68 protein-coding genes, 3 tRNA genes and 1 pseudogene (2 of these 72 cut by a window edge) are annotated in these 53,756 nt (G+C 47.6%); 51 read left to right on the top strand and 21 right to left on the bottom strand.

Features of this window, described 5'->3' with window-relative positions:
* From dcyD to sdiA, 4 genes are all read left to right on the top strand, one after another.
* Window positions 1-790: the 3' portion of a D-cysteine desulfhydrase gene (gene dcyD / locus HUZ68_RS13605; protein WP_001128215.1), read on the top strand. The gene continues 197 nt to the left of window position 1, outside the view; the window shows 790 of its 987 coding nt (coding positions 198-987); its start codon lies beyond the left edge, outside the window; its stop codon occupies window positions 788-790.
* 14 nt (window positions 791-804) lie between these two features.
* Window positions 805-1,473: a cystine ABC transporter permease gene (gene tcyL, locus HUZ68_RS13600; RefSeq protein WP_001158220.1), complete on the top strand. Its 669-nt coding sequence runs from the start codon at window positions 805-807 to the stop codon at window positions 1,471-1,473.
* A complete protein-coding gene (tcyN, locus tag HUZ68_RS13595; RefSeq protein ID WP_001272986.1) occupies window positions 1,470-2,222 on the top strand; it encodes an L-cystine ABC transporter ATP-binding protein TcyN in 753 nt (250 codons plus the stop codon). Before tcyL ends, tcyN begins: the two co-directional genes overlap by 4 nt.
* A gap of 229 nt (window positions 2,223-2,451) precedes the next feature.
* Window positions 2,452-3,174 (top strand): quorum-sensing transcriptional regulator SdiA, encoded by a 723-nt coding sequence (gene sdiA, locus HUZ68_RS13590; protein ID WP_001154267.1) that lies wholly within the window; start codon window positions 2,452-2,454, stop codon window positions 3,172-3,174.
* Between the two features lie 66 nt (window positions 3,175-3,240).
* On the opposite strand, the gene yecF is transcribed toward sdiA, so the two are convergent.
* Both yecF and yecU read right to left on the bottom strand, forming a co-directional pair.
* Window positions 3,241-3,465, bottom strand: coding sequence for a DUF2594 family protein YecF (yecF, locus tag HUZ68_RS13585; RefSeq protein ID WP_000106474.1), 225 nt, complete (start codon window positions 3,463-3,465; stop codon window positions 3,241-3,243).
* Window positions 3,452-3,628 (bottom strand): protein YecU, encoded by a 177-nt coding sequence (yecU, locus tag HUZ68_RS13580; protein WP_000590347.1) that lies wholly within the window; start codon window positions 3,626-3,628, stop codon window positions 3,452-3,454. Before yecU ends, yecF begins: the two co-directional genes overlap by 14 nt.
* Window positions 3,629-3,923: 295 nt before the next feature.
* Here yecU and uvrY point away from each other — a divergent pair, with 295 nt between their 5' ends.
* From uvrY to HUZ68_RS13550, 6 genes are all read left to right on the top strand, one after another.
* Window positions 3,924-4,580, top strand: coding sequence for a UvrY/SirA/GacA family response regulator transcription factor (uvrY, locus tag HUZ68_RS13575; protein WP_000611328.1), 657 nt, complete (start codon window positions 3,924-3,926; stop codon window positions 4,578-4,580).
* Window positions 4,577-6,409 carry an excinuclease ABC subunit UvrC gene (gene uvrC, locus HUZ68_RS13570; RefSeq protein ID WP_001283421.1) on the top strand — a complete coding sequence of 611 codons (1,833 nt, stop codon included), beginning with the start codon at window positions 4,577-4,579 and terminating at the stop codon, window positions 6,407-6,409. Before uvrY ends, uvrC begins: the two co-directional genes overlap by 4 nt.
* A gap of 56 nt (window positions 6,410-6,465) precedes the next feature.
* Window positions 6,466-7,014: a CDP-diacylglycerol--glycerol-3-phosphate 3-phosphatidyltransferase gene (pgsA, locus tag HUZ68_RS13565; protein WP_001160188.1), complete on the top strand. Its 549-nt coding sequence runs from the start codon at window positions 6,466-6,468 to the stop codon at window positions 7,012-7,014.
* A 151-nt stretch (window positions 7,015-7,165) separates the two neighbouring features.
* Window positions 7,166-7,241: transfer RNA gene (locus HUZ68_RS13560), tRNA-Gly, on the top strand.
* Between the two features lie 53 nt (window positions 7,242-7,294).
* Window positions 7,295-7,368, top strand: a tRNA-Cys gene (locus tag HUZ68_RS13555).
* A 12-nt stretch (window positions 7,369-7,380) separates the two neighbouring features.
* A tRNA-Leu gene (locus HUZ68_RS13550) sits at window positions 7,381-7,467 on the top strand.
* Window positions 7,468-7,597: 130 nt separating this feature from the next.
* Here the strand turns inward: HUZ68_RS13550 and HUZ68_RS13545 are convergent.
* From HUZ68_RS13545 to HUZ68_RS13510, 7 genes are all read right to left on the bottom strand, one after another.
* Window positions 7,598-8,614: a tyrosine-type recombinase/integrase gene (locus HUZ68_RS13545; protein ID WP_021560873.1), complete on the bottom strand. Its 1,017-nt coding sequence runs from the start codon at window positions 8,612-8,614 to the stop codon at window positions 7,598-7,600.
* Window positions 8,583-8,846 carry a DUF4224 domain-containing protein gene (locus tag HUZ68_RS13540; protein WP_112925015.1) on the bottom strand — a complete coding sequence of 88 codons (264 nt, stop codon included), beginning with the start codon at window positions 8,844-8,846 and terminating at the stop codon, window positions 8,583-8,585. The genes HUZ68_RS13545 and HUZ68_RS13540 overlap by 32 nt, the downstream gene beginning before the upstream one ends.
* A gap of 209 nt (window positions 8,847-9,055) precedes the next feature.
* Window positions 9,056-9,238 carry a hypothetical protein gene (locus HUZ68_RS13530; RefSeq protein ID WP_000916333.1) on the bottom strand — a complete coding sequence of 61 codons (183 nt, stop codon included), beginning with the start codon at window positions 9,236-9,238 and terminating at the stop codon, window positions 9,056-9,058.
* The gene (locus tag HUZ68_RS13525; protein WP_033814611.1) at window positions 9,238-9,807 is read right to left on the bottom strand and encodes a siphovirus Gp157 family protein; all 570 of its coding nucleotides are present in this window, start codon (window positions 9,805-9,807) and stop codon (window positions 9,238-9,240) included. Before HUZ68_RS13525 ends, HUZ68_RS13530 begins: the two co-directional genes overlap by 1 nt.
* Window positions 9,804-12,017 (bottom strand): exonuclease family protein, encoded by a 2,214-nt coding sequence (locus HUZ68_RS13520; RefSeq protein ID WP_239593897.1) that lies wholly within the window; start codon window positions 12,015-12,017, stop codon window positions 9,804-9,806. The genes HUZ68_RS13525 and HUZ68_RS13520 overlap by 4 nt, the downstream gene beginning before the upstream one ends.
* A 30-nt stretch (window positions 12,018-12,047) precedes the next feature.
* On the bottom strand, window positions 12,048-12,368 hold the full coding sequence (locus tag HUZ68_RS13515; protein ID WP_033814613.1) for a hypothetical protein: 321 nt from the start codon (window positions 12,366-12,368) through the stop codon (window positions 12,048-12,050).
* Between the two features lie 996 nt (window positions 12,369-13,364).
* The gene (locus HUZ68_RS13510) at window positions 13,365-13,757 is read right to left on the bottom strand and encodes a helix-turn-helix domain-containing protein (protein WP_223718815.1); all 393 of its coding nucleotides are present in this window, start codon (window positions 13,755-13,757) and stop codon (window positions 13,365-13,367) included.
* A gap of 119 nt (window positions 13,758-13,876) precedes the next feature.
* Between HUZ68_RS13510 and HUZ68_RS13505 the strand changes: the two genes are divergently transcribed.
* The 10 genes from HUZ68_RS13505 (at window position 13,877) to HUZ68_RS13460 (ending at window position 18,724) form a co-directional block, all read left to right on the top strand.
* The gene (locus HUZ68_RS13505) at window positions 13,877-14,107 is read left to right on the top strand and encodes a transcriptional regulator (protein ID WP_028985347.1); all 231 of its coding nucleotides are present in this window, start codon (window positions 13,877-13,879) and stop codon (window positions 14,105-14,107) included.
* Window positions 14,108-14,165: 58 nt separating this feature from the next.
* Window positions 14,166-14,642, top strand: coding sequence for a toxin YdaT family protein (locus tag HUZ68_RS13500; RefSeq protein ID WP_033814614.1), 477 nt, complete (start codon window positions 14,166-14,168; stop codon window positions 14,640-14,642).
* Between the two features lie 39 nt (window positions 14,643-14,681).
* On the top strand, window positions 14,682-14,906 hold the full coding sequence (locus HUZ68_RS13495) for a hypothetical protein (RefSeq protein WP_000943914.1): 225 nt from the start codon (window positions 14,682-14,684) through the stop codon (window positions 14,904-14,906).
* Window positions 14,903-15,682, top strand: coding sequence for a hypothetical protein (locus HUZ68_RS13490; protein WP_033814615.1), 780 nt, complete (start codon window positions 14,903-14,905; stop codon window positions 15,680-15,682). Before HUZ68_RS13495 ends, HUZ68_RS13490 begins: the two co-directional genes overlap by 4 nt.
* Window positions 15,672-17,087: a replicative DNA helicase gene (locus HUZ68_RS13485; RefSeq protein WP_033814616.1), complete on the top strand. Its 1,416-nt coding sequence runs from the start codon at window positions 15,672-15,674 to the stop codon at window positions 17,085-17,087. The genes HUZ68_RS13490 and HUZ68_RS13485 overlap by 11 nt, the downstream gene beginning before the upstream one ends.
* 38 nt (window positions 17,088-17,125) lie before the next feature.
* Window positions 17,126-17,536, top strand: a complete 411-nt coding sequence (locus tag HUZ68_RS13480; RefSeq protein ID WP_033814617.1) for a hypothetical protein — start codon at window positions 17,126-17,128, stop codon at window positions 17,534-17,536.
* A 1-nt stretch (window position 17,537) separates the two neighbouring features.
* Window positions 17,538-17,774, top strand: coding sequence for a hypothetical protein (locus HUZ68_RS13475; RefSeq protein WP_033814618.1), 237 nt, complete (start codon window positions 17,538-17,540; stop codon window positions 17,772-17,774).
* Window positions 17,771-18,082 carry a DNA-binding protein gene (locus HUZ68_RS13470; RefSeq protein ID WP_033814619.1) on the top strand — a complete coding sequence of 104 codons (312 nt, stop codon included), beginning with the start codon at window positions 17,771-17,773 and terminating at the stop codon, window positions 18,080-18,082. The genes HUZ68_RS13475 and HUZ68_RS13470 overlap by 4 nt, the downstream gene beginning before the upstream one ends.
* Window positions 18,079-18,303, top strand: coding sequence for a hypothetical protein (locus HUZ68_RS13465; RefSeq protein WP_000661082.1), 225 nt, complete (start codon window positions 18,079-18,081; stop codon window positions 18,301-18,303). The genes HUZ68_RS13470 and HUZ68_RS13465 overlap by 4 nt, the downstream gene beginning before the upstream one ends.
* 163 nt (window positions 18,304-18,466) lie before the next feature.
* On the top strand, window positions 18,467-18,724 hold the full coding sequence (locus tag HUZ68_RS13460) for a hypothetical protein (protein WP_033814620.1): 258 nt from the start codon (window positions 18,467-18,469) through the stop codon (window positions 18,722-18,724).
* 212 nt (window positions 18,725-18,936) lie between these two features.
* Here HUZ68_RS13460 and HUZ68_RS13455 read toward each other — a convergent pair whose 3' ends face one another.
* From HUZ68_RS13455 to HUZ68_RS13435, 5 genes are all read right to left on the bottom strand, one after another.
* Entirely contained in the window at window positions 18,937-19,860 is a 924-nt protein-coding gene (locus HUZ68_RS13455; protein ID WP_033814621.1) for a lysozyme inhibitor LprI family protein, read from the bottom strand.
* Between the two features lie 453 nt (window positions 19,861-20,313).
* Window positions 20,314-20,874 carry a hypothetical protein gene (locus HUZ68_RS13450; protein ID WP_097315362.1) on the bottom strand — a complete coding sequence of 187 codons (561 nt, stop codon included), beginning with the start codon at window positions 20,872-20,874 and terminating at the stop codon, window positions 20,314-20,316.
* A 131-nt stretch (window positions 20,875-21,005) separates the two neighbouring features.
* Window positions 21,006-22,241 (bottom strand): HNH endonuclease signature motif containing protein, encoded by a 1,236-nt coding sequence (locus HUZ68_RS13445; RefSeq protein WP_033814623.1) that lies wholly within the window; start codon window positions 22,239-22,241, stop codon window positions 21,006-21,008.
* An 80-nt stretch (window positions 22,242-22,321) separates the two neighbouring features.
* Window positions 22,322-23,128 carry an LEM-3-like GIY-YIG domain-containing protein gene (locus tag HUZ68_RS13440; protein WP_024247653.1) on the bottom strand — a complete coding sequence of 269 codons (807 nt, stop codon included), beginning with the start codon at window positions 23,126-23,128 and terminating at the stop codon, window positions 22,322-22,324.
* 241 nt (window positions 23,129-23,369) lie between these two features.
* Complete coding sequence (locus tag HUZ68_RS13435) at window positions 23,370-24,476, bottom strand: DUF2971 domain-containing protein (RefSeq protein ID WP_044808003.1); 1,107 nt, start codon at window positions 24,474-24,476, stop codon at window positions 23,370-23,372.
* 340 nt (window positions 24,477-24,816) lie between these two features.
* On the opposite strand from HUZ68_RS13435, the gene HUZ68_RS13430 reads away from it, so the two are divergent.
* The 10 genes from HUZ68_RS13430 (at window position 24,817) to HUZ68_RS13385 (ending at window position 31,660) form a co-directional block, all read left to right on the top strand.
* On the top strand, window positions 24,817-26,670 hold the full coding sequence (locus tag HUZ68_RS13430; RefSeq protein ID WP_033814625.1) for a DUF4209 domain-containing protein: 1,854 nt from the start codon (window positions 24,817-24,819) through the stop codon (window positions 26,668-26,670).
* Window positions 26,671-27,156: 486 nt separating this feature from the next.
* Window positions 27,157-27,798 (top strand): hypothetical protein, encoded by a 642-nt coding sequence (locus HUZ68_RS13425; RefSeq protein WP_033814681.1) that lies wholly within the window; start codon window positions 27,157-27,159, stop codon window positions 27,796-27,798.
* A 151-nt stretch (window positions 27,799-27,949) separates the two neighbouring features.
* Complete coding sequence (locus tag HUZ68_RS13420; RefSeq protein ID WP_001025459.1) at window positions 27,950-28,129, top strand: hypothetical protein; 180 nt, start codon at window positions 27,950-27,952, stop codon at window positions 28,127-28,129.
* Window positions 28,130-28,206: 77 nt separating this feature from the next.
* Window positions 28,207-28,803: a DUF1367 family protein gene (locus HUZ68_RS13415; protein WP_033814626.1), complete on the top strand. Its 597-nt coding sequence runs from the start codon at window positions 28,207-28,209 to the stop codon at window positions 28,801-28,803.
* Window positions 28,800-29,093, top strand: a complete 294-nt coding sequence (locus HUZ68_RS13410) for a DUF1364 domain-containing protein (RefSeq protein WP_033814627.1) — start codon at window positions 28,800-28,802, stop codon at window positions 29,091-29,093. The genes HUZ68_RS13415 and HUZ68_RS13410 overlap by 4 nt, the downstream gene beginning before the upstream one ends.
* The gene (locus HUZ68_RS13405) at window positions 29,093-29,764 is read left to right on the top strand and encodes a bacteriophage antitermination protein Q (RefSeq protein ID WP_112925024.1); all 672 of its coding nucleotides are present in this window, start codon (window positions 29,093-29,095) and stop codon (window positions 29,762-29,764) included. Before HUZ68_RS13410 ends, HUZ68_RS13405 begins: the two co-directional genes overlap by 1 nt.
* Before the next feature lie 112 nt (window positions 29,765-29,876).
* Window positions 29,877-30,260 carry a putative holin gene (locus HUZ68_RS13400; RefSeq protein ID WP_239593896.1) on the top strand — a complete coding sequence of 128 codons (384 nt, stop codon included), beginning with the start codon at window positions 29,877-29,879 and terminating at the stop codon, window positions 30,258-30,260.
* The gene (locus tag HUZ68_RS13395; RefSeq protein ID WP_033814629.1) at window positions 30,260-30,532 is read left to right on the top strand and encodes a phage holin family protein; all 273 of its coding nucleotides are present in this window, start codon (window positions 30,260-30,262) and stop codon (window positions 30,530-30,532) included. Before HUZ68_RS13400 ends, HUZ68_RS13395 begins: the two co-directional genes overlap by 1 nt.
* On the top strand, window positions 30,532-31,011 hold the full coding sequence (locus tag HUZ68_RS13390; RefSeq protein WP_033814630.1) for a TIGR02594 family protein: 480 nt from the start codon (window positions 30,532-30,534) through the stop codon (window positions 31,009-31,011). The genes HUZ68_RS13395 and HUZ68_RS13390 overlap by 1 nt, the downstream gene beginning before the upstream one ends.
* A gap of 214 nt (window positions 31,012-31,225) precedes the next feature.
* Window positions 31,226-31,660 (top strand): hypothetical protein, encoded by a 435-nt coding sequence (locus HUZ68_RS13385; protein WP_033814631.1) that lies wholly within the window; start codon window positions 31,226-31,228, stop codon window positions 31,658-31,660.
* Between the two features lie 102 nt (window positions 31,661-31,762).
* On the opposite strand, the gene HUZ68_RS13380 is transcribed toward HUZ68_RS13385, so the two are convergent.
* The 3 genes from HUZ68_RS13380 to HUZ68_RS13370 all read right to left on the bottom strand — a co-directional run bounded on the left by HUZ68_RS13380 (window position 31,763) and on the right by HUZ68_RS13370 (window position 33,543).
* Window positions 31,763-31,960, bottom strand: a complete 198-nt coding sequence (locus tag HUZ68_RS13380; RefSeq protein WP_033814632.1) for a hypothetical protein — start codon at window positions 31,958-31,960, stop codon at window positions 31,763-31,765.
* 331 nt (window positions 31,961-32,291) lie between these two features.
* Window positions 32,292-32,552, bottom strand: coding sequence for a hypothetical protein (locus HUZ68_RS13375; protein ID WP_223718780.1), 261 nt, complete (start codon window positions 32,550-32,552; stop codon window positions 32,292-32,294).
* Window positions 32,553-32,845: 293 nt separating this feature from the next.
* Window positions 32,846-33,543 (bottom strand): IS1-like element IS1B family transposase gene (locus HUZ68_RS13370; protein WP_095033700.1). Its coding sequence is split into 2 segments (ribosomal slippage): window positions 32,846-33,294 and window positions 33,294-33,543, totalling 699 coding nucleotides; the frame shifts between segments, so codons are not numbered across the junction.
* Between the two features lie 391 nt (window positions 33,544-33,934).
* Here HUZ68_RS13370 and HUZ68_RS13365 point away from each other — a divergent pair.
* The 14 genes and pseudogenes from HUZ68_RS13365 (at window position 33,935) to yecA (ending at window position 44,624) form a co-directional block, all read left to right on the top strand.
* A complete protein-coding gene (locus HUZ68_RS13365; RefSeq protein ID WP_033814640.1) occupies window positions 33,935-34,276 on the top strand; it encodes a GPW/gp25 family protein in 342 nt (113 codons plus the stop codon).
* Window positions 34,273-35,193 (top strand): baseplate assembly protein, encoded by a 921-nt coding sequence (locus tag HUZ68_RS13360; protein WP_033814641.1) that lies wholly within the window; start codon window positions 34,273-34,275, stop codon window positions 35,191-35,193. Before HUZ68_RS13365 ends, HUZ68_RS13360 begins: the two co-directional genes overlap by 4 nt.
* Window positions 35,194-35,195: 2 nt before the next feature.
* On the top strand, window positions 35,196-35,822 hold the full coding sequence (locus HUZ68_RS13355) for a phage tail protein I (RefSeq protein ID WP_033814642.1): 627 nt from the start codon (window positions 35,196-35,198) through the stop codon (window positions 35,820-35,822).
* A complete protein-coding gene (locus HUZ68_RS13350; protein WP_223718777.1) occupies window positions 35,815-36,732 on the top strand; it encodes a phage tail protein in 918 nt (305 codons plus the stop codon). The genes HUZ68_RS13355 and HUZ68_RS13350 overlap by 8 nt, the downstream gene beginning before the upstream one ends.
* A 5-nt stretch (window positions 36,733-36,737) precedes the next feature.
* Entirely contained in the window at window positions 36,738-36,971 is a 234-nt protein-coding gene (locus HUZ68_RS13345) for a hypothetical protein (RefSeq protein WP_129468656.1), read from the top strand.
* Window positions 36,972-36,976: 5 nt separating this feature from the next.
* Window positions 36,977-38,469 (top strand): annotated as a pseudogene (locus tag HUZ68_RS13335) (phage tail sheath C-terminal domain-containing protein).
* Window positions 38,470-38,486: 17 nt separating this feature from the next.
* Entirely contained in the window at window positions 38,487-38,999 is a 513-nt protein-coding gene (locus HUZ68_RS13330; RefSeq protein WP_228192727.1) for a phage major tail tube protein, read from the top strand.
* A 12-nt stretch (window positions 39,000-39,011) separates the two neighbouring features.
* On the top strand, window positions 39,012-39,293 hold the full coding sequence (locus HUZ68_RS13325; protein WP_033814644.1) for a phage tail assembly protein: 282 nt from the start codon (window positions 39,012-39,014) through the stop codon (window positions 39,291-39,293).
* A 108-nt stretch (window positions 39,294-39,401) separates the two neighbouring features.
* Window positions 39,402-41,042 carry a hypothetical protein gene (locus HUZ68_RS13320; protein ID WP_239593895.1) on the top strand — a complete coding sequence of 547 codons (1,641 nt, stop codon included), beginning with the start codon at window positions 39,402-39,404 and terminating at the stop codon, window positions 41,040-41,042.
* A 2-nt stretch (window positions 41,043-41,044) separates the two neighbouring features.
* Window positions 41,045-41,467 carry a phage tail protein gene (locus HUZ68_RS13315; protein ID WP_001278178.1) on the top strand — a complete coding sequence of 141 codons (423 nt, stop codon included), beginning with the start codon at window positions 41,045-41,047 and terminating at the stop codon, window positions 41,465-41,467.
* Between the two features lie 173 nt (window positions 41,468-41,640).
* On the top strand, window positions 41,641-41,853 hold the full coding sequence (locus tag HUZ68_RS13310) for a tail protein X (protein WP_033814646.1): 213 nt from the start codon (window positions 41,641-41,643) through the stop codon (window positions 41,851-41,853).
* Between the two features lie 3 nt (window positions 41,854-41,856).
* Window positions 41,857-42,900, top strand: a complete 1,044-nt coding sequence (locus tag HUZ68_RS13305) for a phage late control protein (RefSeq protein WP_033814647.1) — start codon at window positions 41,857-41,859, stop codon at window positions 42,898-42,900.
* 166 nt (window positions 42,901-43,066) lie between these two features.
* Window positions 43,067-43,486, top strand: coding sequence for a lipoprotein (locus tag HUZ68_RS13300; protein ID WP_033814648.1), 420 nt, complete (start codon window positions 43,067-43,069; stop codon window positions 43,484-43,486).
* Between the two features lie 472 nt (window positions 43,487-43,958).
* On the top strand, window positions 43,959-44,624 hold the full coding sequence (gene yecA, locus HUZ68_RS13295; RefSeq protein WP_000847882.1) for a UPF0149 family protein YecA: 666 nt from the start codon (window positions 43,959-43,961) through the stop codon (window positions 44,622-44,624).
* A gap of 61 nt (window positions 44,625-44,685) precedes the next feature.
* Here the strand turns inward: yecA and tyrP are convergent, their stop codons facing one another.
* The gene (tyrP, locus tag HUZ68_RS13290) at window positions 44,686-45,897 is read right to left on the bottom strand and encodes a tyrosine transporter TyrP (protein ID WP_000797566.1); all 1,212 of its coding nucleotides are present in this window, start codon (window positions 45,895-45,897) and stop codon (window positions 44,686-44,688) included.
* 191 nt (window positions 45,898-46,088) lie between these two features.
* Between tyrP and HUZ68_RS13285 the strand changes: the two genes are divergently transcribed.
* Window positions 46,089-46,328 (top strand): YecH family metal-binding protein, encoded by a 240-nt coding sequence (locus HUZ68_RS13285; RefSeq protein WP_000377224.1) that lies wholly within the window; start codon window positions 46,089-46,091, stop codon window positions 46,326-46,328.
* 36 nt (window positions 46,329-46,364) lie between these two features.
* Here HUZ68_RS13285 and ftnA read toward each other — a convergent pair whose 3' ends face one another.
* Window positions 46,365-46,862 carry a non-heme ferritin gene (gene ftnA, locus HUZ68_RS13280; RefSeq protein WP_000917208.1) on the bottom strand — a complete coding sequence of 166 codons (498 nt, stop codon included), beginning with the start codon at window positions 46,860-46,862 and terminating at the stop codon, window positions 46,365-46,367.
* A gap of 170 nt (window positions 46,863-47,032) precedes the next feature.
* Window positions 47,033-47,356, bottom strand: a complete 324-nt coding sequence (locus tag HUZ68_RS13275) for a YecR-like family lipoprotein (RefSeq protein WP_021513096.1) — start codon at window positions 47,354-47,356, stop codon at window positions 47,033-47,035.
* Between the two features lie 262 nt (window positions 47,357-47,618).
* On the opposite strand from HUZ68_RS13275, the gene azuC reads away from it, so the two are divergent.
* Window positions 47,619-47,705 carry a stress response protein AzuC gene (gene azuC / locus HUZ68_RS13270; RefSeq protein WP_010723106.1) on the top strand — a complete coding sequence of 29 codons (87 nt, stop codon included), beginning with the start codon at window positions 47,619-47,621 and terminating at the stop codon, window positions 47,703-47,705.
* A gap of 114 nt (window positions 47,706-47,819) precedes the next feature.
* Window positions 47,820-48,071: a DUF2766 family protein YecJ gene (gene yecJ, locus HUZ68_RS13265; RefSeq protein WP_000082127.1), complete on the top strand. Its 252-nt coding sequence runs from the start codon at window positions 47,820-47,822 to the stop codon at window positions 48,069-48,071.
* A 78-nt stretch (window positions 48,072-48,149) separates the two neighbouring features.
* On the opposite strand, the gene HUZ68_RS13260 is transcribed toward yecJ, so the two are convergent.
* Window positions 48,150-48,653: a non-heme ferritin-like protein gene (locus tag HUZ68_RS13260; protein WP_000179469.1), complete on the bottom strand. Its 504-nt coding sequence runs from the start codon at window positions 48,651-48,653 to the stop codon at window positions 48,150-48,152.
* A 796-nt stretch (window positions 48,654-49,449) separates the two neighbouring features.
* Here HUZ68_RS13260 and araF point away from each other — a divergent pair.
* The 4 genes from araF to otsB form a co-directional block, all read left to right on the top strand.
* On the top strand, window positions 49,450-50,439 hold the full coding sequence (gene araF / locus HUZ68_RS13255) for an arabinose ABC transporter substrate-binding protein AraF (RefSeq protein WP_000548680.1): 990 nt from the start codon (window positions 49,450-49,452) through the stop codon (window positions 50,437-50,439).
* Between the two features lie 69 nt (window positions 50,440-50,508).
* Complete coding sequence (gene araG, locus HUZ68_RS13250; RefSeq protein ID WP_001187819.1) at window positions 50,509-52,023, top strand: arabinose ABC transporter ATP-binding protein AraG; 1,515 nt, start codon at window positions 50,509-50,511, stop codon at window positions 52,021-52,023.
* A 14-nt stretch (window positions 52,024-52,037) separates the two neighbouring features.
* On the top strand, window positions 52,038-53,024 hold the full coding sequence (gene araH, locus HUZ68_RS13245; protein ID WP_000100203.1) for an arabinose ABC transporter permease AraH: 987 nt from the start codon (window positions 52,038-52,040) through the stop codon (window positions 53,022-53,024).
* Window positions 53,025-53,190: 166 nt separating this feature from the next.
* Window positions 53,191-53,756 carry the 5' portion of a trehalose-phosphatase gene (otsB, locus tag HUZ68_RS13240; protein ID WP_001302045.1) on the top strand. Its footprint extends 235 nt past the window's final position, so the window shows 566 of its 801 coding nt (coding positions 1-566); it begins with the start codon at window positions 53,191-53,193; its stop codon lies off the right edge, out of view.

The raw sequence follows: 53,756 nt of genomic DNA, 5'->3' as shown, positions 1-53,756 counted from the left end.
TGCCGATACGCTGATTACTGCCGGCGCGATCCAGTCTAACCATGTGCGCCAGACTGCCGCAGTCGCGGCGAAACTCGGTCTGCACTGCGTGGCGCTGCTGGAAAATCCTATTGGCACAACCGCAGAAAACTATTTAACCAACGGCAATCGTTTGTTGCTGGATCTGTTCAATACCCAGATTGAAATGTGCGACGCACTGACCGATCCCAATGCCCAACTGGAAGAGCTGGCGACGCGAGTCGAAGCACAAGGCTTTCGCCCGTATGTCATTCCGGTTGGCGGTTCTAATGCTCTGGGCGCGCTGGGTTATGTGGAGAGTGCGCTGGAAATCGCGCAACAGTGTGAAGGGGCGGTTAATATTTCGTCGGTGGTGGTCGCATCGGGCAGTGCCGGAACTCACGCCGGATTGGCTGTTGGGCTGGAACACCTGATGCCTGAAAGCGAACTGATTGGCGTGACCGTGTCGCGTTCCGTTGCCGATCAATTGCCGAAAGTGGTTAACCTACAACAGGCGATTGCGAAAGAACTGGAGCTGACCGCATCAGCGGAAATTTTACTCTGGGATGACTATTTTGCACCTGGCTACGGCGTGCCGAACGACGAAGGCATGGAAGCAGTGAAATTGCTGGCGCGTCTGGAAGGCATTCTGCTTGATCCTGTGTATACCGGAAAAGCGATGGCGGGGCTGATTGACGGTATCAGTCAGAAACGCTTCAAAGATGAAGGGCCGATTCTGTTTATTCATACCGGCGGCGCGCCTGCGCTGTTCGCCTATCATCCCCACGTTTAGCTCCGGGAACGCTCATGCAAGAAAGTATACAACTGGTTATTGATTCCTTGCCGTTCCTGTTGAAAGGGGCTGGGTATACCCTGCAACTCAGTATCGGCGGCATGTTTTTTGGCTTACTACTCGGGTTTATTCTCGCGCTGATGCGCCTGTCGCCAATCTGGCCCGTGCGCTGGCTGGCGCGTTTTTATATCTCTATATTTCGTGGTACGCCGCTCATCGCACAACTGTTTATGATCTATTACGGCCTGCCGCAGTTTGGTATCGAATTAGATCCCATTCCGTCAGCAATGATTGGTCTGTCGCTGAACACTGCCGCCTATGCCGCCGAAACGCTGCGCGCCGCCATTTCTTCTATTGATAAAGGTCAGTGGGAAGCAGCTGCCAGTATTGGTATGACGCCATGGCAGACTATGCGTCGCGCGATTTTGCCACAGGCGGCGCGGGTGGCGTTGCCGCCGCTGTCGAACAGCTTTATCAGCCTGGTAAAGGATACGTCGCTGGCCGCGACAATCCAGGTGCCGGAGCTGTTCCGTCAAGCGCAGTTGATTACCTCGCGCACGCTGGAGGTGTTCACCATGTACCTGGCGGCTTCGCTCATCTACTGGATCATGGCGACAGTATTATCGACGTTGCAGAACCATTTTGAGAATCAACTTAATCGCCAGGAGAGAGAACCAAAATGAGTGCCATTGAAGTTAAGAACCTGGTGAAAAAATTTCACGGTCAGACGGTGCTGCACGGTATCGACCTCGAGGTAAAGCCTGGCGAAGTGGTGGCAATTATCGGTCCGAGTGGTTCCGGCAAAACCACGTTGCTACGCAGCATAAATCTGCTGGAACAACCGGAAGCGGGAACGATCACCGTTGGCGATATCACTATTGATACTGCACGTTCATTAAGTCAGCAAAAATCGCTGATTCGCCAGTTGCGTCAGCACGTCGGGTTTGTCTTCCAGAACTTTAATTTGTTTCCGCATCGTACGGTGCTGGAAAACATTATTGAAGGGCCGGTGATCGTCAAAGGCGAACCGAAAGAAGAGGCCACGGCGCGCGCTCGCGAGCTGCTGGCGAAAGTTGGGCTGGCCGGTAAAGAAACCAGCTATCCACGTCGTTTGTCTGGCGGTCAACAGCAGCGTGTTGCGATTGCGCGTGCGCTGGCAATGCATCCTGAGGTGATTTTGTTTGACGAGCCAACGTCAGCGCTGGATCCAGAGCTGGTGGGCGAAGTCCTGAACACAATCCGCCAGCTGGCGCAGGAAAAGCGCACGATGGTGATTGTGACGCACGAAATGAGCTTTGCCCGGGATGTTGCGGACCGGGCGATTTTTATGGACCAGGGGCGGATAGTCGAGCAGGGGGCAGCAAAAGCGTTATTTGCTGATCCCCAGCAGCCTCGCACCCGCCAGTTCCTCGAGAAGTTTCTGCTGCAATAATAAGAAAAAATCAGCCCCGACGATTCACCTGTCGGGGCGGGACGCCATTTCAAGCGTGATAAAACTGCTTAACAAATCAGCATAACTCATTAATAACATAAGAGAATGCGATGGCTTGCAAAAGTAATTCATTGCCTGAATAATATAAATTATATATAAATCTTATTTATGTGATAGTTTGAATTATCATTATAAATGATACTCACTCTCAGGGGCGTTGCGGTTTACTATGCAGGATACGGATTTTTTCAGCTGGCGTCGCACGATGCTGTTGCGTTTTCAGAGGATGGAGGCCGCAGAAGAGGTCTACCATGAAATAGAGCTTCAGGCTCAGCAGCTGGAGTACGATTACTATTCGTTATGTGTTCGCCACCCGGTACCATTCACGCGACCTAAAGTGGCTTTCTACACCAATTACCCTGAGGCGTGGGTTAGTTATTATCAGGCAAAAAACTTTCTCGCAATTGATCCGGTGCTGAACCCTGAAAACTTTAGTCAGGGCCATTTAATGTGGAATGATGACTTATTCAGCGAAGCACAGCCGTTATGGGAAGCCGCGCGCGCACATGGTTTACGCCGCGGTGTCACTCAGTATTTAATGCTGCCAAATCGGGCGTTGGGCTTTTTGTCCTTTTCCCGTTGCAGCGCTCGCGAAATACCCATTCTTAGTGATGAACTGCAATTAAAAATGCAGTTACTGGTGCGCGAAAGTCTGATGGCTCTGATGCGTTTAAATGATGAAATAGTGATGACGCCAGAGATGAATTTCAGCAAGCGCGAAAAAGAAATTCTGAAATGGACGGCGGAAGGGAAGACATCAGCAGAGATAGCGATGATTTTGTCAATCTCTGAGAATACGGTCAATTTCCATCAGAAAAACATGCAGAAAAAAATCAATGCACCAAATAAGACCCAGGTGGCCTGTTACGCGGCCGCTACTGGCTTAATTTGATCGCTTTTCTTTCTGCGTGCCAGATGCAAAAACCGGCTGAAAGGCACGCTCTCAGCCGGTTTTATATTACTGACGGTAGGCTTGTTTAATTTGCTTAACCGTTTTGGAAAATACTGCAGCCTGGGTTTCGTCTTCGATCAGCGCAAGCTGTTTTTCCATCTTTAACATCACGCGGCCCGCGTCAGCTTGTCCCATCGCCTGCAGCATCAGCGTCAGCATCGCTTTCAGGCAGGAGACTTCATTTGCCAGTTCTTGATTATTCTCGGCAGTAGAAAAATCAGGCGTACTCATTTATTTTCCTCGTCATGTTGCAATGAAAATTTGCGGTGAAAAATGTTAAGGCGGCGGAGTATACCATAAGCTTTGCTAAAAATAGCAGTGGTTGTTTTTTGAGCGTGATATCGGCAGTGCTATAAAATACGTTAATATAATGACCAATAAATATTTTTATCATGAATGTTTTTTGCCCGTATTGTTCGGGTTAATTAATGTTACATATTCAGCGGGCTGATTTTCATTTTTGCTGAATAAAGTCAATTTTTGTCACATTTCATCGCAGGGCTTACTGTGAAACGATCCCGGAAGCCGTTGGTGACGGGCGTGACCATAACTGTGGACAATCGAATTTACAAAAACGAGAGAAAAATCGAATACCCACCATTTTTAACGTTTCAAAGTTGCAATAAAAACCGCTAATATACGAATGACTAACTATCAGTAGCGTTATCCCTATTTCTGGAGATATTCCTTTGATCAACGTTCTACTTGTTGATGACCACGAACTGGTGCGCGCAGGGATACGACGCATTCTGGAAGATATAAAGGGTATAAAAGTCGTCGGTGAGGCATCGTGCGGTGAAGACGCCGTTAAGTGGTGCCGGGCAAATGCCGTTGACGTGGTGCTAATGGACATGAGTATGCCGGGCATTGGCGGTCTTGAGGCGACGCGTAAAATCGCGCGTTCCACAGCTGATGTCAAAATCATCATGCTTACCGTCCATACAGAAAACCCTTTACCAGCGAAAGTCATGCAGGCCGGTGCTGCGGGCTACCTCAGCAAAGGCGCGGCTCCGCAGGAAGTCGTGAGTGCGATTCGTTCTGTCTATTCAGGGCAGCGTTACATTGCTTCTGACATCGCTCAACAAATGGCGTTAAGCCAGATCGAACCAGAAAAAACAGAAAGCCCATTTGCCAGTTTGTCTGAACGTGAATTGCAGATTATGCTGATGATCACCAAGGGCCAGAAGGTCAATGAGATCTCAGAACAGCTCAATCTCAGTCCGAAAACGGTGAACAGCTACCGCTATCGAATGTTCAGTAAACTAAACATTCATGGCGATGTTGAGCTGACTCACCTGGCAATTCGCCATGGTCTGTGTAATGCGGAGACATTATCAAGTCAGTGAGTGATCAGTTTGACGCAAAAGCGTTTTTAAAAACCGTAACCAGCCAGCCAGGCGTTTATCGCATGTACGATGCTGGTGGTACGGTTATCTATGTCGGCAAAGCGAAAGACCTGAAAAAACGGCTTTCCAGCTATTTCCGTAGCAACCTCGCTTCGCGCAAAACCGAAGCGCTGGTCGCCCAGATCCAGCAAATTGATGTAACGGTTACTCATACAGAAACCGAAGCGCTGTTGCTGGAACACAACTACATCAAACTCTATCAGCCGCGTTACAACGTTTTGCTACGCGATGATAAATCTTATCCCTTTATCTTCCTGAGTGGCGATACCCACCCGCGTCTGGCGATGCATCGTGGTGCGAAGCATGCCAAAGGTGAATATTTTGGCCCGTTCCCGAATGGCTATGCCGTACGTGAAACACTGGCGCTACTGCAAAAGATATTCCCCATCCGCCAGTGCGAAAATAGTGTTTATCGCAATCGCTCGCGTCCGTGTCTGCAATATCAGATAGGGCGCTGTCTGGGACCGTGCGTTGAAGGACTGGTGAGTGAAGAAGAATACGCTCAGCAGGTCGAGTATGTGCGCCTGTTTTTGTCTGGCAAAGATGATCAGGTGCTTACGCAACTCATTAGCCGTATGGAAACTGCCAGCCAGAATCTGGAGTTTGAAGAAGCGGCACGTATTCGCGACCAAATTCAGGCGGTGCGACGCGTCACCGAAAAACAGTTTGTGTCCAATACCGGCGACGACCTTGACGTTATTGGTGTGGCGTTCGATGCGGGCATGGCTTGTGTCCACGTATTGTTCATTCGTCAGGGCAAAGTGCTCGGCAGCCGCAGCTATTTCCCGAAAGTGCCTGGCGGTACGGAACTGAGCGAGGTGGTAGAAACCTTCGTAGGCCAGTTCTATTTACAAGGCAGCCAGATGCGCACCTTACCGGGTGAGATCCTGCTCGATTTTAATCTTAGCGATAAAACGCTGCTCGCCGATTCCCTTTCAGAACTGGCGGGACGCAAGATTAATGTTCAAACCAAACCTCGCGGCGATAGGGCGCGTTATCTGAAACTCGCGCGCACCAATGCGGCGACGGCCTTAACCAGCAAACTTTCGCAGCAATCTACCGTTCACCAGCGACTGACCGCGCTTGCCAGCGTGTTGAAATTGCCGGAAGTGAAGCGGATGGAGTGCTTTGACATCAGCCATACCATGGGCGAACAAACCGTCGCTTCCTGTGTGGTGTTTGATGCTAACGGCCCGCTGCGTGCGGAGTATCGGCGCTATAACATTACAGGCATCACGCCGGGCGATGATTATGCGGCGATGAATCAGGTGCTGCGTCGGCGTTATGGTAAAGCCATTGACGACAGTAAGATCCCGGATGTGATCCTTATCGACGGCGGCAAAGGCCAGCTTGCGCAGGCGAAAAATGTCTTCGCCGAACTGGATGTCTCATGGGATAAAAATCATCCGCTGCTACTTGGCGTTGCCAAAGGAGCAGATCGTAAGGCTGGGCTGGAAACGCTGTTCTTTGAGCCGGAAGGTGAGGGATTCAGTTTGCCGCCAGATTCTCCCGCGCTGCATGTTATCCAGCATATTCGCGATGAATCACATGATCACGCGATTGGCGGGCACCGTAAAAAACGGGCGAAGGTCAAAAATACCAGTTCCCTGGAAACCATTGAAGGCGTCGGGCCAAAACGCCGGCAAATGTTGTTGAAATATATGGGCGGTTTGCAAGGTTTACGTAACGCCAGCGTCGAGGAAATTGCAAAAGTGCCGGGTATTTCGCAAGGTCTGGCAGAAAAGATCTTCTGGTCGTTGAAACATTGATGTCTCTGTAGCAACATAGGGGTAATCTTACTGACAACAGATAGTTACCCGTCATTATGCAATTTAATATCCCTACGTTGCTTACACTGTTCCGTGTCATCCTTATCCCATTCTTTGTATTGGTCTTTTATCTGCCTGTCACCTGGTCGCCGTTTGCCGCCGCGCTCATTTTCTGCGTCGCGGCGGTGACTGACTGGTTCGATGGTTTTCTGGCACGCCGCTGGAACCAGAGTACCCGGTTTGGTGCTTTCCTTGACCCTGTCGCAGATAAAGTTCTCGTGGCTATCGCCATGGTGCTGGTAACCGAGCATTATCACAGCTGGTGGGTGACCTTACCGGCGGCAACGATGATCGCCCGTGAAATTATTATTTCTGCGCTACGCGAATGGATGGCGGAGTTGGGTAAACGCAGTAGCGTGGCTGTCTCCTGGATTGGGAAAGTGAAAACCACTGCCCAGATGGTGGCGTTGGCCTGGCTGCTGTGGCGTCCGAACATTTGGGTTGAGTACGCCGGTATTGCACTTTTCTTTGTGGCTGCGGTACTGACTCTGTGGTCAATGTTGCAATATTTGAGCGCTGCGCGTGCAGATTTGCTTGAACAGTGATCGTTTCGGCGTAATTTTCAGCAAACAATCAAAAGTGGTGAAAAATATCGTTGACTCATCGCGCCAGGTAAGTAGAATGCAACGCATCGAACGGCGGCACTGATTGCCAGACGATAATAAAATCAAGTGATTAACTGATTGCTTGATGAATGCGGGAATAGCTCAGTTGGTAGAGCACGACCTTGCCAAGGTCGGGGTCGCGAGTTCGAGTCTCGTTTCCCGCTCCAGTTTAAAAGACATCGGCGTCAGCGGATGTCTGGCTGAAAGGCCTGAAGAATTTGGCGCGTTAACAAAGCGGTTATGTAGCGGATTGCAAATCCGTCTAGTCCGGTTCGACTCCGGAACGCGCCTCCACTTTCTTCCCGAGCCCGGATGGTGGAATCGGTAGACACAAGGGATTTAAAATCCCTCGGCGTTCGCGCTGTGCGGGTTCAAGTCCCGCTCCGGGTACCATGGGAAAGATAAGAATAAAATCAAAGCAATAAGCAGTGTCGTGAAACCACCTTCGGGTGGTTTTTTTGTATCTTCTTTTTCATTTCCGAAGATGCGTCCGAAGATGATTTTTCTCTGGACGCATCATCATTCATTTTCTCTGGCCACCAACTACGGGCACTACTTTAACTTTTCGGTCATATGCTGCTGTCTGTCGTGGGTTCTTATGCCCGGAAATTGCTTGCTTCTCTTCCAGGCTGCCTTCCAGATCAGAGATACCTTTTGCTTTCAGATCATGAAATGTGAAGTCTATTTGCAGATGAGGATATTTTTCCTGTGCTGCCGCTTTGACATCACGCCAACGAGAGTTAAAACCATCACGGGTGTACTTGCCTCCGGTAGTTTGATGAATCACAAACAGGCTACTGATTCCCGGTTTTAATGGCAGAGAACGAGCCAGAGCTATCGCTTTCTGCAGACGAGGCGACCAGGCTTTGATTTGCTTAACGCCGGTTTTTCCCTGACGAATGTAGATCCCTGAATCGAACAGCTGGTCTTTCTGCAATGAAAGTACATCACTCTGTCTGGCCACGCATAAGTAGGCAATCTCCATTGCCACGCGAACAACATCAGGAGATACTTCATAAACGGCCTGATATTCTTCATCCGTAATATAACGTTCGCGTGCTGTCTCTTTAAACTGCTTAACTCCCTGACAAGGATTCCTCTGGACATAACCTCGCTCATAACCCCAACGGAATACCCTGGACATAAAGCTTTTTTCCCTGTTTGCCTGAGTTCGGCTTGATAAACCGCGTTGATCCATATAGCGCCGAATATGTTCAGGTTTGATTTTATCCGGGTCGATCTTCCCGAAGACAGGCAGAACTTTTCCGGAATATTTTGTGTAGTCTTTCCTGGTTTCGACTGCCAAATCCATAAAATCAGGGGAGGTCATGAATTGTTCCGCGAGCGCCTGAAAAGTATTTCTTTCTTTTTCGTCACCGACCGCTTTTTCATATGCCAGCCATACGGCTGATCGTGGCGCATCCAATGCGCACAGGCGTATCGCTTTGTTATCTTTATTCCTGAATTCGTAGGCCGCTTTGCCCTGGTAAACACGAGGCGGCATCCAGTTATCTGCTGGGTTCTTTCTCTTTCCGGCCATTAAATATTGCTCCAAAATCAGGTTCATCTTCTTTTCGCGTCGTCACCTCCTGTAAATTGCGAAATTTTATTGGGTTCAAGAAATGGCCCCAGGTTGTTTTTGGGTGCCCGTCAGCCCTTTCCATGAAGAAAATTCCAGCCCGGCGAAGAGCCTCACATTGCTTTGATTTAAGTGGGCTTCCCGTCAGCTCGACCATTTCTTCTCTGGTGATTATGTCGTGATCGCTTCTCATGGTCTTTCCTCATTATGTAGCTTATTGCGTCATCTGCCGCCTTGCAGGCACGGGCAATATCAGACTCGGTCAAAGCCTGTTTCCTGACGCTGGCCGACAGTCGGCCAATTTTGATATCAAATGCGGAGAGCAGAGTTGCTCCCGGTTGCCATCGCAGCATTGTGATCCTCCGGTTACTGGTGAATCGCAATGCTAGCGATGGTGAGTTTTTATTTCTGATTAGGCGTAATCAGTTCTGGTGGGGGGAATGCCGATTTCTCCCGCGTGACCTTAATGTTTTCTGGCAGGTGTAGCCCAAGTTCGCAGCGACTCCGTGCTTCAATAATGCCATTGGTACCATCGGCAAGTACCAGGTGAACCGCGTCACCACGCTTTAATGTGAGTTTAAGCATTAGCGTACCCTCAGCGAACGTTCGCCGCGTTCCAGATGTGCGCCTGGTACCGGGTTTAATAACTCGGCTGGTGGTGTTTCTCCACGCGCCAGTATTTCGGCGGCAACCGCCTCCGCAGATTCAATCACTTCTTTAATGGCTCGCTTGTTTGGTGTAATAACCGTTTCTACATCAACAAGTGACACGCCTTCATACTCATCCGGGATCTTATCTTTGCTATCGATAATTACCCGGATAGCCCCCTGTGCATCAGTAAATGTGTTTTTTGCGGTTTTCAGTTTATCCAGGCCAGCAGCTTGCAGGCAGGTGAGCATATGCTTCCGAATTGCTTTTTCCTTGCCTTCAAATGACGTCTTACGGGTAGCCAGGCGAGACATTTCTTCAGCGCAGGTACTGGCATTGCCCTGTAAATTGCGGCAGATGACCATCATGGCGTCCAGTTTGTCTCCCAGTTCTCCTTCCATACCTTCAAGCGTGTCGGCGATCATCTCTGGCGTCAGTTCGTCGGAGGTTTCCAGCAGGTCAATCAGGCTGGCATATTCTTTTGCAATAGCGATAGCGGTGCTCATGCTGTTTGCTCCTGTGCAGCGGTGATGGCGGCGAGGCGTTCGGTTTTAATGTCGGTGATACGGCGCAGACGTGATCCCAGATACGATGAATATTCTTTATCGCCTTTGGCTTCCGCTGCTTTCCGGTGTACATCCACTTCGCGGGCGATGAGGCCAAATACCTTGTTTACTTCGTTGGTGGTTACCGCGGCGGCCAACGTATTGGCAACGTTGATAAGCTTCTCATCCAGTTCCTTACGAAGACGGGTAGCATCTTCCGCATTCTCGCTGGCATTCTTGATATCAAACTCAGCTTTATTCCTCTGGCGATATTCCGGATTGTCGTACAGGCCCATGAAAATATCGGCGCTGAATCCGAGAGGGGATAGCGCTTTCTTAACAGCATCCGTCCAGGATTTCTTCGGCGCTTCGCCGTCGCTTGTTGGTCCGTATTTAGTGTCGTAGATATAAGGTGTGCATCCGTAAGCCTCGGACTCACCGCGCACCCCATTCAATATGTACCAGACTCTAACTTTCATGGTGTGGTGCATTTCACATAGGTACCCGCCAACTCCGTCTTGAATCAGATCCCATTCTATTTTTTCACCAACCTGTTTTTTGCGAACTATCGGTGCGCCTTTATCAAAACGCTCTTCCACCACCTCTACACCCCAGCCAATACCAAACGGCCCAAATTCGCGAGTCGCTTTCATCGCTATATAAGTGCCGTTGATGGATGTGCCGCCGCCGTTCTGAGAGAAAGCTTTGGTGAAGCGCTCATCGGTTTTGAATACGTTCTTCCACAATGCCAGGTTATCCGTGTCGCCGGAGTCCTTTAACTCCGTTTCGATAGCTGAGATTGCATTCTGCCGCTTGTGCTCTTCGGTATGGATCCGCTCAACCAGCGCGTCAACGTTCTGCACCAGATCCTTTACCTGCTCGCTAAGTTTTTCTTGTGGAGGAGTCTCTTCTGCCGGGGTAATAGCTGCAGGTTCCCTCTGTGATACGGCGTTATTTTCAGGTACGTCATACACATGGCGAGGCGTGACAAACTGCTCACGCAACTGCTGCAAACTACGTTCTCCAGCATTTGCTGCTTCGCTTTTTTCGCCCTGATTTGAGGGTGTTTCTGACATCATCCCATCAATTGAGAATCGTCCGCCGCCGTGGTTGGTGACTTTTACATCATCCTTTGGTGCTGTTTCCTTTGGCTTCTCTTCAACAGTATTTGCATCACGCTGCCCGTTAGCTTGCAGCCAGTTGTCGATGTGACTGCGCAGGGATTGCGGGAAGTGGTACGTGTCTTTTGCGGGGGCGCTCTGAATAACACCGAATACTGATGCGCGGTCATAGGCAAGGATCTGATCCGTTGTGCGCAAGGCCATTGACCAGCGTTTAAAATCCTCCCGATCCTGGCTGATTATTTCGTCTGCCGCTTTCAGGACGCTGGGGGTGATTTTTTCCGGGCCAACGGGTAACAGGGCGCAGGCAATTTCACGATCCAGTGTGGCGTGAGTCTGTTGGTAAGGACGTGCGGATGCTGTTTCTGGTTTTACCTCCGGCAGCATTTCATCGCGTTTACCGGGATTCTCTACCCATTTTTTTATAAATTTGGAGATAGTCCAACTGGTCGGGTTTTGTTCCTGGGTATCGCAACTTGCCAAAATTGCATGTACCAGATTATTCAATCCAGCAATATGCATGTACTCGATGGGCTTACACGCCACCATGGCATCAAGAACGATGCGGTTAAACGCGTCAACCTCATCCTCACTGTCAGTATCACTGTTGTCGAGCATCTCCAGGTATTCACGCGTCTGCGCAAGCAATTCACTGTCGACTTCGTTGGCGTCGTGGCTGAACAGCAGAACGGCGGCGAATCGTTCACGAGCCGGCAGTTTCATCAGGTCGTTAACCTGTGCGATATCTGCTGAACCGCTATCTACAACGGGGGTGTTAACTACCCATTTTTCGCCATCAAAACTGTGTTCTGTGGCGAACGTCTCATCAAACTCACCAACGCCTGGGCGCGGTTGGCCCGGGGCATCTTCCCAGATTTTAGGTTTGAAATAGTTGTCGCCGTGGTCAGGGTAGGCTTCCCACAATTTGCCGATGATGATGTTCTCGGCAACTTTTTTGTTAGGGGCGTCGATGGCGATGGCCAGCGCCGGGATCGCGCCGTTTTTGAGCGCGCCTTTTTTCGCTTCTAACAAGCCGTTAAAAATGGTCATTGGTCTTTCCTCATTACAGGTCAGTGGTTTTTAGTAGGGGAGCTCATCGGTATCTGGCGTGTATTCGATGCAAAGTAACTGCTGGATTTTGTCATCGATAGCAGCAATACGCTGTTGAGCGTCGGCGGCTGTATTCTGTTTTTGCTCACGCAGCTGCTCAACCTGTAAACCGATGATGTCGATTAGCTGGGGCTGGTTGACGGTAATTTCAATTTCGCGGCTTTCCAGAAGGATGTACCTGTCTGGAAAATTTTTTGACATATCAACGGTTGCAATAAACAGCTTTTCATGGCTGAAAGTTGAAGTTGCATAATGAATAAAGAGTGTTACTGGGATGGTGCGCGCTTCCATAGCGACTCCTTGGTGATGTATACTCAGAACCGATCAGCGAATATTGATCAGCTTCCATAGCGTCAGTGTCGTTGGTCTTTCCTCATCACAAGTTTGGTCACTTGTGATAAATCCGAATGGTTTGGTCCCCGTTCGGGGTAACTGGCCCGCCTTGTGCGGGTCTTTTGCTATCTAAAGGGTGCCGGTTACGTTTCCGGCGTCGTTATGTTTCCATCACGACCGTACGGGGCTGGTCTTTCCTGTTTTGAGCTGGTCAGGCTCATGGTCAACGCTGGTCAGGCGTGGTACTTCCTCCGGTCTTTCCCTGGTGTCACGCTGCGGGTTTGGCCTCTCCTGTTGGGGACTCAGGCACAGCGATAAAACCTGGCTGTGTGAAAAAATGGCCCATCGTGCGGACTGGGCAAAGACTAAACACAGCAAATTGATGATGGGCGCCCGGAATCGAACCGGGTAACGGGCAGGGAGTTCCCGTTAAACACCTGTTCACCACAACCGGGAGCGCACTCCGCCATTTCAAAATTTAACGACAAAGCTCAAAGTTGAGTCGATGAAGTGCGCTCTCGTGTTGTAGCCAGGACTCTTCCCTGGTGGTCACACCGTATCGCCTTGATGGTGAATCAATCGCTCATACCTGGCTGTGGCTTGCACATTCCGGCTACCTGCTATGGAGACAACGCGTTAAGGCTCCGCTTCCATCCAGACCGCTTCGACACATGTGCCATATGCCGGCGAAGTCTTTCCCTCTGTCATCGTGTTGGCGCCGACGCGCAAAATTTGATGCCGTCTTTCCGGCTGTCAGAACGTGTTTCTGAACAACTGCCGCTGGGTAAGCGTTGTTGATGAAAGTGACTTTACAATTTGTATTTGTAATGGTCAACGTATTTTTAAAAAATAATTTGTAGTTAGGGGCAAAAAAATATTCACTGTGTAAAGGTGTTTTTGTGTTAGGGGGAAAGTTGCATGCCAGCAGCGGCTGGCCTGGAAATTTGAACTGAACTATTTTGTCTGGTTTTTGGCTTCAAGTAGTTCTTTTAGCAGTAGATCGAAGTGCTCTCTTTTTTCTTTTAGCTCATTGATTAATTTATTTTTTTCGCTCTCAGGCAGTCCTCTGAATAGTTGCAGTAGAGCCTGTTCTTGCGGGGTTAGTTCTTGATTGTAATTACCCGGGTGTAGCGTGGATTCATCCAAATATTCCCCTTCATTCATGAAGAAAAAATGAACAGGGTGTCCGGTCACTTTTGCTAGCTTGTCTAATTTATCTTTTCTTGGAGTTACCCCATTACACCATGCCTGAACTGATTGAGCCGTAACCCCAATATGGCGAGCTAACTCAGATTGAGACCAGCCTAAGTCTTTTAGAATCCGTTGTAGTCGGCTAGCAAAAGCCATGTTTTTCGTTTTTGTGTTCATACCGTAAGGATACAAGGTTTAATTGTAGGGAGCATTGCAAATATAATTTGTAATTACAGTTATGATTTGTAATGATGGCGCGGACACAAGGAGTCCATATGGATAAACAACTGCAAGACAAAATTCTTTCCGTAATGAGTCAATCCGAGTTAGGGCGGCGATTAGGGAAAAAACCACAAACGGTAAGCCTCTGGTTCAAAGGAAGGGTTCCCGGTGAAGAGGTTTTGCGCACATCTGAAGCTCTAGAATGGCGCGTGACCCCCCATGATCTTAGACCGGATCTTTACCCAAACCCAGATGACAGCTTGCCTAAAACGAAAGCAGCTTAACTGTTGGTGAGCCCCAAATCTGATTAAGCGTAATCAATTTTTAGCGACAGGAGACGCTATGGAAAACCAAGAGGAATTACAAAAAGAGATTTTGACCTGGGCGGCAAGGGCAGGGCAGGAACTCGTCACGATTGAAATCTGCCGGGCCTGGTTCAGTCAGGGACGCAATGATGAGTTGAGACTACATGAATTTGAGGACGCGGACGGCAATGTGGACTGGAGAGCCATCAACAACAATCGGCAGAAAATCTTTCGCTGGTTACGTGGCGAGACAACGGCGGCGCGCCGAAAAACTCAGGTGCTGGCCAGTGTGATGAAAGCCGTGCTACCCGCAGAACGGCGGGCGCGTCTGGAGTCGCCGGGCGATCCCGTTTTGCTGGCAACGCTGGCGGCAAAAGAAGGGGTGGAAGCGATTAACGCTGTACATCTCCACTTCGCGCCAGAGATAACTATTCAGGAAATTGACGAAGCAATAGCGGCGCTGGTAGCGACGCGAGGGGCAGTGATAAGCACTGCGCAAGGCCATCATGCATGAGCGCTTGACCAGCGTTTAACTTATACCGAGGAAAGACCGATGTTAAGACATATTGACCGCATTACTTGGCGTAACGGCTGGCACCTGAATGGGCGCCCGGCACATGTTGCAGAGATCCGCCCCATATTCGATGGCCGCGTCGCAGCCGCACGTTCTGTGTGGGAAAAGTACGAAGAAGAAAAAGCGAAACTGCGTGAGCAAAATCTCTCTGGTGCTGCCTATGAGGCTGGCTGTCGCGTTCTCTCAGAGGCTTTGGGCATATGAACATCCTCCCGTTACTTGATAGACCCATAGCCTTCCAGAGAAGTTTTATCCGTCTTGAAATGGGCGTGACTGCCGCATTGTTTCTGTCGCAGTTGACGTACTGGACAAACAGAACAACTGACGACGGCTGGGTATATAAAACCCAGGATGAGTGGGAAGAGGAAACAGGGCTTTCACGATACGAGCAGGAGGGCGCCCGCAAAAAACTACGTGGTCTCGGCATCTTGCTGGAACGTAAACAGGGCTTGCCTGCCAGGCTGTACTACAAAATCGATAATGATGTGTTGTGCCAGCTACTTACGTCCGCATACAAGGATGCGGAAAAACCACATACAGGGGAGGGGAAAACCACCAGGCCTGTACGTGGAAAACCAACAAACATTCTTACAGAGAATACTACAGAGATTACTACAGAGATTACTACAGAGATTATTACTGATGGTGAATCGGCTGACGCCGACACCCAACAACCTGTCGACCAGAGAATAAATTATCAGGTAATACTCGACACCTATCACGAGATTTTGCCAGAAATGCCACCAGTGAAAATCCTCACTGATAGCAGAAAAAAACAACTTCGCTCTTTCTGGAAAAAATTCAATTTCAATGAGTCCCGTTGGCGGGCCTATCTGGAATTTATCGGTGGTAATTGTCGCTGGATGCTGGAGGACAGGCCGAATGGCAAGGGAGGGTTCTGGCGACGCAAGAATCTTGATTACCTGATTACCGAACGCTGCTACGTTTCTGTCAAGGAAGAACGCGCAAATGATAAATAACGCGATTGCACTGTACAGCGTTGACGCAGAACAGGCTGTTCTGGGCTGTCTGATGCTGAATACCGACCATGACAGAACCAATGCGGTATTTGCGTTACTGAAACCGGAAACGTTTTATATCAATGCTCACCAGGTTATCTACCGGGAGATTAGAGGATTATTCCAGGCCGATAAACCAACTGACCTGATAACACTGACCGAACAGATGGAATCGAAGGGGCTGTATGAGCGCGTGGGGGGATTCGCATACCTGGCTGAAATGAGTAAGGCGGCGATACCGGCCTCAATGGTCAACTACGCGAAAATTGTACGTGAAAAAGCCATTCTTCGTTATGCCGTGGAAAAGTTGAATTCTTGTCTGGAGATTATGACCCAGCCTGCAGATATGACTGCTACTGACAGGATCACCGCCGTTCAGCAAGTGATTGGGCAGGTAGCTGAACATGCCCGTACCGGGCATAAGGGCGGTTTGCGTCCGGCAAGTGAAGTCGTCGATGACTGGATAAATGACCTTGATCGCCGTTTCAATGATCCAGCACATGCAGCCGGACTAACGCTCGGAATCGAAAGCCTTGATCGCTTAATGGCACCAAAGCAGGCGTTAAGAGGTTCATTGGTCGTTATTGGTGCCCGGCCAAAAATGGGCAAGACAGCCGCGTTTAATAAAATTGCGGTGCATTTTGCTCTGAATCATCGTTTGCCGACGCTGGTATTTAGCCTGGAAATGACTGACAGAAGTCTCATTGAACGCATGGTTGCGCAGGAGGCAAAGGTCAATTCGGAGATTTTTTATCTTGGTCCTAACGATGAATCTGAATTGAGTCTCGCAATAGCAAAGGCGGGGGAGATTGCCGAATCCAACATGATGATTGACAGCACGGCAGGTGTAACCCTTGCGCATATTGTCGCTGAATGTCGAAAAGTTAAACGGATGCGTGGCTCGGTTGGCCTGGTGGCAATTGACTATTTGACGCTGATGAAGACCGAATCGGCAGAGCGTAGGGATATTGCGTATGGCGATATCACAACCGGGCTGAAGAACCTGGCAAAAGAGCTGGATTGTGTTGTGGTCCTGCTGACGCAACTTAACCGAAAACTTGAAGAACGAGCAGATAAGCGGCCTAACCCGAGCGACAGTAAAGATACCGGGCAGATCGAACAAGATTGCGATGTCTGGATTGGCCTCTATCGCGATGCTGTTTATAACGAAAATGCCGACCCACATCTCATGGAAATGTTGCTACGTCTGAACCGCGAGGGGCCATCGGGAACAGCCTACGCCCTGATGAAAAATGGCTCAGTTATTGATATCAGCGATGAGGAGGTTTATCGCCGAACCAGCGACCGCTCAGAAAAAAATAAGCGTTATTCCCGTAGCGATAATTCTCGCACAAATGAATTTTAACCACGTCTGACCAGCGTGAAATAACCGAGGAAAGACCAATGACCACCACTCCAGGCAAATTAGAGTACCCGTCGGACAAAGGACACATAGACGACGGTAAAAACTATCTCGACGTCATTTTGTGGAATATGAACGTCGGGCCACGCGCGCGCACTCGTGCGGTTTTTGTGCCAAGACCCAAAGCAGGCAATTTTTCAACACCAGCTCAAACTGCTCGTCAGGCATCCGTAGCCGCAGCGCCAGCAGTGAAACGTAAGGGCAAAACGCACACCGGGATCGCGATTCGCAGAAATGGTGAGCGGCAAGTGAAACTCCACGAAACAGCGACAACCTGGTGTGCCTCACCGCATGAAACTTACGACAAGATAACCGGACAGCGCATTGGTGCGCCTGGTCGCTGTCGCCTGCTGCTGAGTTCCATCACTCCGATAGCAAAGAAAGGGGCGTGATATGGCCGGGCAATCAGATTACCTGCCGCCCGGCTTACCACTCAACCGCGCCAAATGGCCCCAGGAATACCAGCTTAAAGAGCACTACGACATGCGAGCGGCGGCGCTGATCCGCCAACTCTTTGAGAAACGTATTCCGAGGGGAAGCGTGATTGAGCAAATCGGAATGACGCCGGATACGTACCAGGAATTTTTCAGAGAGCGTCTGAACTACTGGAGAGGGGTGATGGAGCAATGAAATACAAACGGTGGGTGCGTGCGGAAGTCGTAATCATCAAACAATGTGCAGGCAGCATGACAGTTGAACGTATAGGGCAGCTTATTGGCAGAACCGGTGCAGCGGTACGCACAAAAGCGCGCGAGCTGAAAATCTGTATGTATCTGCGGGGTAATTATCACCAGTCAGCAAAATACTGCCAGGAGGATATCGAGCTGGCAAGGGAATTACATCAGTCGGGTATTAATCGCCAGGATATCGCAGAAAAACTCGAAATGCCGATCGGAGCGGTGAATCAGTTTGTTTATTTTGAGCGGAGGATTTCATGAAAGAACTTTTTCTGGCATTTGTGCCCCGGTTTATTAATGACCAGATCGCACTGACTGATAATGGTGAACAATATGAAATTGCCTGCAGCATGGTGGATGTGAATCCGGGCGAACGGTATGACGCGATGTGTGACCTGAAAATATTCACCTGGCTGGGTTGGGCCATTCCGTGTGGAGAACCAACAAATATTCGCCCGTTTGAGAGCAGGGAGGCTGTATGAGTGAATTGAAAATACGAATGAACCCAAGTCGCAAGGCGATCAAATTTGCGCACTGTGTCTTGCAGATGGCTGAAGGTGAATGTTATATAAAAGAGTGTCATGGATAACAAGGCACTCACTATCAATGATTATCTGTTAAAAAAGCAATCGACAAGGAGTTGAAATGCAGACTCAATTAAAGGTTAAAGGCGGTTATAGTCATTTTTTCTTCGCCAATATTGAAGTCTCACAAAGAGAGTCAAATGGCGGTTTGGTTGTCGTTAGGGATGTTAATATACCTATTACAACAACAACTCTCTCTCTGTTAGAGAATTACGCTGTAGGGCAGGTGTTGACGTTAGAACAAAAGAATGGCGATTTTTTTGATGTGTATTACGTTGGAACTGATGGGAATAACTTTCAGTTTTCAACGCACTGCTAATTTATCAAGGCCCTGTGAGCAGGGCCTTCGAAAGCCTACTAAAGTCTGTTTCATAGAGAGAGTTATTTGCGATTAAAAAGGTATTTGGTCACAACCAGCACGATAGAGAATACATCTTTCAAAGTACCGCCCATATAAAACAGTTACATATGCACTTGATGACTAAGCTGGCACCAGGTTAACACCAGGCGCCAGCTTGAAGGAGACTTCAGTTATTGGTTTCTGAGGAAAGCGATTCTTGAAAGGGTCATTTGCGTCTGGCAGTCGACCATTTTCTTGACTTCAGCATCTGTTCCCTGCATTGAAACTTTACCGCACATAGCATCCTTAGTTTTGATCCACTGGCGCTGAGAAGGCAGCAACTCTTTTTTCTTCGCCGGGGTTAACTTGCTCCAGACGGTATTCAAATCAGAGTCAGCATTTGCAAATGCCATTCGGGACTGATCAAGGCTTTCAGATTTTTGCGGCTGAAGTTGTGCCTGCCTCTCTTTTTGCTTCTCCGCCTCATACCTGGCCTGTTCCTGTGCCCTGAGTTGCACCTGTTGTTCCGCTTCAATTTGACTCTGTTGGGCATCCTTAGCCTGCTGGATTTTCTGCTGCTCAACGATCGGGTTGATAATGGAAAGCGATGTCAGTAAAGCGGCGCCCACTGATATCGGATTATCAGAAGAGGTTTTTACAAAAACGTTTTTCTGATCGTCGGTCGCCTGCACGGTGTAGGTGATACGTTTTGAAAAGGCGTTTGCGTTGTTCTCCAAAAACAGATTTTCCATTTGCTTATCGAGATTACGATTAAAATTCTTTCTGTAAGCATCAGAAAGCTGGATGTACTCGTTCGCAGGTAGAGTCATCGTCACGGTCCCTTCACAAGTTTTCATTGTGCTGCCCGTGTCACTTGATGTTGTGGAGATTTCAGAGATGGCTAGTTTGATCTTGTCCAATGTGCTTCGTTTGGTCTGATTAGTGACATCAGGGTATTTATCGACCTGTTCAGAGAGTCCTTCATAAGCAGATTTTTTTAACAAATCCATAAGTGCTGACTGGGTTATTTCCGAAGAACAGCCGATCACATCTTTTTTGTTATCACAGCCTGTAAGGGCAATGGCGAGTAAGAGTACTGAGTATTTTAATCTCATGAATTCCCTTTAGAGTAAGGATTGGTTTTTAAGACGCGGTCTGTAATCAGTTCCGAGAGCTACAGTAAACAACGCTGAGCACTGAACGCATCACAGGCAAGGTAAAAGGTGATATCGGCAAAGGCTGTGAAACCTTTAATTCAACAGATGGGAACGGTATGCACAGGATCCTGTAACGACGCTCCCAAAACCGGAAACCTGCAGGGCATGTTTTCGCTGCTGAACTTAATATACGAACCTGCACTATCATGAACATATTTTATATCGTTATACCCCGAGTGATTGTGCCCGGCAATGGATAGTGTCCTGGAGGAACTATTTCTACTGTAAAAGGTAGACATTTAATTTCAGTGTGGAATTATTCCCTGCTGTTAATAACCATGGCTGTATATGGCACCGAGTAGGCATTGATTTTTTTTAAATTCAATTGCGTTATTAAAATTACTTCATTTTTTATTTTAAAGTACAGCCTGCCCGAAATGCACTGCTAATTTCAACATATTCCGCTCTGGCCGTACCTCTAAGTTTCTGAGACTCACGTTCAAAACTCGCCAAATCTTCCTTACATTTTGCCGAAGTAGACTGGAATCCTTTCCCGCACATCTGAAATGTGACTGTCGGATCCGCAAATCGGGTACGCTGGGCGTAAGCCTGGCAAACAGCGGATGCCCTCGCTTGTTTTTGTCGTGGGCTTAACGGGCGTGCTGGTGTAGCCTGTTCTGCCCTCTCCATTTTCAGGCGGTAGCAGCTTAAATTACGAGAGGCGATCACCTTTTTAATAGCCTGGGCGCGGCGATAATTTTCATTAAATTCAGGATGAGATGATGGATTAAGGTTGAGCAATGGCTCTATATTATCTTCTGCCTGGCAAAGCTGTGAATCGGTGTACTGCGCAAGTTTTGCCGCCTCGATTGCAGCCGGATCTGGTTGTGAATTTTTTGGGGTATGGCTTACACATCCGGACAGCGTAAATCCAGCGGTCAGTGCTAAGATGATTTTTGATATTCCGTTCATTTTCTATTCCTGTTTCGATGTTTTGGTGGTGCACTTTCCCCACTCGGATAAGATTATGCATTCGGATTCGAGTGATGAGGCAACGCCATATAGGCGATGGCAGCCAGCACGATGGTGATTAAAATATTTAATCAGAATTTCCGTTCTTTCCAGCGTTTAACCAACGCGGCCATGTTCAGCGGCCATAATTTAGGCTCAATCACTTTGCCTTCAAACATCGCGCCGAGCTCAATACCTGGGGCAAAATGTACGGTCATTGTTTCAGGGTTGACGGCCATCAGCTCTGCGTCTAGTAAGTCGTGTATCGTTGGAGTCAACAACAGGCCATTATCAGCGCTAAAATTGCCTGAGGTAGCTGGCTCAATGTGCGCCGCTTGCAATCGTTCGCCGTTCTGCCAGCCAGTCACCGCGCAACGGCCAGCAAAATTATTCCATACCCATTCAACAAACTGCATATGCGCCGTCGCGTCGCGCTGCTCAACGATGCGCTGCGCGGTTCGGGTACTGTGGAGTTTGGCAGGTTGGCCAAGTGCGGGCGCGGGTTTCTCTTCCTCCACGACGACCACTACTTCCTGCGACATGATGATTGGATCATCGGCTACCAGTTCCGGAACAACGTCGGCCAGCTTCTCGGCTTCTCGGATGATTTGCTTTTCTTCCTGCTCATCCAGGTACCGCTGCACCAGTTCAATGGTCGTGGTGGCTTCATGCTGGTGTTTGTGGATATAAAGCTCAACATCACGACGCTGGCTGGCTGGAATGTGTTTTGCCAGAAAATCCTGTAGGACGCGATTATCCAGCTTTGTCGTAACTTTTGATGTCATGCTCACAGAATCATACCGTTTCGGTGTTTCCATCTGCGTTGATTGCAGGCCTGGTAATTCGGTGTTGATTTGAGCGGAAACCTTGCGCGGGATGATTGTCGGCGTAAATGCTGGCGTGCTGGCCTGGGACGTGCCACGGCGACGGGCATTCTCCCAAAGGGCTTCTGTTTCAGGGTTTTTGCGTGCGCCTGGCTTTTGCATAGGCATAGTGCGAATCAGCGCTTCCCAGCCCATATTGACCTTCTGTTTGGCCTCGCGGCGTTTATCGGCCAGCGTAGGTTTTGATGGTCGTTTTTTGGAGAGCGCTTTCTCTGGTTTTAATTTGATGCCGCGCGATAAACCATTTATCAGTGTTGGATGCACTGATAAGGCTTTGGCCAATTGCAAACCGTTTAAATTGCTGCCATCTGTATAAGCGTACATAAACAAATCCGCCCAGCCATCATGTTGAGGGGTCATACCCACGCTGGTTAAGGCTGCGCGAATCTCTTTTTTGCGAGCTTTGTCCAAGTTAAATTTTGGGGTTTTATTTCGCTTAGTCATTTCAGTTCAGCACACTAATAATGGTAACCATGACCGCAGCAAACACGATCCCCGAAATATTCATTACTGCCATATATTGGCTACGATCTAAAATCCAGTTCCATTCCGAAATCAAATCCGGGAGAATATCTCACAGGAGACATAGCACCTTTTTTTCTGAGATCATCAGGGATCTTCTTACCTAAATAAAGCTGTGTAATCTCAGGAGGTGCAGCCCTACCCCGGAACCCAAAGCGGGAACTTTGCGTAGCTTCAAATTCATCATCCGCATCCCATGAGGGTATCTCTGGGAAATTCTCACGGGTAGACTTGAGCCACTCATCTGCGATATATACGCCCCTCACAATTCCTCTTACTGTCGCCAGTATGACCTCAGCCTTACGAGCGCGTTCAAGGCTGACACGCCAGCTAAAACGTACAGCATCATAGAGGTCAATATCCTTTGAGCTCCTGTTAACCGATATCATTAGGGTCTTATGTTGGAACGTAATTGTTTCAGGTTGGTACGTAGCGATTAATTCTTTGATGTGTGCAGCACCGAACTCGTTACTGCCAGCACCGTTCATGATGTTAGTCAAGCCGGGATAGGCGTCTATGAGAGCTGCTTCAACTTCGTAAGCCGTTTTTTCTTCAGCCATACCGTGCCGATGTATAACATGGATAACCTCAAGACCAGCTAATCTGATCTCCCGAAGTTGTTTGAGTTTGTTACTCAGTAACTCATCATCATCATCCACTGCAGCAACCTCACCACGCATATGGGCAAAGACACGATTACCTTTCCCTTTCCCTACGTAGAACGTACTGCCATCTCTCGGGTCAATCAGGCGGTAGACATACCAGCCAAGATGTTCGATTACTCCCGGTGGAAATTCATTAATATCCATATAACGATACCTGAAATTTAACATTTTCATCGCAAAATATACACAATCATGTCAATTGACAACTTATAGTTCCCACTAGTTAGCATTAAGATTTTTACAGAGAGGAATAATCAATGTCCGCTCTTGGCACAGAGTGGACGAACAACTGAAGGTCCGCTGTGAGCGAAGTGCGGACTGTCTTTACCAGTCTTCCTGGCAGATGGCTTTGGACGCAGAAACGATTTCTAAACGCACGAACCCATCATTTTTTTGTAATACCAAATTTAATCAATGTTTTTTGTAAATCTTTAATTGATATCTCACCTGAATTACCGGTTTTGAAACTGGATTCAACTTCCTTACATCGAATTATTTTCATAGTTCCAGAACTGGTAAGCTCAGTGTCAAATAAATAAAATGGGGCGCAAGGGCTATGTCTTCTATTATCGCGAAGAAGAAATTCGATTGGTTCCTTTTTATGTTCATCGAAGCCTGGTCCAAAAATAACACCAGCTATCAATGGTGGGGCATGGTGATGTATACGTCCTGAATTATCATTAGACAATGCAAAATTAAGCCTGCCAAAACTTTGCGTCAAATACCTTTTGGTGAGAAAAATTCTTTTTTCATCCTCATATTGCCAGAAGGTATTTTTCACTAAAAGAGTTTCTCTGATTGCAATATCATCCGTCAAAGCACTTTGAAGAACCGGTATATGTTTTTCATGGTTTCTATATTCAACGCTATCAATAGGGTAGTTAATATATTCTTCTGAATAAATATTTCTCTTCAAAGGGATAATATTGTTTTGTGCATGGTAGATAATAACACAACCCTTGAAACCAGCTGCGTAATGTGCCCACATCATTGGTTCTAAAGCATTGCTCGAAAATGAAACGCTAAAGACACCTACTCGCAATCCTTTGAGAACCCTCTCTCTAATGCCGCTGGAGCAAATAGATTCCAGTCGAGATATTGACTTATCTGAATCCTCGAGCACACCAAAATCAATTAAATCGACCTGTTTAATGTGTTGATTTAAAGCAGCCTTTACTTCAGAGTCGTATTTTGTGAAAACACTTTGAAGCCCTTCTATGGAGCCATCAATAGGAGAGCCTAAAAATATGCGACACAGTTGCTTTGCAAGCCTACCATCGCCCAAATCCAGAAAGTCTTTTAAGTTTTTGACACCTAAAATCACCTCGCTTTCTAGAAGACTTTGCCAGAGATCAGGTCTATCCTCAAAGAAATAAGAAGTTTTCAAGTCATTAGGGTCATTTAGTTGCTCTGTAGACGAAAAATATAATTCGTTGTATCTGATGGCTTTTTCAAAGAAAAAATCCGGCCTGTAATATTTAAATAGATACACACAACACCTCAAAAAATATGGAAACCCCGATACAATTATTTATCACTTACAAACTACGATTATCAAATAAATACATCCAACGTAGTTCCAGTGTCATTCGCAGAGATATCCTTATCTTTTATGATTAGAATGTAAAGCTTTGTGTGATGGTACAACTATGCATCCACAGTCTGCTCTTGCACAAAGCAGCCAGAAAAGGATTGGCAAATCCACCTGGAGCGAGAAGCGGACTTTCTTCTTGGTTCTGATGGCTCAGAAGTGGCAAGATTATTTGTGGCAATTCAAAACACATTTTTGACGAACTACGAATGAATGTTGCATCGGTTAAAGGTGATAAATAATGAAGAACGAACGTTACCCGTTGGACTTGGCTATTTCGGTTCAGGACTTCAATACGTCAGACTGGAAGGATTCAATTGCCCAAGCTACCCGCGAAGGATATTCGGCGATGTGGCAAGCGCTGTCGGATGCTGCGCGTGATGCCATTGAGCAAGGACGAATTGAACACGGCAAGGTATTATGGTTGCTTGCAGATGCCTGTTCGATGATGCTTTCGCCGTCGAGTCCTAATGAACCCTTTAAGCCTTTTGCTGTCTTTCATGACCGCAGGTCAGTCGTCCCTGATGACATTTCTGATTCAGATATTCTGTTCTTTGCAGAGATCGTTGATGGGGTAGACAACGATTGGCTGAAGGCGCGACTCAGTGATTTGGTCTGGTTGAAGAGTAAGCCTCGTAACATCGAATTCGCTTTGAAGGCTATCGACGCTTACCGCAGCCTTCCACTAGACACTGATACATGGATACATGGAGGGCGGGATTGTTGGTCTCGCGCCATAAGCTTGGCTCGAATGCTAAAAGGTGGTGCTGGAGATAGACTCCAGCAAATTGAGACGACAATCGTTGCCGCGTTTCATGCGTCAATTCGAGACGACGGTTTTCTTGGGCTTTGGTTGGCCGACCTTCTAAAATCGAACCGCTTGGGGGGGGCACATCGAACGGATGTGTCAACGAAGCTAGAAGCGTTGGCCCGCGGGTTTGATGATGAAGGGGATTTGCATAAGGCGCGGGAGTATTTTTCTGCTGCTGCCGAGTGGTATAAGCTTATTCCTGACGAGGCCAAAGCTGCAGAAATGACAGTATTGGTAGCTGAAGGGTGGGTCAAAGAAGCCGTTGCGCGAGTTGCATCGGAAAGTCCTAGCCACATGGTGGCAGCGAGCTTTTACGAAAATGCCATTCAGATATACAGAACGATTCCTCGGGCCGAACGCTCTACACATCAGGTCGATGAGCGAATTGCCGAGTTGCGAGTCCACCTAAACAATTCGGGAGAGAGAGCTATAGGAGAGATGGGGCTCATTCAAACTCCTGGAGTAGATCTCACTCAGGTTATCGAAAAGGCGAGGGAATCCGTCACCGGGAAATCTGCACAAAATGCGTTGCTCGCATTTGCGAACCTACATCGTGGCGTGAATGCAGAAGAACTGCGCAACAGTGCATTGGAAAGAATGCGTCAGCATCCCTTGCAATCACTGTTTGCCGTAACCGTGATGAGTCGCGATGGCAGGGTCATTGCCAAGCGCCCTGCGATGGGACTCGGTGGAGAATTGACAGAGGACGACGAAATTGCAATTCGCGCCGAGATGATTCGTGACTATGGAATCTTAGTTAGTATTGTGGTTCAAGCCCACATCTGGCCAGCCCTTGAAGTACTTTTGCTTGAGCATCGTTTGCGCGAGAGCGATTTTATCGAGTTAGCTCGCCATTCACCCATTGTGCCAAAAGAGCGAGTTGGCCTTTTCGGCAAGGGACTTTTTGCAGGTTACGAACGTGATTTCGTTACCGCGCTTCATTTACTGATCCCTCAGATTGAGCACTTGGTGCGCGTGCATCTTAAGCAAGCAGGAACCAAAACCACTAACCTCGACAAGGATGGAATTGAGAACGAGAATGGTATGAGCACGTTGGTGGGTTTGCCAGAGGCCGAGCAAGTATTTGGTAAAGATCTCGTCTTTGAGTTCGAATCGTTGTTCTGTAACGCCTTTGGTCCAAATTTGCGGAACGAATTGGCTCATGGACTATTGGATGAGGATGGGTGCAATTCCCCTTTCGCTATTTATGCGTGGTGGCTAGCTTTAAGACTAACATTCAATACATGGTGGAACTCAGCAAATCCTATTTCTGAGCCTCAATAAGGTAGCGACGAGCAAGCAGTGGCCTAGTAACCCCTCTGAAAAAGCGGCGTGTGCATAAGTAGAATTCTTTATTAACCTAAATGTAGGGGGGAGCTGTGTATACACTGCTCACCCCATTCAATCACACACCGCGATGTTTGTAGTGCCTGCTTCTGGCACAAAGTGGACTGTCAGATTAAATTCGGCTCCTCGCCATAGATGTGTCAGCTCATATCTTATCTAATACACACAATAATTCTCTCATTCTTAGAGAATTATTTTTTTAAGGGTAGGTGTTGACGTTAGAACAAAAGAATAGATATTTTTGAAGCATACAATATGACCTATAACCATAGGATGCATAAAAAAGCTTACGGTGTGGCCTTATAACTTAGCGCAAATAATTTACTAACCCGCTTCGGCGGGTTTTCTTTTTTATAGACTTCACGATGTGAAAACGAATAATAAATTGTGCAAATAATGCAGTTTTTATTATTCGAGGTAATTATGAAAACCTTCTATGAGGACTGGCCTGAAACTTTCGTTAGCCGGTTAGATATGTTACGAGCTCTGGATGATCGCGGCTCGACCCGGAGGCTCTATCTTGAGCGGACCGGAGCAATATTTGACGCTCTGGCAGAAGAGATACGTACAGCCGTTGCCGGGCATCCTGAAATCGACGCGAGTGAACTTGATATCGGGCCGCTGTATCGCTATTACAAACGTGGAGAAAAGGGGGATCCGCTGGCTGATTTACTTATTGAGTTAGCTCCACCAACCTGTGAACGGGTTCGTATATCTCCTGAAGTGTACACAATCCCGTATCTGTTTTTTGCACTGTTGATAGCGCAAGGCGCTGACAACGATGCTCGCGATTTTTTCAATATGATGATGCGACCGTTGATCATCGCCTACCGTTTCAAACAACTGGCGCGTTACCTTGGCACTAAGGGCGGAGGACGACCACAGCACAGATTAAAAAGCGAAGCCATTGAACTGGCTGATCGTTTTTTTACTGAAAACCCGACAGCGCCATTATCGCGTGGTGTGCAATACATATCCGGTATTTTTGTGGCGAAATACTCTGACCCACCTGCAGCGTCGACGATTAGAAAATGGTTAATTTCAATTTACAGGAGTGATAAATAATGACCATAAACGGTTTAATCCCCTATAAAACCGTTTAATAAAATTCACGACGTGAATATAATTGTTCATTATTCCCTCATTGTATCTGGCGTTATGACAAATGCCATAAAATACTGTATAAATATACAGGTAATGGCGTTAGGGGGAAGACATGAATATTCAAGAATCTATAGGCGAACTACCGGAAACATGCCGAGCTGTTATCAAGCGTAAGGACGGACACATCGTTGGTGTGCGTGTTCTGACTGATGATGAACGGATTGCCAGCCTGATGGCGTTTCTCGAGTTGGCAGAAATAGCTGGATATACTATTACACCCCCTGACGCGTAAAACACGGTATAATATCGGTGCTGGATTGAACACCCGGCACCATTTTCTGAACACTGCCGCGCCACCTGGAGTTAACCATGGCGCAGCATTCATTTATCAGGGTATCCGGCGGTTCGCTAATACCCGCGACACCAGACACGCAACGCTGGTTGACTGAACGAGTCAAACCAGGTGCTGTTGTGTATGCAGATTTCAAACAGGCGCGTAATCCCGCGTTTCATCGTAAATTTTTCTCACTTCTAAACCTGGGCTTTGATTACTGGCATCCGTCCGGAGGGGCTATTTCTCCTACGGAGCGCGAACTGGTCCATGGCTACGTTAAGTTACTGGCGTATTACGGTGGACACGGTGATGTCATGGCAGAGCTGGCTGATCAGTATCTTCTCGATGAGTCGGAAAAGCGCGCGGGGAATATCAGTGCGGTTAAGTCGTTCGAGGCGTTTCGCGCATGGGCGATTATGGAAGCTGGGTTTTATGACGTTCATCAGATGCCAGACGGCAGTTTGATGCGCGTACCTCGTTCAATCTCGTTTGCTGCGATGGACGATCTTGAGTTCGGTCAACTGTATTCAGCCGTTTTAGATGTGCTGTGGAATTATATTTTGTTCCGCACGTTTGCCTCTCAGGAGGCCGCTGAAAATGCTGCCGCGCAGCTGCTGGATTACACATCATGAAAAAAATCGACCTGAGAAAAGCTGCACGTGGTCGCGCTTGTACTGTGCGTATCCCCGGTGTGTGCAATCACAATCCTGAAACCAGCTTACTGGCTCATTATCGTCTCGCCGGAACGTGCGGCACAGCCATCAAACCTCACGATATGCAGGGCGCTATCGCCTGTAGTGCGTGTCACGATGCTATCGACGGACGTACAAAAACGGATTACGAGTACGACTCATTGTTGTTGATGCACGCTGAGGGAGTTTTAAGAACACTGGCTATCTGGCGCGATGAGGAGTTTATCTGATGAGTAACGAGTATTTATTGGAATATACCCGCATAAAACTGCGCGCTGCATTACGGGATTTGTCTGGTGGTTCTAAGGGGCAACTGGAAGCATTGTGTGAGCACCCGCCAGCAGATAAAAACGCATACCCACGCAAACATATTCATCGTGTGCAACTGGAGGACCGGACCGTTGATGCTCTGGTTACGCCAGTTTATGCCCTGGAAAGTTTCAGCAGACGTCGTCCCGCGCCGCCGATGAATGATTTTGAATTCGCTGATTCATCGTGGCGCCGCGCCGTGAATTCGCTCGACGTTAGCCAGCAGGCGTGGTTGCGCTATTGCTACGGTGGTCACCTGGCGTTCAAACACCAAACAGCTATTTGTGAGGCTGTCTGGAGTCGCTATAAAGGACACATCCCCGCGTCAACTCAGAGAAAAGTAGTTAAGCGCCTGCTTTCGTTGGTGTGGTTGTCCGTGCAGGCGGTTGCAGCAGCAAATAAACGCGAGGATTTTAAGGAGATGGCCGGGTCTGCGCTAGCTGGAATGTTGTCTGTTTCTCGTTCCACCTGGTGCGAAACATACTCCCCGCACTGGGCAGGAATGAAAGAGGCGGTGAGAGCACTTGATGAAATGGCACTTCTTGCAACTTTGCATCACTATCAGAACCATTTAGACGACGTTTGCGTATAATGCTTGCAAAACCGAACAAAATAGACCATATTTAACGCTAATTTGGTATGTTGCCAAATTTCTAAGAACCTCGCCACGGCGGGGTTTTGTCGTTTCTGAATCAGGAAAAATCATGTCTGAACCTCTAACCGCTGGCGTTGCTGCTGGCTCGGCGGGGGTGACGTTTGCTGCGTTATTTCCTGAGGTAACACCTGCAGTGATGATCTGTGCGCTGGCTGGCGCAGCTCTCTATGTGTTGTCGTCCGGGCAGCATCGATTCTGGAAGCAGGTTATTTTCGCACTCATTTCGTTTGTTGGCGGTGTGTATTGCGCTGAGACAGCATCAGCCATCATTACCGGTATTCTGAATGCGGTGCTGAGTCACCTGAACCCTCCCGTAACAGTAAAAGTCTCTCCCGCCATTGGTGCACTGGTTGCATCAGTAATCAGCGTTACATCACTGTTGCGGATCATGTCACAAGCTCGTTTATGGAAATCAGATAAGGGGATGAAATAATGACCCTGCACTCTGTCCTCATCAATGCCAATGCAATTATCTGTCTGATGCTGGCACTACGGTTGATGTTTTTTCAAAAAACAGGCCGCTATCGTTTTTTTATCTCACTAACTGCTTACCTGGCGATTCTGTCTGCTGCTTGGATAGCCCTACGAATTTTATACGGAAAATATACGCAGGTTGATCCCGCAGAGTTCTTTCTCAACCTCACCATCTGTATTGCTGTCTGGCGGGCACGAGGAAATATTTCAAAAATAACAGGAGACAGGTAATGACCGATCCTAAATGGCTAATTGAGGCACGAAAAAATCTCGGCATCCGGGAAATGAAAGGGAAGCAACACGCTGCAGAAATTGTGCAGTACTGGAAAGATATCAAACGCGGCGGTATTAAGGATGACGAAACACCATGGTGCGCCGCCTTCACCGGAGCAATGCTGGAACGTGTTGGTATTCGCTCAACGCGTTTTGAGTCTGCGAATTCTTATCTCGATTGGGGTAATGAACTGAAGGAACCTGCCTATGGATGCATTGCTATTCTGTCTCGGTCTGGCGGTGGCCACGTTGGTTTTGTTGTCGGGAAAAATGCCGCCGGGGATTTAATGATTTTGGGTGGCAATCAGGCAGACGCAGTGAATATCAAAGCGTTTCCGAGCTCACGCGTTACTGGCTATCGCTGGCCAGCAGGTCAAACGGATGTTCCACAATCACTTCCATTGGTGAATGCTGAGAAATCTATCTCAGAAGCGTAGGCAAAATGTGAAAAAACTCCTCTTAGCTGTCGCGTTCTTCACGCTGGTAGGCTGCACACATTCGACATACACCGAAGCGACTCTTGCTAATCGTACGACAGTGAAACATATAGGGAGAGCGTGAAGTAATATTTATTTTATCGACTTGTAAAAGATTTTTGGCTATTATTTATGAGCTAATTCGTTGTCAACCGATAAATAAATGGAGAAGGTGATGAGTTGTTACAGAATCAAAGCGGCGGGAGAGAATGCATCGGCGTTAGAATCAGTGATGGATCGAGTTTGTAATATAGCAGAAAAGAAAAATGATAAAGATGTGATTATTTTAATTGCACAGAAAAACTATGGGAAAAAAGATAAGAGATTAGAGCAAATTCTGGGGTTGACAATGTATAGAACCTTGATGCAAGACTCTGCTGAGTCCGTTGGGATAGGGGATGTTAGTGTTCAATTAAAAACCTTTTCGTATATCACTAATGCAGCATATCGAGCCAACAATAAAACTATTGTTGTTGTAAATCCCAGCGCATCTGATTTAGAAATAAAATTTAAAAATCTGCATAAAACCACAGATGTAATCGCTGTGGAAATACATTCTGATGGTGAGCTTGATGGGTGGGTTAAGGATAATCAGGCTGTAGATTTATAGCCGTTGTTAAAGTGTGTTTTGACTGTTTTTTGGAGCAGGTTTTTATTGCCATTACTATCGGAGCATAGTAATGGCAATCATCGTCTCAACAAAAGTTTTTACTTAGAGGGCTAAAATATCCTCTCTTAGGTCTGATATATTCATTGCATCAAGCTCAAGGTTTGATTGCAATGCCTCAAGCAATAGCGAACGTGATGATAAAGATAATTCATCTCTATCTCCCGTCTCAGTGTTGATGTATTTTGCGATATAACTGCCATTATTTTTAGATAGAGTTATTTTGTACTTACCGTAAGTCATTGCTTATCCCTTATAGTGTCAAAAGCATGATTGTATAGGAAGCAAACGAATGACAAAACCGGACTGGAGAACTCCGCAGTAACCGTTCATCACATGACATGCTAAATCAGATATCTCTCTTAAAGGCCGGTGGGAAGCGCTGAAGCTGAACTACGCACCGTTCAGCGGCACATAAAATAACAACTTTGCAGCGTGCGTAAAAATCTGCACAGAAAAAATCGTGTACTATGCTCATTGGAAAAAGTGCCAAAGAGCTGGTACCTGATGTAAGAGACGTTTTACTTAAACGAGCGGCCGCCTTTTTGTTTTAAGACGCCACACCTTCAACAGGTTAAGGTAACCGATTTGACCATTTAGTTGCGCGCCAGTTGTTCTGAATCATAATCTCCTCAAGTATCTCATCTGAAGGCTCTGCTTCGCCGCTTAACCATTCTCTTAAAGTTGGACAATGTAGGTAAGAGGAGTTCGCACGATAAAAAGATACGATGGTGTCCTCTGATAACTTTTCAGGAAACTTTTTTGGGTCAGCTTCTTTTAATATTACGCTCATTAAGGCTTCAATTTTTTCTCTGTTCATTTTTTGCGTTCTCATGGTTGTTGTTTTTCTGTAAGGATATCAATAATTTCAAGATATATACACATAGGGAAAACTTTGTTCGGTAGTCTATCGATACAGCGCAAAAGGATGGCTCGCTGCCAAAGTGAAAGCTTACGCTGATAATGAGATACACAAAGCTGATGTATGCAAACAAGTACGCCGCGAGGCTACAGTCGAGTTTGATGAACCTGATGCGAGCCCCCGATTCCTGTCCTGAAAGGGATATAGCCCCCCTGGTCGCGGGTCCTTTCCGAAATTCAAAACACCGAGGGGGTAATGACTCCAACTTATTGATAGTGTTTTATGTTCAGATAATGCCCGATGACTTTGTCATGCAGCTCCACCGATTTTGAGAACGACAGCGACTTCCGTCCCAGCCGTGCCAGGTGCTGCCTCAGATTCAGGTTATGCCGCTCAATTCGCTGCGTATATCGCTTGCTGATTACGTGCAGCTTTCCCTTCAGGCGGGATTCATACAGCGGCCAGCCATCCGTCATCCATATCACCACGTCAAAGGGTGACAGCAGGCTCATAAGACGCCCCAGCGTCGCCATAGTGCGTTCACCGAATACGTGCGCAACAACCGTCTTCCGGAGCCTGTCATACGCGTAAAACAGCCAGCGCTGGCGCGATTTAGCCCCGACGTATCCCCACTGTTCGTCCATTTCCGCGCAGACGATGACGTCACTGCCCGGCTGTATGCGCGAGGTTACCGACTGCGGCCTGAGTTTTTTAAATGGCGGAAAATCGTGTTGAGGCCAACGCCCATAATGCGGGCGGTTGCCCGGCATCCAACGCCATTCATGGCCATATCAATGATTTTCTGGTGCGTACCGGGTTGAGAAGCGGTGTAAGTGAACTGCAGTTGCCATGTTTTACGGCAGTGAGAGCAGAGATAGCGCTGATGTCCGGCGGTGCTTTTGCCGTTACGCACCACCCCGTCAGTAGCTGAACAGGAGGGACAGCTGATAGAAACAGAAGCCACTGGAGCACCTCAAAAACACCATCATACACTAAATCAGTAAGTTGGCAGCATCACCAGCAACGAGTTCTGTTAGTGTTACTGCTGCGAACAGAATATCGCTGACAGCTCAAACAATCAGTGCGTGGGCTCCGGGTGGGATAACACTAGCTGGTCCAACTCATATTACCGAGACATTACTAGTAGATAAATTAGCGACATTCCGTAACGATATTTCTGTCACTGGAGATAACGGTGGAACAGGTAATATCACAACCCGCGGTAGTGTGTTAGCAGGGCAAGAGGTACGGGACCGACAAGGCACAATGAATGAGATGCGTATTACATATAACGGGCATACGCACATATGCCCTGACGGAGAAACAGAGAAACCAAATCAACCAATGGCGTAAATATGCTTGGAATGAACCGTGACACCGGTAAGCCTTTATCGGGGACTGATCACATTTGTCAGTCTATCGTTGATATTTTAACGACCCCGCTGGGAACCCGTGTAATGCTGCCGGAATATGGAAGCAAATTATTTGACCTTGTTGATAATCCCACAGATCCATCGCTTGCTATGCGGATAATTATGGAAAGCGCTGGCGCAATAGCACGCTGGGAACCACGCGTCAGAATTGACAGAATAAATGTGTTAGCAGTGGATATCGGGAAAATAACAATATTAATTATCGCAACAGATATCGAAACACAACAGCGATTAGAGTTTAATAATATGGAGCTGATATTTTGATAACATCAACAGTTCAAAACTCGATAGTGAAAACTATTGATATGAGTCTGCTTCCGCCGCCAGCATTCGTTAAAACCCCGTTATTTTCAGATGTTAAATCTAATCTACTGTCAGAGCTGCAGATATTATATCCACAATTTAACGCGCTCCTGGAGTCAGACCCAGCAGTTAAACTGCTGGAAATAGTTGCATACAGAGAAATTATCATTACAGCCCGGGTAAATCAGGGGATGCTCGCTGTATTGCTCGCATTCGCAAAAAATAGCGATCTCGACCAGATTGGCGCTAATTTTGACTGCCTGCGGCTGTTGATAACGCCAGCTAATCCCGACTCAGTCCCCCCGACTGAAGCGGTTTACGAGAGTGACGACGAGTATCGTCATCGCATACAACTATCATGGTACGCGCGGAATACTGCCGGCAGTACAAACGCGTATAACTATTTCGCGCTATCGAGTGATCCCGATGTTCTGTCAGCGCAGGCATACGGCCCGCCTGTGACTCAGCCAGGGTACGTCGATATGTACGTTTTGTCCCGGACAGGCGACGGTGTACCCCCGCAATCACTACTGAATACAGTGAATGCGGCCCTGTCTCCTGACGACACTCGGCCACTAACTGATTTCGTGACCGTAAAACCTGCGTCGAACCTGAATTACCGGGTTGAGGCCGTTATCGTAGCGGGGCTCGGTCCCGACCAGAACGTATTACTCAACGGCGCGCAGAGCGATCTTGAAGTCTACGTGACCACACAACATAAAATCGGGGCAACAGCAGCTCTGTCAGGAATTTACGACGCGATACATCGCGACGGCACTGAGCGTGTGATTCTGATATCACCGACAGAGGATGCGATCGCCGGCGTCGGACAGGCTCCACACTGCACAGAAATCAAACTCAGCGTACAGATGGGGTGACAATGACGAGCCAGAGTGTACTGCCTCCTAACGCAGTAACACCAGAAAGAGCGCTGGAAGCCGTTTTATCTCATGTCGGCGATTTGCCTGGTGATATACGAATTATTAAAAATCCCGACCTGTGTCCCGCAAATTTGCTCCCATGGCTAGCGTGGGAATACGCGGTTACGTACTGGAATCCGGACTGGAGTGAGCGACAAAAACGCGAAATTATCAAAGCAGCCGCGTGGCAAAACAAACACCGCGGCACCCGTGGAGCTGTTGAACGCGCGTTATTAACTGTCGGATTTAATAGCAAAATGCGCGAGTGGTTTGAAGCCACACCCAGGGACGACCCGTATACATTCGCAATTAAAATATATCTGCTAAAAAGTATGGGGTTAGATTTAGAGCTATTGAATACATTTATTGCACAAATATTTGATGCAAAAAATTGTCGTTCATTATTAAAAGAAATAAATTTCGAAACTGGTGTTGATGGTGAGTTTTTTATAGCTGGTACACCTTACGCGAAAATAGGCGTAAATATACCGGCAGATGGTGATGGCGGCGTGAAATTAAATGGCGGATTATATATATCAGGCTCACCAATTGTTAGTTTAAATGTGGAGATAGGGCCAAATGGCTGAAAATAAAATTTACGCAGTACTGACAGACCGCGGCGCACAACTCGAAGCCGCTGCGCTGGCGTCAGGCGTGCCGGTGGTGCTGAACAAATTTGTTATCGGTGACGCGAACGGAAACGACGACGTAACACCGGATCCGGCGCGTACTGCATTAATTCACGAGACGTATCGCGGGGATATTAAATCGTCAGAAAATAGTGGTAACCAGGTTATCTTTACACTATACGTACCACCGGAAACCGGCGGCTATACTATCCGTGAGGTGGGAATATTAACCGATAAAGGCGAACTGTACTCAGTTGCACGTTCACCGGATATTTTAAAACCTACGGACAGCAACGGCGCGCTGATTTCAATTACGTATAAATACACGCTCGCGGTGTCCAGCACGTCTACTGTTAACGTAGTTATTGATAACAGTAGTGGAATGAGTCAGGCCGATGCTGATAAGCGATATTTGCAGATAAGAAAAAATTTATCTGAAATTAAAGACAAAGGCGCGGCGGCGCAAAAAACGGCACGGGAAAATATCGGCGTTAATCTTGATGATTATTACACCAAAAAGGACGTAGACAATTTAATTGATGATAGCGATGACCTCGCACCGGTGGTGCCTGCGTTTGCAGCTGTCGGCTCAGTTGTTTATGCAGGATTTGGATTTAGTAACGAGACTGTTATGCACTATAAACCCGGGGATACTATTGCAGGTTCATTGATTTTTCCTGCGTATATATATAGAAAAAATGCGCAGTTAATTAGCGACGTTATTATTAGTATAGGATTTTCAGCAGAATCCCTGCCTGGCTTGTGGGCGCTCTCAGGGTATATGCCGTCGAGTTCCGAACCGACAGACGGTAATGCCGAAGCTATTTTTACAGCGAGTTTTGCAACAAATTTCATTAGAGTAGCCTAAATAAAATGTTTAAAGATGATGATTTTTCAAATATAAAATTACCGCGCTATTCTAGCACATCAGGCAATAGTATTGATGTTAAATGTGATATCAGAGGTATCGGTAGTGATATTTTATTTACTGCATCTAAAACCGATTCCACATTATATGGAAGGAATTTATACGAGCGAGCTTTGGCCGGTGAATTTGGTGATGTCGCTGAATATGTGGCTCCAATTATAATCGAATCAGGAGAGTAAAAGAAATGAGCACTAATTTTTTACATGGGCCTCGCACGCTCGAATACGACGACGGCACAAAAGAGATCAACACAGTCGATATTTCAGTTATCGGGATTGTTGGTACTGCACCGGATGTTGGGCTAGGGGAGAGGGCATCATTAACGTGGGGATCACCGCTGGCAAATAATGTAGTCACCTTTTTCCCGGTCTATTATGGGGATTACGGAAATAAATTTGCAGTTGAAATTATTAAGAAGGGTATTTCTGGAATTAAATACGGATATAGCACACTTCCAGACGGAACAATAAAATTAACGCTCGGGACCGACAGCACAACAAGCCGGAACGGCTGGCGCAAGACGTAGTGACTCACGGTGAAGGGCGAACCGCTGAGGATTGTATTTGTGTAGGCATTGACGAGGACAGTAAAAATGACGGAATTGTTTATCAGATGCCCGTCACGAGCCTGACGGGCGGTTCTGACGCTCCATTTCCAGTCAACATACCCACACTAATTGCAGGTAGTCAGAAAAAAGCGGCGCTCCTGGGTGCAGCAGGCACTCTCCCCGCAGCCATCACTGATATTTTAAATCAGACAGATGCGCTAATTGTTGTTGTTCGCGTAGACGAAAACACAGACGCGACAAAAGAGCGTGAGAACGTAATCAACGGAATTAACGTTTTGTTAACATCGGGACAAATAAACCAGGTGACTCCACGAATTTTGATTGCACCTGATTACAGCGCTAATGACGACGTCGCTGCCGCGCTGGAGGTAGTCACAAATAAATTACGTGGAGTCGGCTATATTGATTCTCCACGCACGGCATCGCCCGCAGACGTCGTTAACCGCCGCCATAAATATAGCGCGCGCATGGAAATACTACGCCCGCGTGTGTTTTCCACGGGCGATCTCAGTGATCTGTCGCGTCCATATTCAGCTATCGCCGCTGGTTTACGAGCCAGAATTGACAACGAAAAAGGGTTTTGGTGGAGCAAATCTAATCAAAATATTTATGGAATAACAGGGCTTGAGCAGGTTGATGATTTCATTATTGGCGAGACAAACTGCACGGCGAACCTGCTGAACGCTAGTCAGGTAAGCACCATCATTCGCTATGATGGATTCCGACATTGGGGTAACTATCTGTGCAGCCTGGATCCGCAGTGGTCGTTTGAATGCGTTCGTCGGACAGCTGACGTAATTGAAGATTCTATAGCCCGGGCAATGATGACAGATTTTATTGATCGCCCGATAGACCTGCATCTCGGAACAGACGTTGTCGAGTCGATAAACGCATATCTGCACAAATTAGAGGAGCAGGGTGCGATTAACGGAGGGCGTGCGTGGTTAGACGGTGAGTTGAATACAAAAGAAAGTCTGGCCGCTGGTAATCTTTATATTAATGTTGATTTTGGTCCGAAATCTCCGGCACAAACAATTACGTTAATGTACCGCATTAATAATGACTATACAGTTGAAGCGCTGGCCTCCCTTTTTAAAGAAACAGCCTGATAATTCGGAGAGTAAATATGTCAGATAGCAACGCTTACCGCGCGTTTGCGCTATTCGTGCAGGGTGAACGGGTTTTAAATTGTACTGAATATACTCCAGTCGATATGAAAATAATCGAAGACGAGTTTAAAACAGGCGCGATGGATACAGCCATCACCTTGGATGGTGGTATGGAGAAAATGTCAGCAAGTTTAAAAGTTTCAGGTTCTGATTCTGGTGTTATGAGCTATTTCGGGTTAATACCGGGAGTCAAGACGCGGTTTGAAATTCGTAGTGCGTACACAGACTCATATGGAATAAATTTTGAGCGTATTGATACCTACGAGGGACTTATTACAGCAATCACTGATGACGCTCAGGGGACTGATTCAAAATCGTCAGTGGGGCAATCAGTAACGATTGCGCCGAGCTATTATAAACGAGTTCAAAACGGACGAATTATTTACGAAATTCATCCTGCAAAAATGAAGCGCGTTATTAACGGTGTTGATGTTCTTGCGGGCGTCGCTCGAATCCTTCATGTATATTAAAAGGCAAATAAAATGGAATCATTATTAGACAGTATGACTATTACGCTCTCTCGCCCGTTTATTATTAAAGGCGAGAGCTGCGATACAATTACTATTCGCGAACCAAAATTACGCGATCGTATTATGTTCAGTAACGATAAAAGTGGTCTTGAAGAGCGGACAGCGACAATGCTGGCACGCTTGGCAAATCTGGAGCGAGAGGATTTATATGCACTGCCTGCGTGCGATTACGATCAAATGGAGGCCGCGTTTAACGAACTGGTAAAGCCCCCGAAAGACCGACATCAGATATAGTTATTCTGATTCCGTTTATTGCGAAAAAACTTGCTATCCCGCCCGATACGCAAATGGACCTGCCGTATCGGGTTTTTAATTTCTATGTAAACGAGGTCATGAAAACCGATGGCTATTTCTCAAAACTTTAAAACGCAGGTTGTATTTGGGGGGCGAATAGACCCGTCGTTTCGGCGCGGTACAACAGAACTCAACGACGCCATTCGGCAGACGTCGTCTACTGTCGGAAAATTAACGAAAAGCCAGGATAAATTAAAAGACAAAATCGCAGCAATGAAACTGGCGGGTAAAGACGTTTCTGATTTATCTGCTCAGTATCAAAAGCTGGACCGTCGGATAAAAGCGACAACACAGGACCAGGAAGCTCTGAATACTCAGCTCGCCAAAAAACAGCGGCTGGAGAATTGGACGGGGCGCGCAAAAGGGGCTGCAAAATGGGGAGGGCGAGCCGCCGCAGGTGCGGTGAGGGCCACGGGACGGGGTATCAAATGGGGGACGCTAGGGGCTGTGGGGCTGCTCGGCGGCGCGGCTGCTGGCGCGCTGGCAATGAATGCAGAGACGTCAGAAAAGCTCGGTCTGGCGAAGTCCTACGGTGTTGGCATCGAAAAATACGCTGCGTGGGAAAATATTGGTAAAGCTGCAGGGCTGAATGGCGAAAACGTAGGAGATCTGTCGGAGGAGTTGACTAATAAAATCGGGGAGGTTGGAAACGAAAAAAACCTGAATCCCATGTTGTTTCAAATTGGCCTGACAAAAAAACGGATGGCTAAATGGGATCGAGAAAAACAGTTCAATGAAGTTATGCGGCGTATCTCTGAAATGAAGGATGATCAACAGGCGGCGAGTCTGGCTGATCAGCTCATGGGGGGAGAGGCTAATAAAATAATGACCTATATGCGGGCGACTGGTAAAAGCTGGGAGCAGACTATGTCGGACGCTCAAAAATCGAACCTGCTAACGAAAGAAGGGGCTGAGGGGGCAGCGCGCGCGCACGTATCCGTCACGAATCTATGGGGGGCAATTACATCGGGGTTGGCAGATACGCTCGGTAAAATCGGGGGGGAACTCGCGCCGACGTTTGACGCTATGCGAGACGAGCTGGCATCCTGGTTTAAAGAGAATCAAGGGGGGGTTGTTGATAGTATTAAAGAATGGGTTAAGCCAGAAAATATGAAAAAAATGTGGGAGGGGATGGTCAGTTTTGGCGAGGCGTGCGTTAAATTCGGAAAAATAATTTGGGCAGTAGCAAAAAAACTTGAGTGGTTAATACCGGACGAGAAAACAGACGAGGAACAGCGCGTATATAACGAAGAATATAATAAAGCGTATCAGGAATTCATGGATAGTGGTGGTAAATATTCACCGAACCCAGGACTGGCAGCAGATAATGTAGCAAAAGCAAAGGCCGACGAAGCCGTAGATAATATGCGACACCCTGAACGTCTTGCTCGTGCAAAATCACAGGCTGAATCAATGCTCTCGTTTGCTAACCCGTTTACTGGATTAATAAATAAAGACTCAACGCCTGAATCACAAAACTCAGCAACCTTGAATATTGACGCGCTGAGACAGGCAGTCGCAACTCCAGCGCCAGAGCAAAACAATAAAATTGAAATCAATATTATCGGAGCGGCAGATCCACAATCAACACAGCAGGCTGCTGCATCGGGTGTGCTCGACGGGTTGAGACAAGTTGCGAGTTCGTATAATCGTGGCGCGATGTTTGATAAACCAGCGGCGGCGGGGTGACAATGAGTGATGCAATAAACGGTGCTGAGGATATCATGCTCGGCCTGGGTGATTTCATTTTTGCTATATCAACAGTAGCGTACAACAAACTGCAACGTAGTGACGCCTGGCGCTGGGCTCAGCAAACACGATTCGGGAAAAACGACGCGTTGCAGATAACCGGACGACCGAACCCCACAATCACTATCGATGGAAAGATAAACGCTTTATTTCTTGACGGGTGCGGCGTCGGCCTGTTGACAGATTTGCGTGCGCTTGGGAACACGGGAGAACCCCAGCAGCTAGTGCTGGGGACCGGGGAGGTGAAAGGGTACTGGGTGCTGCGAGAACTAACTGAAACGCAAAACAGCTTTTTGATGGGCGGAACCCCAAAATCGCAGGACTTTTCACTCACGCTCGAATATTATGGAGCTTCGCTAGATTAATATAAAATCAAGCGCTACCAGAGCACTTAACAAGTATAAAAATAATAAAAAAAACTACGAACATAAATGTAAAACAACCTGATGGTATTTTTTTTGACGCCGAAATACTAATACCTCTCCGACTACTAAAATTAATTCTCATTATGAAATCCTTTTAATTAATGGGGCCCCAAATGATTACATACACTACACGGGACGGTGACCGTCTCGATCAGATCTGCCTTGCTGTCTACGGGAGAACAGCAAAAACGACAGAAACCGTGTTATATCAGGTTTTAAATTACGGCGTAACGGATATGTGTGCCGTGTTTCGTGCAGGAGAAAAAATTGTTTTACCAGAAATCGACCCCGAACCGGTTAAAAAAGAAACGCAATTATGGGATTGATGAATGAGTGATTACGTAAATACTGGCGTGGAAGCATGGAAGCCCAATTTTTATATATCTGCTGATAATGAAAACATCACGGATAAAATAAGAAAAGGTTTGATCAATATCACGCTCACAGATTATGGCGGTTCGAGTAAACAGACAGACGAATTACGCGTAGCAATCGTTTCTGAAACTCTGAAAATTCCGGCCCGTGGCGTGAAGATCAGTGTCGGACTCGGTTTCGGTAATCAGATAATTGATAAGGGTATATACATCGTCGACGGTGCGAGCAGTGGCGGTGAACCTCGGGTAGTTGATTTCACAGCAAAAGCGGCTCCGATGAACGCGTCAAAAGGCTCTCCGACAGTTCAGAGCAAAAAAACTCGCTCCTGGAGCGACGTCACTGTCAGCAATATCGTTGCAACAATAGCGAGCGATAACGGGCTAAAACCACGTGTATCAAAGCGGTTTGCAGACAATATTATCACGCAACTCGATCAAGTCGGCGAGTCAGATATGCACCTGATGTCGAGACTAGCAACACGATTCGATGCGGTGAGTAAACCCGCGGGAGGGTACTGGATATTCCTGCCGCGCGGCGCGGGCGAATCTGTTAGCGGAGCGCCGCTTCAGCACTACACGCTCACGCGTCGTGATAACTCCAGCTGGGGTTATTCACGAAACGGACAAAGTGGCGATAGTGGTAGCGGTGGCGAAAATCCGGAACCGACGTATCTGATTAAATATCACGACACAGCAACTGGGCAGATCAAAGAATTGCGGACAGGTAGTGGCGGCGATCCTGTCATTGAATGGCCGGCAGTTGAGCCGTCGCTCGACGCAGCGAAAGAAGCTGCACCAGGGCTCAAGGGCGGTGCAGCTAAAAAAGAGTTCTCTATGACGTACACGACGCCAGCGACGCTCGATTTAGTGTCGCTGACAGCAGAATGCAAAGTCACAACTCAAGGATTCGGGACCGAGGAGGACCGGGACTGGACTATCAACACGCTGAGCCTGACGCTTGCTGAAAACGGCTTTTCGGTTCGACTGTCTCTGGAGTAAATTGGCTCGGCGAGCCGGTGGCGGGTATGAATTTAGTATTAACGACTGTCGACTGCAAACGGCACCTGCGATATTTTTAGGCGTAAGCCGGAGAACGAAGAGTCTCTGGTGCTGAACGTTGTTATCGTTAGATGCTGACATTTTTTAATATTGGGAGTTTTCAAACATGGTCGTTAAAAATGCTCTTGCCTGTGGGATTATGCTTACTCTTGTCGGTTGTGCTACAAAACCTGTCTCAAATGAACAAGCCACTCCTGTTCCTGAAAAACAAATTATCAGTACCGTGTTACTCGAAAAACGAGACGGTACGGGAGAGGTGATCATCAAGCGTGACTCGGGGTTCTTTGGAAGCGCGTGCTTTTCCCGTGTTTATGTTGATGGTAAAGAGGTGGCAGATTTAGGTACAGCTCAGAAAGTCGTTGTATACCCAACGATTGGTGATCATGTCTTCAGCGCGTGGCCTAAAGGGGTATGTGGCGGTGGTATGAGTGAGCAGGCGGGTAAGGTGACAACAGATCGTACTTTGATGTATCGCATAGGGTATGGATCAAACGGTGAATATGGCATTCACCCAACTGCGTTTTAATTTGTGTTGGGGTATGTGAGTTTTTCTCATACCCCTTTACCTCACTTTGCTCCTGACTGTTTGGTCACATCAAGGCGCAAAACATCACCATTTTTTGCCAAAAACCTTCAGAAGATGATGAGAAAGACGTGTCATAACTATATGATTATTTGATATTCACACACACCATCATGTCCGGATAATTTGCCATAATTATTTGAATTTATTGCACAAAACGAACAATTTAAAATCCCTCGGCGTTCGCGCTGTGCGGGTTCAAGTCCCGCTCCGGGTACCATGGGAAAGATAAGAATAAAATCAAAGCAATAAGCAGTGTCGTGAAACCACCTTCGGGTGGTTTTTTTGTACCTGCAACTTGTCGTTACACCCTCCTTAATTTTTAATCACCGGCAAAGCCACTCAAAAAGTATCTCTGATACGGACCGGCATGTAAGATAGGTGCTGGCGAGTTGAGATCCACAAGGAAAAGCGTATGAAAACGGGACCGTTAAACGAAAGTGAGTTGGAATGGCTGGACGATATTCTGACCAAATACAACACTGACCACGCCATCCTTGATGTGGCGGAGCTGGACGGTTTATTGACGGCGGTGTTGAGTTCTCCGCAAGAGATTGAACCGGCACAGTGGCTGGTTGCCGTGTGGGGTGGGGCTGACTATGTGCCGCGCTGGGCGTCAGAGAAAGAGATGACGCGCTTTATGAACCTGGCTTTTCAACATATGGCCGATACCGCAGAGCGTCTGAACGAATTCCCGGAGCAGTTTGAGCCGTTATTCGGCTTGCGAGAAGTTGATGGCAGCGAGCTGACGATTGTTGAGGAGTGGTGCTTTGGCTATATGCGGGGCGTGGCACTTTCTGACTGGTCAACATTGCCCGATTCGTTAAAACCAGCGCTGGAGGCGATTGCGCTGCACGGTACTGAGGAAAACTTCGAGCGGGTAGAGAAGATGTCGCCAGAAGCGTTTGAAGAGAGCGTAGATGCCATTCGACTGGCGGCGCTTGATCTACATGCGTACTGGATGGCGCATCCGCAGGAAAAAGCTGTTCAGCAACCGATCAAAGCAGAAGAGAAACCGGGGCGTAACGATCCTTGCCCGTGCGGTAGTGGTAAGAAATTTAAGCAGTGCTGCCTGCATTAAGAAGTCAAATTGGGTGTCAGCGTTAATTCTGGCACCCAATAAGGAATTTGAGGCTATCTGATCACCCCACTTCTGGTAACAACCCTGCCGCAATCAAAAATTGCACGCCAATCACAGCAATACCACAGAGAAACACCACCACCAGCGCCGGACGACCACCTTTGACCCGGTAACCCGCTTGAGGATTGTGCTTTCTGCTTTGCCAGGTCAACAGCGAAGGGATAATCAATGCCAGTACCGCCAGCGCCACACCGGCGTAACCCAGCGCCATCACAAATCCTCGTGGATAAAACAGTGCAAACGCCAACGGCGGCAGAAAGGTAATTGCACCAGTTTGCAATCTTCCACCAACGGTATTTGAACGCTGAAACAAATCAGCCAGATAATCAAATAAGCCTAACGCAACGCCGAGAAATGACGTGGCGAGGGCTAAATCAGCAAATAAATGCACTGCCAGCTCAACATGCGGAGAGGCCACCATTTCGCGTAACGCCTGTAGCAGCCCGTTTAATCCGGCATGATTAGCCAGCAATCCCATAAAGGTTGTTGAATCAATGCTGCCAAGCGTCGCCACCTGCCAGAAAATATATGCCACCAGGGGGATCGCACTACCGGTTATAAACACCCAGCGTAGCTTACGAATGTTGCCATCCATATAGCTGACAATACTCGGCACGCTACCGTGAAAACCAAACGACGTAAAAATCACCGGGATTGCAGACAGTGCCAGCCCCTGTTGCAACGGCAGGGTTAAAAGATTCACTTTGTGAATATGCGGTAGCAGCAATACCAGCATCACCACCAGAAAAATAATTTTGGCGCTGAACAGAAAACGGTTAAATAAATCGACCAGCGATGTTCCAACACAAACCACGCCACCGGCAACAAAAGTGAACAACAGCACGCCAGCGGTTGCCGACATTGAAATACCTGTCCAGTCGCTGATGCTGGAGGCCAACAATTCACCGGCACCGCTGATGTATGCCGCTGTCAGAGCATACATTAAGAACATCATACTGAAGCCCGTCAGCCATTGACCGTAGCGTCCCAGATAGCGTTTTGCCAGCGTGCCCAGACCGGTATCTGCCGGAACATGCTGGTACACCTCCAGCAGTAATAGCGCCGTGTAGCACATCAACGCCCAAAGCCCAATCAACAAGATTAACGTAACGCTAAAACCAACACCGGCCGCAGCCAGCGGCATTGCCAGCATGCCTGCGCCAATTGTGGTTCCCGCCACGATAAAAACACTTCCCAGGGTTCTGTTTTTCACGCTTTCTTCTGTCCTGACGATCTTTATGAGTGATATCTGCGGCGCAGGTTAAGGCATAACGGCTGCTTCGTCAAACCGACGTTACATATGGTGTAAATATAAATGTACAATAAAAAGCATTCAGTCCTGCGCTGGCGCAAAGTCTTTATAAGCGGTAATCGCTACGCTAGGCTTTTTTTTGAGGAGGAACGATGGACTCTATTCACGGTCATGAAGTGTTAAATATGATGATTGAATCAGGCGAGCAATATACGCATGCCAGTCTGGAAGCTGCGATTAAAGCGCGTTTTGGTGAACAGGCACGTTTTCACACTTGCTCGGCAGAAGGGATGACAGCGGGAGAGCTGGTAGCGTTTCTGGCAGCAAAAGGCAAATTTATACCTTCAGAAGAAGGTTTTTCGACCGATCAGAGTAAGATTTGCCGTCACTGATTTGAAACGGCGGCAGAAACCTGCCGCCGGAGAGCATTAGTTTTGTGTGTCGAGGGTAGAGAGTTCTTTGTCGATAAAATACAGACCTTCGCCGCTTTTGCCTGCCAGGCTTAATTTATCAATAATCGATTTGAACAGTTTCTCTTCTTCATGCTGCTCAGAAACATACCACTGCAGGAAATTAAATGTTGGGTAGTCCTGATTGGTCATTGCAGCATGAGCCAGTTCGTTAATTTTCTGGGTGATTAATTGTTCGTGTTTATAGGTTTCCTGGAATAATTCATCAAGTGAGGAATATTCAGCAAACGGAGATTCAACGGTATTAATACGCGGTAAATTGCCGGTATCAGTCAGGTAATCAAACAGACGCTGCATATGCGTCATCTCTTCCTGGGCGTGACGGCGCAGGAACGCGGCAGCACCTTCGAAGGTATGATAGCTGCACCAGGCGCTCATTTGCTGATAAAGCAGTGAAGAGTACAGTTCCAGGTTCATCTGCTCATTAAGTTTTTCAATCATTTCTGGTTTCAGCATGATAGTGCTCCACAAAGGTTATATTTGTTGCTGTGGCGTCACTATAATTTGTTATTTTATTATTTGCAAAAGGTAAAATATAAACTTCAATTATTAAAAATACGAATGGGAATAAAACGCATTACCGCTATTTCTTTAATCAGCGAAGATCCCCTCGCTGATTAAAATATTTAGAGAAAGACAGGGAAGGCGGAATGATGGCACTGATATGACAAAGTGAATTCCGTATTCAAACATAAGGAACCCGCAAAAAGGCTACAGTTGCCTACTGGCTGACCAAAGGGGATCGCGTGGGTATAGCCTTCCTGCTGGCATGCGCGATCGGCGATCCCGCGACTGACATAACGATCGGTATGGGCATGCTGCAAAAAAGCCTGGTCATAAGCCAACCGTACAATACCTGTTGCCGCGTCAACTTCGCTCACATGGGCCTGGCGAGTAACCGTACACCCCGCCAGCGTTATTAATGAAAGAGTCAGAATCAGAAGTCTCATGGTCCAGCCAGAAGAGTAAAAGAAAGCACTATTTTACGCGTTACAGCGCTGCGACAATGGCCGGAAAAGACGCCTGGCAGGCGCTATTTCTTGCCATCTGTAGGTGTCAGAAATGGGGTAGCTGCTTTTTGATTATCATTTTTATAACATTAAAGGGGTATTTATGTGATTTGTATCACATAAAGATTGATTTTTGTGATGGTTGTCATATTATAAGCGCAAAGACAATAACACCTGTATAACAAATGGTCGGAGTGCCGCGATGAAACTGCGCAAAATCCTGAAAAGTATGTTCAATAACTATTGCAAGACGTTCAAAGACGTACCGCCAGGCAATATGTTCCGATAACAAAAAACCTGCTCCGGCAGGTTTTTTTGTGTCCTGATGACGGTGGATGTGACTATCGCTGAAGATGTGAAGCCGCTACTATAACGGCTTTCAAAATGCTATCAGGAGTTTACGATGTCCCAGCCGCTGAATGCCGATCAGGAACTGGTTTCTGATGTGGTTGCTTGCCAGTTGGTTATCAAACAAATTCTGGATGTTCTCGATGTAATCGCGCCCGTTGAAGTTCGCGAAAAAATGTCCAGCCAGCTGAAGAATATCGACTTTACTAACCATCCCGCCGCCGCAGACCCGGTCACCATGCGGGCAATCCAAAAAGCCATCGCGCTGATTGAACTCAAGTTTACCCCACAAGGCGAATCCCATTAAAAAAACGCTGCTTCAAAAAGATGAGGCAGCGGTTTCTCAAAAACTTCATCGGCGCAATGCATTAGCGCCGATGTATGATCAATGCAGCTGATGCGACACGACATTCAGAACATGTTGGTCGGTCTGCACTGGGCACATACCAGCAAGTTTCGCACTGCGCACTTCATCAAGAATGGTTTGCAGCAACAGGCCATCATGCTGCTGTTCTTTTTCCAGATCGCGCAGGAAATTGACGGTTGAATCATCATTCAGTTCTTTCGCTTCATCGGCTAACTGTGCCAACGTACTAGAACGTTGCTCGTATTCTTCCATCGTTTTTTGGAACAGTTCTTCCAGAGAGTTCAGTTTTTCGCCGGGAACATCAATGGCTTTAACGATGGGGGTAGCGCCGACACTCTTCATAAAGTTAAACATGCGCATCATTTGGGTCACATTACTCTGTGCCTGGGCGCGAAGGAAAGTGGCGGTGCCGTTCAGACTCTGTTCAGAACACCAGTTACTCAGGTGAAGGTAGAGATTGGATGCGTAAAACTCGCGGTTCATTTGAGAGTTGAGTTTGAGAAGCATTCCAGCGGTTGCCATACCTAATATCCTTATATCCAGAAGTGGAGAGGTGCAAGATAAATCAAAACACCATAATTACTGTTTGCAGAATAATTCCTTTCTGCCGGTCCGAAATGTGATCGTGGAGTCAATTCTGACGATGATCTGAAATAAGAATAACGTCTGAACGAGTATAAGAAAATGCTTAAATCATCAAGTTTATATATTTTTACATTTCATTGATGAAATCAATGTAACTGCAATGAATTTTAATGATAGTGCTTTTTGTATCTTTTTGATATTAATCGATGAATTTGAATTCATGATGAAGTGATGATTTTATAAAACGTTTTTTCATTTTTGCGAGATGGCTCTCATTATACGTGTTCTGTTAATTAATGAGCACAGTGATAATTAATGGCGAAATGAATGACGCGCATTTTCCACATCTTTGAGTTGTGGTTATTACACCATTTCAAAAACTCAACGCCAGGTAATGCGGACTATTGACTGGTTAAAAAGAAGACATCCCGCATGGGTACCAAAGACAACAAGGATTTCCAGGCTAATCTTATGGATTAATCTGCTGTGCATTCGACAATTTGTCTGACAAATTGGCTTTCCCTTATGTCTTTTCCCGCTAAATTTATGCACGTTCTCACTGTAATTCTGCGATGTGATATTGCTCTCCTATGGAGAATTAATTTCTCGCTAAAACTATGTCAACACAGTCAATTATCTTTTAGTTAAAAGGTAATGCTTTGTTTTCCGATTAATTTAACGAATGTCATTCGTTTTTGCCCTACACAAAACGACACTAAAGCTGGAGAGAACCATGCACAAATTTACTAAAGCCCTGGCAGCCATTGGTCTGGCAGCCGTTATGTCACAATCCGCTATGGCGGAGAACCTGAAGCTCGGTTTCCTGGTGAAGCAACCGGAAGAGCCGTGGTTCCAGACCGAATGGAAGTTTGCCGATAAAGCCGGGAAGGATTTAGGGTTTGAGGTTATTAAGATTGCCGTGCCGGATGGCGAAAAAACATTGAACGCGATCGACAGCCTGGCAGCCAGTGGCGCAAAAGGTTTCGTTATTTGTACTCCGGACCCCAAACTCGGCTCTGCCATCGTGGCGAAAGCGCGTGGCTACGATATGAAAGTCATTGCCGTGGATGACCAGTTTGTTAACGCCAAAGGTAAGCCAATGGATACCGTTCCTCTGGTGATGATGGCGGCGACCAAAATTGGCGAACGTCAGGGCCAGGAACTGTATAAAGAGATGCAGAAACGTGGCTGGGATGTCAAAGAAAGCGCGGTGATGGCGATTACCTCCAACGAACTGGATACGGCTCGTCGCCGTACTACGGGTTCTATGGATGCGCTGAAAGCGGCAGGATTCCCGGAAAAACAAATTTATCAGGTACCTACCAAATCTAACGACATCCCCGGGGCATTTGACGCTGCCAACTCAATGCTGGTTCAACATCCGGAAGTTAAACATTGGCTGATCGTCGGTATGAACGACAGCACCGTGCTGGGCGGCGTACGCGCGACGGAAGGTCAGGGCTTTAAAGCGGCCGATATCATCGGTATCGGTATTAACGGTGTGGATGCGGTGAGCGAACTGTCTAAGGCACAGGCAACCGGCTTCTACGGTTCCCTGTTGCCAAGCCCGGACGTACATGGTTATAAGTCCAGCGAAATGCTTTACAACTGGGTAGCAAAAGGTGTTGAACCGACCAAATTCACCGAAGTTACCGACGTGGTGCTGATCACGCGTGACAACTTTAAAGAAGAACTGGAGAAAAAAGGTTTAGGCGGTAAGTAATTTGCCGGAAAAATTCCCCTCTGCATGATGCAGAGGGGGTGTGAACGACCAGTGATTCACGGAGACGTTATGCAACAGTCTACCCCGTATCTCTCATTTCGCGGCATCGGTAAAACGTTTCCCGGCGTTAAGGCGCTGACGGATATTAGTTTTGACTGCTATGCCGGTCAGGTTCATGCGTTGATGGGTGAAAATGGCGCAGGAAAATCAACTCTCTTAAAAATCCTCAGCGGCAACTATGCGCCAACCACGGGTTCTGTAGTGATTAATGGGCAGGAAATGTCCTTTTCCGACACGACCGCAGCACTTAACGCGGGTGTGGCGATTATTTACCAGGAACTGCATCTCGTGCCGGAAATGACCGTCGCGGAAAACATCTATCTCGGCCAGCTGCCGCATAAAGGCGGTATTGTGAATCGCTCATTGCTGAATTATGAGGCGGGTTTACAACTTAAACATCTTGGTATGGATATTGACCCGGACACGCCGCTGAAATATCTCTCCATTGGTCAGTGGCAGATGGTTGAAATCGCCAAGGCGCTGGCGCGTAACGCTAAAATTATCGCCTTTGATGAGCCAACCAGCTCCCTTTCTGCCCGCGAAATCGACAATCTTTTCCGCGTTATTCGTGAACTGCGAAAAGAGGGGCGGGTGATCTTATACGTTTCTCACCGTATGGAAGAAATATTTGCCCTCAGCGATGCCATCACTGTCTTTAAAGATGGACGTTATGTCAAAACCTTTACCGATATGCAGCAGGTTGACCACGACGCGCTGGTGCAGGCGATGGTCGGGCGCGACATTGGCGATATCTACGGCTGGCAACCGCGTAGTTATGGCGAGGAGCGCCTGCGTCTTGATGCTGTGAAAGCACCAGGCGTGCGTACGCCAATAAGTCTGGCGGTTCGCAGTGGTGAAATTGTTGGGCTGTTTGGTCTGGTAGGGGCGGGGCGTAGCGAATTAATGAAAGGCATGTTTGGCGGGACGCAAATCACCGCCGGTCAGGTTTATATCGACCAACAGCCGATCGATATTCGTAAACCGAGCCACGCCATTGCCGCAGGCATGATGCTCTGCCCGGAAGATCGCAAAGCGGAAGGCATTATTCCCGTGCACTCCGTTCGCGACAATATCAACATCAGTGCCAGACGTAAACATGTGCTCGGCGGTTGTGTAATCAACAACGGTTGGGAAGAAAACAATGCCGATCACCACATTCGTTCGCTCAACATCAAAACGCCGGGCGCGGAGCAACTGATCATGAATCTCTCAGGCGGAAATCAGCAAAAAGCCATTCTGGGCCGCTGGTTATCGGAAGAGATGAAGGTCATTTTGCTGGATGAACCTACGCGCGGCATTGATGTTGGTGCTAAGCACGAAATATATAACGTAATTTATGCGCTGGCGGCGCAGGGTGTGGCGGTGCTGTTTGCCTCCAGCGACTTACCTGAAGTCCTCGGCGTTGCCGACCGGATTGTGGTGATGCGGGAAGGTGAAATCGCCGGTGAATTGTTACACGAGCAGGCAGATGAGCGTCAGGCACTGAGCCTTGCGATGCCTAAAGTCAGCCAGGCAGTTGCCTGAGTAAGGAGAGTATGATGTCTTCTGTTTCTACATCGGGTTCTGGCGCACCTAAGTCGTCATTCAGCTTCGGGCGTATCTGGGATCAGTACGGCATGCTGGTGGTGTTTGCGGTGCTTTTTATCGCCTGTGCCATTTTTGTCCCGAACTTTGCCACCTTCATTAATATGAAAGGGTTGGGCCTGGCAATTTCCATGTCGGGGATGGTGGCTTGTGGCATGTTGTTCTGCCTTGCTTCCGGTGACTTTGACCTTTCTGTCGCCTCCGTAATTGCCTGTGCGGGTGTCACCACGGCGGTGGTTATCAACCTGACTGAAAGCCTGTGGATTGGCGTGGCAGCGGGGTTGCTGCTTGGCATTCTCTGTGGCCTGGTCAATGGCTTTGTTATCGCCAAACTGAAAATAAATGCTCTGATCACGACACTGGCAACGATGCAGATTGTTCGAGGTCTGGCGTACATCATTTCAGACGGTAAAGCGGTCGGTATCGAAGATGAAAGCTTCTTTGCCCTTGGTTACGCTAACTGGTTCGGTCTGCCTGCGCCAATCTGGCTCACCGTCGCGTGTCTGATTATCTTTGGTTTGCTGCTGAATAAAACCACCTTTGGTCGTAATACCCTGGCGATTGGCGGGAACGAAGAGGCTGCGCGTCTGGCGGGTGTACCGGTTGTTCGCACCAAAATTATTATCTTTGTTCTCTCTGGCCTGGTATCTGCGATAGCCGGAATTATTCTCGCTTCACGTATGACCAGTGGGCAGCCAATGACGTCGATTGGTTATGAGCTTATTGTTATCTCCGCCTGCGTTTTAGGTGGCGTTTCTCTGAAAGGCGGCATCGGAAAAATCTCATATGTGGTGGCGGGTATCTTAATTTTAGGCACCGTGGAGAACGCCATGAACCTGCTTAATATTTCTCCTTTCGCGCAGTACGTGGTTCGCGGCTTAATCCTGCTGGCAGCGGTGATCTTCGACCGTTACAAGCAAAAAGCGAAACGCACTGTCTGATGCTTTTTTCCACAACAATTTAACGTTTTTTCCCACCACAGCCAGCCGCCACAACGGTTGGCTGTTCTTCGTTGCAAATGGCGACCCCCGTCACACTGTCTATACTTACATGTCTGTAAAGCGCGTTCTGCGCAACACAATAAGAAAAGAGAAGGAGGAGAACCGGGTGACAGAACCGTTAACCGAAACCCCTGAACTATCCGCGAAATATGCCTGGTTTTTTGATCTCGATGGAACGCTGGCGGAAATCAAACCGCATCCCGATCAGGTCGTCGTACCTGACAATATTCTGCAAGGACTTCAGCTACTGGCAACCGCAAGTGATGGTGCATTGGCATTGATATCAGGGCGCTCAATGGTGGAGCTGGACGCACTGGCAAAACCTTATCGCTTCCCGTTAGCGGGCGTGCATGGGGCGGAGCGCCGTGACATCAATGGTAAAACGCATATCGTTCATCTGCCGGATGCGATTGCACGTGATATTAACGTGCAACTGCATACGGTCATCGCACAGTATCCCGGTGCGGAGCTGGAGACGAAAGGGATGGCTTTTGCGCTGCATTATCGTCAGGCTCCGCAGCATGAAGACGCATTAATGACATTAGCGCAACGTATTACTCAGATCTGGCCACAAATGGCGTTACAGCAGGGAAAGTGTGTTGTCGAGATCAAACCGAGAGGTACCAGTAAAGGTGAGGCGATTGCTGCCTTTATGCAGGAAGCTCCCTTTAT

The sequence above is a fragment of the Shigella dysenteriae genome (genome assembly GCF_022354085.1).
In the GTDB taxonomy this organism is placed as follows: Bacteria; Pseudomonadota; Gammaproteobacteria; order Enterobacterales; family Enterobacteriaceae; genus Escherichia; species Escherichia coli.
Note: the sequence above shows the minus strand (reverse complement) of the source record. Positions and strands in the feature narration are given on the sequence as shown.

What these genes read in the sequence shown, in the direction of transcription:
- HUZ68_RS13380 (WP_033814632.1), bottom strand. Translation starts at nt 31,960, where the DNA reads ATGACTTACGGTAAGTACAAAATAACTCTATCTAAAAATAATGGCAGT.
- yecA (WP_000847882.1), top strand. Translation starts at nt 43,959, where the DNA reads ATGAAAACGGGACCGTTAAACGAAAGTGAGTTGGAATGGCTGGACGAT.
- HUZ68_RS13525 (WP_033814611.1), bottom strand. Translation starts at nt 9,807, where the DNA reads ATGAGCACCGCTATCGCTATTGCAAAAGAATATGCCAGCCTGATTGAC.
- HUZ68_RS13420 (WP_001025459.1), top strand. Translation starts at nt 27,950, where the DNA reads ATGAATATTCAAGAATCTATAGGCGAACTACCGGAAACATGCCGAGCT.
- HUZ68_RS13355 (WP_033814642.1), top strand. Translation starts at nt 35,196, where the DNA reads ATGACGAGCCAGAGTGTACTGCCTCCTAACGCAGTAACACCAGAAAGA.
- HUZ68_RS13520 (WP_239593897.1), bottom strand. Translation starts at nt 12,017, where the DNA reads ATGACCATTTTTAACGGCTTGTTAGAAGCGAAAAAAGGCGCGCTCAAA.
- HUZ68_RS13310 (WP_033814646.1), top strand. Translation starts at nt 41,641, where the DNA reads ATGATTACATACACTACACGGGACGGTGACCGTCTCGATCAGATCTGC.
- HUZ68_RS13320 (WP_239593895.1), top strand. Translation starts at nt 39,402, where the DNA reads ATGGCTATTTCTCAAAACTTTAAAACGCAGGTTGTATTTGGGGGGCGA.
- yecF (WP_000106474.1), bottom strand. Translation starts at nt 3,465, where the DNA reads ATGAGTACGCCTGATTTTTCTACTGCCGAGAATAATCAAGAACTGGCA.
- HUZ68_RS13505 (WP_028985347.1), top strand. Translation starts at nt 13,877, where the DNA reads ATGGATAAACAACTGCAAGACAAAATTCTTTCCGTAATGAGTCAATCC.
- sdiA (WP_001154267.1), top strand. Translation starts at nt 2,452, where the DNA reads ATGCAGGATACGGATTTTTTCAGCTGGCGTCGCACGATGCTGTTGCGT.
- HUZ68_RS13545 (WP_021560873.1), bottom strand. Translation starts at nt 8,614, where the DNA reads ATGGCCGGAAAGAGAAAGAACCCAGCAGATAACTGGATGCCGCCTCGT.
- HUZ68_RS13445 (WP_033814623.1), bottom strand. Translation starts at nt 22,241, where the DNA reads ATGACTAAGCGAAATAAAACCCCAAAATTTAACTTGGACAAAGCTCGC.
- HUZ68_RS13475 (WP_033814618.1), top strand. Translation starts at nt 17,538, where the DNA reads ATGGCCGGGCAATCAGATTACCTGCCGCCCGGCTTACCACTCAACCGC.
- araF (WP_000548680.1), top strand. Translation starts at nt 49,450, where the DNA reads ATGCACAAATTTACTAAAGCCCTGGCAGCCATTGGTCTGGCAGCCGTT.
- HUZ68_RS13485 (WP_033814616.1), top strand. Translation starts at nt 15,672, where the DNA reads ATGATAAATAACGCGATTGCACTGTACAGCGTTGACGCAGAACAGGCT.
- HUZ68_RS13495 (WP_000943914.1), top strand. Translation starts at nt 14,682, where the DNA reads ATGTTAAGACATATTGACCGCATTACTTGGCGTAACGGCTGGCACCTG.
- HUZ68_RS13490 (WP_033814615.1), top strand. Translation starts at nt 14,903, where the DNA reads ATGAACATCCTCCCGTTACTTGATAGACCCATAGCCTTCCAGAGAAGT.
- HUZ68_RS13375 (WP_223718780.1), bottom strand. Translation starts at nt 32,552, where the DNA reads ATGAGAACGCAAAAAATGAACAGAGAAAAAATTGAAGCCTTAATGAGC.
- HUZ68_RS13450 (WP_097315362.1), bottom strand. Translation starts at nt 20,874, where the DNA reads ATGAACGGAATATCAAAAATCATCTTAGCACTGACCGCTGGATTTACG.
- HUZ68_RS13425 (WP_033814681.1), top strand. Translation starts at nt 27,157, where the DNA reads ATGAAAACCTTCTATGAGGACTGGCCTGAAACTTTCGTTAGCCGGTTA.
- HUZ68_RS13300 (WP_033814648.1), top strand. Translation starts at nt 43,067, where the DNA reads ATGGTCGTTAAAAATGCTCTTGCCTGTGGGATTATGCTTACTCTTGTC.
- HUZ68_RS13470 (WP_033814619.1), top strand. Translation starts at nt 17,771, where the DNA reads ATGAAATACAAACGGTGGGTGCGTGCGGAAGTCGTAATCATCAAACAA.
- araH (WP_000100203.1), top strand. Translation starts at nt 52,038, where the DNA reads ATGTCTTCTGTTTCTACATCGGGTTCTGGCGCACCTAAGTCGTCATTC.
- HUZ68_RS13330 (WP_228192727.1), top strand. Translation starts at nt 38,487, where the DNA reads ATGTCAGATAGCAACGCTTACCGCGCGTTTGCGCTATTCGTGCAGGGT.
- HUZ68_RS13460 (WP_033814620.1), top strand. Translation starts at nt 18,467, where the DNA reads ATGCAGACTCAATTAAAGGTTAAAGGCGGTTATAGTCATTTTTTCTTC.
- HUZ68_RS13350 (WP_223718777.1), top strand. Translation starts at nt 35,815, where the DNA reads ATGGCTGAAAATAAAATTTACGCAGTACTGACAGACCGCGGCGCACAA.
- HUZ68_RS13305 (WP_033814647.1), top strand. Translation starts at nt 41,857, where the DNA reads ATGAGTGATTACGTAAATACTGGCGTGGAAGCATGGAAGCCCAATTTT.
- HUZ68_RS13500 (WP_033814614.1), top strand. Translation starts at nt 14,166, where the DNA reads ATGGAAAACCAAGAGGAATTACAAAAAGAGATTTTGACCTGGGCGGCA.
- yecU (WP_000590347.1), bottom strand. Translation starts at nt 3,628, where the DNA reads ATGATAAAAATATTTATTGGTCATTATATTAACGTATTTTATAGCACT.
- HUZ68_RS13415 (WP_033814626.1), top strand. Translation starts at nt 28,207, where the DNA reads ATGGCGCAGCATTCATTTATCAGGGTATCCGGCGGTTCGCTAATACCC.
- HUZ68_RS13440 (WP_024247653.1), bottom strand. Translation starts at nt 23,128, where the DNA reads ATGGATATTAATGAATTTCCACCGGGAGTAATCGAACATCTTGGCTGG.
- azuC (WP_010723106.1), top strand. Translation starts at nt 47,619, where the DNA reads ATGAAACTGCGCAAAATCCTGAAAAGTATGTTCAATAACTATTGCAAG.
- HUZ68_RS13385 (WP_033814631.1), top strand. Translation starts at nt 31,226, where the DNA reads ATGAGTTGTTACAGAATCAAAGCGGCGGGAGAGAATGCATCGGCGTTA.
- HUZ68_RS13275 (WP_021513096.1), bottom strand. Translation starts at nt 47,356, where the DNA reads ATGAGACTTCTGATTCTGACTCTTTCATTAATAACGCTGGCGGGGTGT.
- araG (WP_001187819.1), top strand. Translation starts at nt 50,509, where the DNA reads ATGCAACAGTCTACCCCGTATCTCTCATTTCGCGGCATCGGTAAAACG.
- HUZ68_RS13515 (WP_033814613.1), bottom strand. Translation starts at nt 12,368, where the DNA reads ATGGAAGCGCGCACCATCCCAGTAACACTCTTTATTCATTATGCAACT.
- HUZ68_RS13430 (WP_033814625.1), top strand. Translation starts at nt 24,817, where the DNA reads ATGAAGAACGAACGTTACCCGTTGGACTTGGCTATTTCGGTTCAGGAC.
- HUZ68_RS13345 (WP_129468656.1), top strand. Translation starts at nt 36,738, where the DNA reads ATGTTTAAAGATGATGATTTTTCAAATATAAAATTACCGCGCTATTCT.
- pgsA (WP_001160188.1), top strand. Translation starts at nt 6,466, where the DNA reads ATGCAATTTAATATCCCTACGTTGCTTACACTGTTCCGTGTCATCCTT.
- HUZ68_RS13455 (WP_033814621.1), bottom strand. Translation starts at nt 19,860, where the DNA reads ATGAGATTAAAATACTCAGTACTCTTACTCGCCATTGCCCTTACAGGC.
- tcyN (WP_001272986.1), top strand. Translation starts at nt 1,470, where the DNA reads ATGAGTGCCATTGAAGTTAAGAACCTGGTGAAAAAATTTCACGGTCAG.
- HUZ68_RS13400 (WP_239593896.1), top strand. Translation starts at nt 29,877, where the DNA reads ATGTCTGAACCTCTAACCGCTGGCGTTGCTGCTGGCTCGGCGGGGGTG.
- HUZ68_RS13390 (WP_033814630.1), top strand. Translation starts at nt 30,532, where the DNA reads ATGACCGATCCTAAATGGCTAATTGAGGCACGAAAAAATCTCGGCATC.
- HUZ68_RS13510 (WP_223718815.1), bottom strand. Translation starts at nt 13,757, where the DNA reads ATGGCTTTTGCTAGCCGACTACAACGGATTCTAAAAGACTTAGGCTGG.
- HUZ68_RS13325 (WP_033814644.1), top strand. Translation starts at nt 39,012, where the DNA reads ATGGAATCATTATTAGACAGTATGACTATTACGCTCTCTCGCCCGTTT.
- tcyL (WP_001158220.1), top strand. Translation starts at nt 805, where the DNA reads ATGCAAGAAAGTATACAACTGGTTATTGATTCCTTGCCGTTCCTGTTG.
- HUZ68_RS13395 (WP_033814629.1), top strand. Translation starts at nt 30,260, where the DNA reads ATGACCCTGCACTCTGTCCTCATCAATGCCAATGCAATTATCTGTCTG.
- HUZ68_RS13285 (WP_000377224.1), top strand. Translation starts at nt 46,089, where the DNA reads ATGGACTCTATTCACGGTCATGAAGTGTTAAATATGATGATTGAATCA.
- HUZ68_RS13465 (WP_000661082.1), top strand. Translation starts at nt 18,079, where the DNA reads ATGAAAGAACTTTTTCTGGCATTTGTGCCCCGGTTTATTAATGACCAG.
- HUZ68_RS13315 (WP_001278178.1), top strand. Translation starts at nt 41,045, where the DNA reads ATGAGTGATGCAATAAACGGTGCTGAGGATATCATGCTCGGCCTGGGT.
- HUZ68_RS13410 (WP_033814627.1), top strand. Translation starts at nt 28,800, where the DNA reads ATGAAAAAAATCGACCTGAGAAAAGCTGCACGTGGTCGCGCTTGTACT.
- yecJ (WP_000082127.1), top strand. Translation starts at nt 47,820, where the DNA reads ATGTCCCAGCCGCTGAATGCCGATCAGGAACTGGTTTCTGATGTGGTT.
- HUZ68_RS13530 (WP_000916333.1), bottom strand. Translation starts at nt 9,238, where the DNA reads ATGCTTAAACTCACATTAAAGCGTGGTGACGCGGTTCACCTGGTACTT.
- HUZ68_RS13480 (WP_033814617.1), top strand. Translation starts at nt 17,126, where the DNA reads ATGACCACCACTCCAGGCAAATTAGAGTACCCGTCGGACAAAGGACAC.
- HUZ68_RS13540 (WP_112925015.1), bottom strand. Translation starts at nt 8,846, where the DNA reads ATGAGAAGCGATCACGACATAATCACCAGAGAAGAAATGGTCGAGCTG.
- HUZ68_RS13405 (WP_112925024.1), top strand. Translation starts at nt 29,093, where the DNA reads ATGAGTAACGAGTATTTATTGGAATATACCCGCATAAAACTGCGCGCT.
- ftnA (WP_000917208.1), bottom strand. Translation starts at nt 46,862, where the DNA reads ATGCTGAAACCAGAAATGATTGAAAAACTTAATGAGCAGATGAACCTG.
- HUZ68_RS13260 (WP_000179469.1), bottom strand. Translation starts at nt 48,653, where the DNA reads ATGGCAACCGCTGGAATGCTTCTCAAACTCAACTCTCAAATGAACCGC.
- HUZ68_RS13365 (WP_033814640.1), top strand. Translation starts at nt 33,935, where the DNA reads ATGCTTGGAATGAACCGTGACACCGGTAAGCCTTTATCGGGGACTGAT.